50 protein-coding genes and 1 tRNA gene (2 of these 51 running past the window's edge) are annotated in these 56,760 nt (G+C 71.4%); 25 read left to right on the top strand and 26 right to left on the bottom strand.

Annotated elements, in window-relative coordinates; translation table 11 throughout:
* On the top strand, positions 1–437 hold the 3' portion of the coding sequence (locus DWB05_RS12245; RefSeq protein WP_114377462.1) for a CHAP domain-containing protein. Its footprint begins 109 nt before the window's first position; the window shows 437 of its 546 coding nt (coding positions 110–546); the start codon falls outside the window, past its left edge; it ends in the stop codon at positions 435–437.
* A gap of 18 nt (positions 438–455) precedes the next feature.
* Here the strand turns inward: DWB05_RS12245 and DWB05_RS12240 are convergent, their stop codons facing one another.
* From DWB05_RS12240 to lipB, 5 genes are all read right to left on the bottom strand, one after another.
* On the bottom strand, positions 456–1,127 hold the full coding sequence (locus DWB05_RS12240) for a class I SAM-dependent methyltransferase (protein WP_114377461.1): 672 nt from the start codon (positions 1,125–1,127) through the stop codon (positions 456–458).
* A 12-nt stretch (positions 1,128–1,139) separates the two neighbouring features.
* Positions 1,140–2,030: a DMT family transporter gene (locus DWB05_RS12235; protein ID WP_232818529.1), complete on the bottom strand. Its 891-nt coding sequence runs from the start codon at positions 2,028–2,030 to the stop codon at positions 1,140–1,142.
* Positions 2,031–2,079: 49 nt separating this feature from the next.
* Positions 2,080–2,577: a GcrA family cell cycle regulator gene (locus DWB05_RS12230; protein ID WP_114377460.1), complete on the bottom strand. Its 498-nt coding sequence runs from the start codon at positions 2,575–2,577 to the stop codon at positions 2,080–2,082.
* A 142-nt stretch (positions 2,578–2,719) separates the two neighbouring features.
* Positions 2,720–3,670 carry an acetamidase/formamidase family protein gene (locus tag DWB05_RS12225; protein ID WP_114377459.1) on the bottom strand — a complete coding sequence of 317 codons (951 nt, stop codon included), beginning with the start codon at positions 3,668–3,670 and terminating at the stop codon, positions 2,720–2,722.
* A gap of 52 nt (positions 3,671–3,722) precedes the next feature.
* The gene (gene lipB, locus DWB05_RS12220; RefSeq protein WP_114377458.1) at positions 3,723–4,424 is read right to left on the bottom strand and encodes a lipoyl(octanoyl) transferase LipB; all 702 of its coding nucleotides are present in this window, start codon (positions 4,422–4,424) and stop codon (positions 3,723–3,725) included.
* Positions 4,425–4,453: 29 nt separating this feature from the next.
* Here lipB and DWB05_RS12215 point away from each other — a divergent pair.
* Positions 4,454–4,540, top strand: a tRNA-Leu gene (locus DWB05_RS12215).
* A 102-nt stretch (positions 4,541–4,642) separates the two neighbouring features.
* Here DWB05_RS12215 and DWB05_RS15110 read toward each other — a convergent pair.
* Together DWB05_RS15110 and DWB05_RS12205 are read right to left on the bottom strand one after the other, a co-directional pair.
* A complete protein-coding gene (locus DWB05_RS15110; protein ID WP_232818528.1) occupies positions 4,643–5,566 on the bottom strand; it encodes a PEP-CTERM sorting domain-containing protein in 924 nt (307 codons plus the stop codon).
* A gap of 227 nt (positions 5,567–5,793) precedes the next feature.
* Positions 5,794–6,681: a LysR substrate-binding domain-containing protein gene (locus DWB05_RS12205; RefSeq protein WP_114377457.1), complete on the bottom strand. Its 888-nt coding sequence runs from the start codon at positions 6,679–6,681 to the stop codon at positions 5,794–5,796.
* 157 nt (positions 6,682–6,838) lie between these two features.
* Here DWB05_RS12205 and katG point away from each other — a divergent pair, with 157 nt between their 5' ends.
* Together katG and DWB05_RS12195 are read left to right on the top strand one after the other, a co-directional pair.
* The gene (gene katG, locus DWB05_RS12200; protein WP_114377456.1) at positions 6,839–9,052 is read left to right on the top strand and encodes a catalase/peroxidase HPI; all 2,214 of its coding nucleotides are present in this window, start codon (positions 6,839–6,841) and stop codon (positions 9,050–9,052) included.
* Between the two features lie 205 nt (positions 9,053–9,257).
* Positions 9,258–10,040, top strand: coding sequence for a hypothetical protein (locus DWB05_RS12195; RefSeq protein WP_157967186.1), 783 nt, complete (start codon positions 9,258–9,260; stop codon positions 10,038–10,040).
* Between the two features lie 209 nt (positions 10,041–10,249).
* Here DWB05_RS12195 and DWB05_RS12190 read toward each other — a convergent pair whose 3' ends face one another.
* From DWB05_RS12190 to DWB05_RS12165, 6 genes are all read right to left on the bottom strand, one after another.
* Positions 10,250–10,561, bottom strand: coding sequence for a hypothetical protein (locus DWB05_RS12190; RefSeq protein ID WP_114377454.1), 312 nt, complete (start codon positions 10,559–10,561; stop codon positions 10,250–10,252).
* Positions 10,558–11,067, bottom strand: coding sequence for an NUDIX hydrolase (locus DWB05_RS12185; RefSeq protein WP_232818527.1), 510 nt, complete (start codon positions 11,065–11,067; stop codon positions 10,558–10,560). Before DWB05_RS12185 ends, DWB05_RS12190 begins: the two co-directional genes overlap by 4 nt.
* A gap of 409 nt (positions 11,068–11,476) precedes the next feature.
* A complete protein-coding gene (locus DWB05_RS12180; RefSeq protein WP_114377452.1) occupies positions 11,477–11,698 on the bottom strand; it encodes a hypothetical protein in 222 nt (73 codons plus the stop codon).
* Between the two features lie 140 nt (positions 11,699–11,838).
* Positions 11,839–13,032, bottom strand: a complete 1,194-nt coding sequence (locus tag DWB05_RS12175) for a phosphoglycerate kinase (RefSeq protein ID WP_114377451.1) — start codon at positions 13,030–13,032, stop codon at positions 11,839–11,841.
* Position 13,033: 1 nt separating this feature from the next.
* Positions 13,034–14,047, bottom strand: a complete 1,014-nt coding sequence (gene gap, locus DWB05_RS12170; protein WP_114377450.1) for a type I glyceraldehyde-3-phosphate dehydrogenase — start codon at positions 14,045–14,047, stop codon at positions 13,034–13,036.
* A gap of 42 nt (positions 14,048–14,089) precedes the next feature.
* The gene (locus DWB05_RS12165; protein WP_198669158.1) at positions 14,090–15,961 is read right to left on the bottom strand and encodes a thiamine pyrophosphate-binding protein; all 1,872 of its coding nucleotides are present in this window, start codon (positions 15,959–15,961) and stop codon (positions 14,090–14,092) included.
* 296 nt (positions 15,962–16,257) lie between these two features.
* On the opposite strand from DWB05_RS12165, the gene DWB05_RS12160 reads away from it, so the two are divergent.
* From DWB05_RS12160 to DWB05_RS12105, 12 genes are all read left to right on the top strand, one after another.
* On the top strand, positions 16,258–17,283 hold the full coding sequence (locus tag DWB05_RS12160; protein WP_114377448.1) for a TerC family protein: 1,026 nt from the start codon (positions 16,258–16,260) through the stop codon (positions 17,281–17,283).
* 91 nt (positions 17,284–17,374) lie between these two features.
* Positions 17,375–18,301: a cytochrome c oxidase subunit II gene (coxB, locus tag DWB05_RS12155; RefSeq protein WP_332871724.1), complete on the top strand. Its 927-nt coding sequence runs from the start codon at positions 17,375–17,377 to the stop codon at positions 18,299–18,301.
* Between the two features lie 57 nt (positions 18,302–18,358).
* Complete coding sequence (gene ctaD, locus DWB05_RS12150; RefSeq protein WP_114377447.1) at positions 18,359–19,948, top strand: cytochrome c oxidase subunit I; 1,590 nt, start codon at positions 18,359–18,361, stop codon at positions 19,946–19,948.
* A gap of 44 nt (positions 19,949–19,992) precedes the next feature.
* Complete coding sequence (locus tag DWB05_RS12145) at positions 19,993–20,961, top strand: heme o synthase (protein ID WP_408608490.1); 969 nt, start codon at positions 19,993–19,995, stop codon at positions 20,959–20,961.
* Entirely contained in the window at positions 20,958–21,209 is a 252-nt protein-coding gene (locus DWB05_RS12140; protein WP_198669157.1) for a cytochrome c oxidase system small membrane protein, read from the top strand. The genes DWB05_RS12145 and DWB05_RS12140 overlap by 4 nt, the downstream gene beginning before the upstream one ends.
* On the top strand, positions 21,173–21,805 hold the full coding sequence (locus DWB05_RS12135; protein WP_114377444.1) for a cytochrome c oxidase assembly protein: 633 nt from the start codon (positions 21,173–21,175) through the stop codon (positions 21,803–21,805). Before DWB05_RS12140 ends, DWB05_RS12135 begins: the two co-directional genes overlap by 37 nt.
* A gap of 40 nt (positions 21,806–21,845) precedes the next feature.
* Entirely contained in the window at positions 21,846–22,688 is an 843-nt protein-coding gene (locus tag DWB05_RS12130) for a cytochrome c oxidase subunit 3 (RefSeq protein ID WP_114377443.1), read from the top strand.
* 44 nt (positions 22,689–22,732) lie between these two features.
* The gene (locus DWB05_RS12125; RefSeq protein WP_114377442.1) at positions 22,733–23,080 is read left to right on the top strand and encodes a DUF983 domain-containing protein; all 348 of its coding nucleotides are present in this window, start codon (positions 22,733–22,735) and stop codon (positions 23,078–23,080) included.
* Positions 23,077–23,823, top strand: a complete 747-nt coding sequence (locus tag DWB05_RS12120; RefSeq protein WP_157967185.1) for an SURF1 family protein — start codon at positions 23,077–23,079, stop codon at positions 23,821–23,823. Before DWB05_RS12125 ends, DWB05_RS12120 begins: the two co-directional genes overlap by 4 nt.
* Positions 23,820–25,343, top strand: coding sequence for a carboxypeptidase M32 (locus DWB05_RS12115; protein WP_114377440.1), 1,524 nt, complete (start codon positions 23,820–23,822; stop codon positions 25,341–25,343). Before DWB05_RS12120 ends, DWB05_RS12115 begins: the two co-directional genes overlap by 4 nt.
* A 28-nt stretch (positions 25,344–25,371) precedes the next feature.
* The gene (gene thrC / locus DWB05_RS12110) at positions 25,372–26,778 is read left to right on the top strand and encodes a threonine synthase (protein WP_114377439.1); all 1,407 of its coding nucleotides are present in this window, start codon (positions 25,372–25,374) and stop codon (positions 26,776–26,778) included.
* Positions 26,775–28,046, top strand: coding sequence for a M16 family metallopeptidase (locus DWB05_RS12105; RefSeq protein ID WP_114377438.1), 1,272 nt, complete (start codon positions 26,775–26,777; stop codon positions 28,044–28,046). Before thrC ends, DWB05_RS12105 begins: the two co-directional genes overlap by 4 nt.
* A gap of 15 nt (positions 28,047–28,061) precedes the next feature.
* Here DWB05_RS12105 and DWB05_RS12100 read toward each other — a convergent pair whose 3' ends face one another.
* From DWB05_RS12100 to DWB05_RS12055, 10 genes are all read right to left on the bottom strand, one after another.
* The gene (locus tag DWB05_RS12100; protein WP_114377437.1) at positions 28,062–29,900 is read right to left on the bottom strand and encodes a TRAP transporter permease; all 1,839 of its coding nucleotides are present in this window, start codon (positions 29,898–29,900) and stop codon (positions 28,062–28,064) included.
* A gap of 34 nt (positions 29,901–29,934) precedes the next feature.
* Positions 29,935–30,873 carry a TAXI family TRAP transporter solute-binding subunit gene (locus tag DWB05_RS12095; RefSeq protein ID WP_114377436.1) on the bottom strand — a complete coding sequence of 313 codons (939 nt, stop codon included), beginning with the start codon at positions 30,871–30,873 and terminating at the stop codon, positions 29,935–29,937.
* A gap of 124 nt (positions 30,874–30,997) precedes the next feature.
* The gene (locus DWB05_RS12090) at positions 30,998–32,041 is read right to left on the bottom strand and encodes a FemAB family XrtA/PEP-CTERM system-associated protein (RefSeq protein WP_114377435.1); all 1,044 of its coding nucleotides are present in this window, start codon (positions 32,039–32,041) and stop codon (positions 30,998–31,000) included.
* Complete coding sequence (locus DWB05_RS12085) at positions 32,038–33,570, bottom strand: oligosaccharide flippase family protein (RefSeq protein WP_114377434.1); 1,533 nt, start codon at positions 33,568–33,570, stop codon at positions 32,038–32,040. Before DWB05_RS12085 ends, DWB05_RS12090 begins: the two co-directional genes overlap by 4 nt.
* Before the next feature lie 20 nt (positions 33,571–33,590).
* Entirely contained in the window at positions 33,591–34,430 is an 840-nt protein-coding gene (locus DWB05_RS12080) for an XrtA system polysaccharide deacetylase (protein ID WP_114377674.1), read from the bottom strand.
* 5 nt (positions 34,431–34,435) lie between these two features.
* Positions 34,436–35,467, bottom strand: a complete 1,032-nt coding sequence (locus DWB05_RS12075) for an AAA family ATPase (protein ID WP_114377433.1) — start codon at positions 35,465–35,467, stop codon at positions 34,436–34,438.
* 28 nt (positions 35,468–35,495) lie between these two features.
* Positions 35,496–37,148: a TIGR03016 family PEP-CTERM system-associated outer membrane protein gene (locus DWB05_RS12070; RefSeq protein ID WP_114377432.1), complete on the bottom strand. Its 1,653-nt coding sequence runs from the start codon at positions 37,146–37,148 to the stop codon at positions 35,496–35,498.
* Positions 37,149–37,224: 76 nt separating this feature from the next.
* Positions 37,225–38,163 (bottom strand): nucleotide-binding protein, encoded by a 939-nt coding sequence (locus tag DWB05_RS12065; protein WP_157967184.1) that lies wholly within the window; start codon positions 38,161–38,163, stop codon positions 37,225–37,227.
* The gene (locus tag DWB05_RS12060) at positions 38,160–39,683 is read right to left on the bottom strand and encodes an XrtA system polysaccharide chain length determinant (protein WP_114377673.1); all 1,524 of its coding nucleotides are present in this window, start codon (positions 39,681–39,683) and stop codon (positions 38,160–38,162) included. Before DWB05_RS12060 ends, DWB05_RS12065 begins: the two co-directional genes overlap by 4 nt.
* Before the next feature lie 94 nt (positions 39,684–39,777).
* Positions 39,778–40,479 (bottom strand): XrtA/PEP-CTERM system exopolysaccharide export protein, encoded by a 702-nt coding sequence (locus DWB05_RS12055; RefSeq protein WP_114377430.1) that lies wholly within the window; start codon positions 40,477–40,479, stop codon positions 39,778–39,780.
* 578 nt (positions 40,480–41,057) lie between these two features.
* Here DWB05_RS12055 and prsK point away from each other — a divergent pair.
* The 7 genes from prsK to DWB05_RS12020 all read left to right on the top strand — a co-directional run bounded on the left by prsK (position 41,058) and on the right by DWB05_RS12020 (position 51,616).
* Positions 41,058–43,124, top strand: coding sequence for an XrtA/PEP-CTERM system histidine kinase PrsK (gene prsK, locus DWB05_RS12050; RefSeq protein ID WP_114377429.1), 2,067 nt, complete (start codon positions 41,058–41,060; stop codon positions 43,122–43,124).
* Positions 43,121–44,536 carry a PEP-CTERM-box response regulator transcription factor gene (gene prsR, locus DWB05_RS12045; protein ID WP_114377428.1) on the top strand — a complete coding sequence of 472 codons (1,416 nt, stop codon included), beginning with the start codon at positions 43,121–43,123 and terminating at the stop codon, positions 44,534–44,536. Before prsK ends, prsR begins: the two co-directional genes overlap by 4 nt.
* 13 nt (positions 44,537–44,549) lie before the next feature.
* Positions 44,550–47,378, top strand: coding sequence for an XrtA/PEP-CTERM system TPR-repeat protein PrsT (gene prsT, locus DWB05_RS12040; protein WP_157967183.1), 2,829 nt, complete (start codon positions 44,550–44,552; stop codon positions 47,376–47,378).
* Positions 47,379–47,409: 31 nt separating this feature from the next.
* On the top strand, positions 47,410–48,786 hold the full coding sequence (locus DWB05_RS12035; protein WP_157967182.1) for a putative O-glycosylation ligase, exosortase A system-associated: 1,377 nt from the start codon (positions 47,410–47,412) through the stop codon (positions 48,784–48,786).
* 170 nt (positions 48,787–48,956) lie between these two features.
* Positions 48,957–50,189 (top strand): glycosyltransferase family 4 protein, encoded by a 1,233-nt coding sequence (locus DWB05_RS12030; protein ID WP_114377425.1) that lies wholly within the window; start codon positions 48,957–48,959, stop codon positions 50,187–50,189.
* Positions 50,174–50,617, top strand: a complete 444-nt coding sequence (locus DWB05_RS12025) for an RIFT barrel domain-containing protein (protein WP_114377424.1) — start codon at positions 50,174–50,176, stop codon at positions 50,615–50,617. The genes DWB05_RS12030 and DWB05_RS12025 overlap by 16 nt, the downstream gene beginning before the upstream one ends.
* A 12-nt stretch (positions 50,618–50,629) precedes the next feature.
* On the top strand, positions 50,630–51,616 hold the full coding sequence (locus DWB05_RS12020) for an NAD-dependent epimerase/dehydratase family protein (protein ID WP_114377423.1): 987 nt from the start codon (positions 50,630–50,632) through the stop codon (positions 51,614–51,616).
* A gap of 372 nt (positions 51,617–51,988) precedes the next feature.
* Here DWB05_RS12020 and DWB05_RS12015 read toward each other — a convergent pair whose 3' ends face one another.
* Positions 51,989–52,792, bottom strand: coding sequence for an Npun_F0296 family exosortase-dependent surface protein (locus tag DWB05_RS12015; protein WP_157967181.1), 804 nt, complete (start codon positions 52,790–52,792; stop codon positions 51,989–51,991).
* 244 nt (positions 52,793–53,036) lie between these two features.
* On the opposite strand from DWB05_RS12015, the gene DWB05_RS12010 reads away from it, so the two are divergent.
* On the top strand, positions 53,037–54,161 hold the full coding sequence (locus DWB05_RS12010; RefSeq protein WP_157967180.1) for a GNAT family N-acetyltransferase: 1,125 nt from the start codon (positions 53,037–53,039) through the stop codon (positions 54,159–54,161).
* A 20-nt stretch (positions 54,162–54,181) separates the two neighbouring features.
* Here DWB05_RS12010 and DWB05_RS12005 read toward each other — a convergent pair whose 3' ends face one another.
* On the bottom strand, positions 54,182–54,937 hold the full coding sequence (locus tag DWB05_RS12005; protein ID WP_198669156.1) for a hypothetical protein: 756 nt from the start codon (positions 54,935–54,937) through the stop codon (positions 54,182–54,184).
* 389 nt (positions 54,938–55,326) lie between these two features.
* Between DWB05_RS12005 and DWB05_RS12000 the strand changes: the two genes are divergently transcribed.
* Positions 55,327–56,523: a glycosyltransferase family 4 protein gene (locus DWB05_RS12000; RefSeq protein WP_232818526.1), complete on the top strand. Its 1,197-nt coding sequence runs from the start codon at positions 55,327–55,329 to the stop codon at positions 56,521–56,523.
* Here the strand turns inward: DWB05_RS12000 and DWB05_RS11995 are convergent.
* Positions 56,492–56,760, bottom strand: partial view of a right-handed parallel beta-helix repeat-containing protein gene (locus DWB05_RS11995; protein WP_114377420.1) — the end only. 649 nt of this gene lie beyond the right edge of the window; only the last 269 of its 918 coding nucleotides appear in the window; its start codon lies off the right edge, out of view; the stop codon is at positions 56,492–56,494. The two genes, DWB05_RS12000 and DWB05_RS11995, sit on opposite strands and share 32 nt — an antisense overlap.

The following is a 56,760-nucleotide window of genomic DNA, read 5'->3' as shown; positions in this document are numbered from 1 at the left end:
GCGTGCCCTTCGCGCGCGAGCTCTCGGAAATCCGGCTCGCGGGCGACGCCCACACCTGGTGGCGGGCGGCGGAAGGGCGCTACGCGCGCTCCTCCCGCCCCTTACCCGGCGCGGTGCTGGTGTTCCGGGGCACCCGCCGGCTGCCCGAGGGGCACCTCGCGGTGGTGGTGCGGGAACGGAGCCCGCGCGAGATCCTGGCCAGCCACGCCAACTGGGGCTCCGGGGCCGCGCGCGGGCGGGTGCACCAGAACCAGCCGATCGTCGACGTCTCGGCCCGCAACGACTGGACCCTGGTGCGGGTGTGGCACCCGGAGACCGGGCAGCTCGGCACGACCGAATTCCCTGCCTGGGGTTTCATCCTGCCCCCGGTGCGCCGCAGCCCGGAGGAGATCGCCGCCGACGTGCCGCGCGCGGCGCGCGCCGCCGCCTCGGCCTGAGGCCCGAACGCTTCCGCTTCAGTCGTTGCGGAGACGAACCAGGCTGAACAGCCCGCCCGGCGGGCAGGGGGTGATCTCGGCCGCGCGACGCTCCGCCGGGGTGAGCAGGGCGTCGAAGGCGAAATCAGGGTGCCAGCCGAGGGCACGCGAGAACGGCGCCGCCGCCCGCTCGATCGCGAGCCTGAGCCCGCCCTCGGCGGCGAAGTGATTGACGAACAGGAGCGTGCCGCCCGGGCGCACCACGCGGCGCATCTCGGCCAGCATCCGGCGCGGGTTCGGCACCACGGAGGCGACGAACATCGCTACCGCCGCATCGAAGGCGCCGTCGGGGAAGCCCATCGCCTCGGCGTCCATCTCGACGAGGGCCTCGACGTGATCGAGACGATCGCGGCCGACCTTGGCGCGGGCCCGCGCCAGCATCTGGGGGCTGAGGTCGATGCCCGTGATGCGCAAGCCCCGGCGGTAGAGGGGAAGCGACAGCCCGGTGCCGACCCCGACCTCGAGCACGCGGCCGTCGGGAAGGGCGTTGACGGCAGCGACGGCGCGGCGCCGGGCGGGGGCGGAGACGAGGCCGAAGGCGGCGTCGTAGACCTTGGCCCAGCGGGCATAGGCCGCGCGCACCGCTTCGGCATCCAGCGGGCGACGGGGGGCGGCGTGGGTGGAAGCTGAGCGATCCGACAGCGTGGCCATGTGACAGGGCTGTTACGGGCGGCGGCCGTCCCTGTCCATCGCCTTCGCGCGGGCTTCGCCGAGGATCACGAAGAGTCCACCGGCGGCGACGATGAGGCCGCCGAGGATGGCGGCGAGGTCGGGCCACTCGCCGAACAGCAACCAGCCCGCAAGGGTGGCCCAGACCATCTGCGTGTAGGCGAGCGGGGCGAGCAGCGAGGCAGGCGCCCGGGCGAAGGCCTCGATCAGCAGGAAGTGCCCCCCACCGCCGATGGCGCCGATCAGCGCAAGCATCGCCCATTGGCCGAGGCTCGGCGGCGTCCAGGCGAAGGGAAGCGCAAGCGAGGAGAGGGCGAGGGCAGCGACCGCGGTGTGGAAGATGGTGGTCTCGGAGTCGTCCACGCCGGCGAGGCGTCGCGTCAGCACCTGGTAGACGGCGAACAGTGCGGCGGTGGCGAGCACCAGCAGCGCGGCGGGATGGGTGACCCCGAGGCCGGGGCGGAGGATGACGAGGACCCCCGCGAAGCCGAGGGCGAGCCCCGTCCAGCGTCGCCAGCCGACCCGCTCGCCGAGGACTCGTGCGGCCAGGAGGGTGGTGAGAAGCGGGGAGACGAAGCCGATGGCGGTGGCTTCGGCCAGCGGCACGTGGATCAGCGCGGCGGAGAAGGTGAGGTTGGCCGCACCGAGGCAGAGCGAGCGGACGGCCTGCAGCCCCGGCGCGCGGGTGCGCGGCGGCAAGCTGCGCCCGCGCGCGGCCAGGATGGCGGTGACGAGCGCGAGATGGAAGGCGAACCGTGCCCAGAGCACGACCGCCACCGGTAGCGCCTGGACGGCGGCCTTGATCGCGCTGTCCATGGCGACGAAGGAGATCAGCGCCGCCGAATGGAAGGCCACGCCGGCGGCGGGCCGGTCCGGCGGCGTCACGCCGGTGCCGCGCGGGGACGAGGCGTCCTGACCGCACCGAGCCGAACTGTCAGGCCGCGTCCTCGCGCCGGTCCTTCACCCGCACGTAGGCGATGGCGGCGTGTTCGGCGCAGTAGGGCTTGCCGATCAGCGCCGGGGCACCGCAGAAGCGAAACCCCGGCGTGCCGGGGTCGCCGATCGGCCAGCAGCAGGTGGCGTTGCCGGTGCGCAGAGGCTCGACGCGCGGCATCGGCACCACCGGCGCCGGGGCGCGGCGCGGCTCGGCGGGGACTGGCGCCGGAGCGGGGCGCGGTTCGGCTGCAGGAAACAGCGGCGAAGGCCGCGGCATGGCCGGGCGTAAGGTGCGGCGGGGGGGGCGTGGCGCGGCCGGCTTGGCGCCCTCGCCGCCGCGGCGGATCGGGGAGGGCCGCGCCGGCAAATGCAGTCGGTGCGCCTTGCCGACCACCGCGTTCTTCGAGATCCCCATCCGACGCCCGATCTCGGCGGTGGAAAGCCCCTCCGCCCACAGCCGGCGTAGGGTCTCGATCTGCTCCTCTGTCCACTCCATGCGAGACGCGCTCCCCGCTCTCGGTCCTTCCTCTACCAGATACGGTAGCAAAAACGGGACATGGCCCACAACAGTTTGTGGAGCGGGTGCGCGAAAAAGTTGTGGACAACCGGCCGCCCGGCTTACCGGCGCACCATCGCGCTCAGAGCAGGTCCTTGCGCAGCATGCCGTGCACCCCCTTCACCCCGTTCACCGTCTGCGTGACGCGGAAATCGGCCGCGAGCGAGCAGAACTGATAGGCGTCGAGGGGCGAGAGGTTGGTGCGCGCGCAGATGAAGGCGATCATCTCGCGCAGCGCCTGTTTCATCGCGAGGTCGAGGTCCTCGTTGAGCCCGATCGAGATCCAGTGGCTGGGTGTCTCGGCGCGGGGGAAGGTGAGCAGGGGGGTGGTGCCGGTCTTCTTGTGCAGGATGAAGGTCAGGCGGCCATTGAGGCACATCTCGAGGGCGTTGATGCAGACCTCGCCGTCGCCCTGCACGCCGTGCCCGTCGCCGACGGAGAACTTCGCCCCCGCCACGTGGACGGGCAGGTAGAGCGTGGTGCCGGCGACCAGTTCCTTCAGGTCGAGGTTGCCGGCGTGCTCGCGCGGCGGGTTGGAGGGGATTCGGCCGTACACGGGGGGCGGCGCCACGCCCATCACACCGAAGAAGGGCGCAAGCGGGATCTCCGTCCCCCACGGCATGCGGCAGGTCATGCGCGCGCGATCGGCCGGGATGTGCAGGACGCGGAAGGTGGGGAAGTCCTCCGGCAGGGTGCCGGCGAGGGGGCGGACCATGCAGAAGCCCCAATCGGCGCCGAGGGTGATCTCCTCGATCCGCACCTCGAGCATGTCGCCCGGCTCCGCCCCGTCGATCGCGATGGGCCCCGTGAGGATGTGCGCGCCGAGTTCCGGCACCACGCGGTCGTTGATGGCCTCGAGGGCGGGGGGGATGGCGAAGCCCGAACCGGGCGGCGGCAGGACGGAGCGGTGGCCGGAGACGCACTCGACCTCGACCGTGTCGCCCGAGCGGATGGTCAGGCGCGGGGGGAGGGCGGCGTCGAAGTAGCCCCAATGCACGGTTTCGGGGGTGGCGGGCAGGCGGTGGGTGGCCATGGTGTCTCCGTCGCGTGATTGCGCGGCACTGCAGCAATCGGGGCGAGGGGCGTCAACCGGGGCAGGCGGGGCTGCGCGCGAAGGCCTCGGTGAAGGTGGCGATGAGGGCGGAGTCGACCTCGGCGAGGCTCGCCGTGATGCCGAGCGCGGCGAGCGAGGTCACGCCGTACTCCCTGAGCCCGCAGGGCACGATGCCGTCGTAGAAGGAGAGGTCGGGATCCACGTTGAGGGCGAAGCCGTGCCAGGTGACCCAGCGCGTGACCCGCACGCCGATGGCGGCGATCTTCGCCTCGCGCCCCGCCCGCCGGTCCGGCACCCAGAGCCCGACCCGGCCCTCGCGCCGCTCCGCCCGCACGCCGAGGCGATCGAGCGCGGCAATCAGCCACCCCTCCAAGGCGCGCACGTAGCAGCGCACGTCGAGCCCGCGCGCGCGAAGGTCGAGCAGCACGTAGCCGACGCGCTGTCCGGGGCCGTGCCAGGTCCACTGCCCGCCGCGGCCGGTGCGGAACGTAGGCAACCCGCGCGGGTTGAACAGGTCGTCGGCCCGGGCCGAGGTGCCGGCGGTGTACAGGGGCGGGTGTTCAAGAAGCCAGACGAGTTCCCGCGCCTCGCCCGCACGGATGGCGGCGACGCGGGCTTCCATCGTCGAGAGCGCCGCCTCGTAGGGCACGGGGGCGTCGTCAATGCGCCACTCCGGGTCGTCGGCGATGAGGGACAGGGCCGCGGCGTGCTCCGTTGCGAGGCCGGGGGGCATGGGCTATATCGCGCGCCTCGGCTGGGTCCGCGGTCGTGGCGGAACTGGTAGACGCGCAAGCTTGAGGTGCTTGTGGGGGAAACCCCGTGGAAGTTCGAGTCTTCTCGACCGCACCAGCCGGTTCGCCATCGCGGGGCTGATCTAGCCTGCGGGTGAGGATGCGGAAAGGGCGGGGCCCGTGAGGGCGCCCGCCCTTCGCGTATCGGCGGAGGGGTCGCTCAGGCGCGCCGGCGGGCGAGCCCGAGGCCCAAGAGGCCCATGCCGAGCAGGGCGAGCGCGGCGGGCTCGGGCACCGGGGTCTCACCCGGCCGGACCTCGAAGTTGAACGCCGAGGTCTGGCCCGCGATGGTCCACGTGATGTTGTCGACGGCACCCTCGAATACGCCGTTCCAGCCCGACCCGACGCCGGCCGAGAAGCCGACGATGATCGCATTCGGATGGCGGCCAGCGAGGAAGGTCTTCCACTCGTCCAGCGTCTCGTCGTAGCCGTACCCGTTGCCGTCGAGGTCGGTGGCGAAGCCGAGCGCGCCGAACGACCAGAGATTGGTCGAGCCCCCGATGGTGTCGGTCACCCACTGGTCGGTCGGGGTGGGCAGGCTGTTGTAGGCGCGTTCGAAGACGAGGCCGCCGCGGTCCGTCGTGGTCGAGAGGTCTCCGTCAAGATCGAGCAGGACGCGCAGCACGGGATGCTGCACGCCGGGGTTCGTGCTGGTGCCGACCCGATACCATTCGTAACCGAAGGTGCTCAGCGCCTGGAACGCGCCGAGCGAGCCACCCGAGGTCCAATTGCCGACAAGGTTCGCTGTCGCGTTCGGCAGGTATTCGACGTCTGCCTTGCTCCGGCTGTTGTTCGTTTGGAAGAAGACCGAGCCGTTGCCGCTGCGGGGCAGGTCTGTGCGGATGCCGACCACGGTGTTCGCGGACCCGCCACGGACGTTATTGTAGTACCAGCCCGTTGTGCCGATCGCCTGCCCGGTTTGGCTGAGCGAGTCGAAGGCCGGCAGCGCCGGGAAGCCAAGGGGGTGGCTGAACGCATCGCCGGGGGCGACCGTGTTCGAGAGCACGATGGTGGAGGCGGTCGCCGGGGCGGCGAGGCCCACGCCCGAGAGGACGGTGGCAGCGACCAGAAGTCGGCGCAGCATGAACAACTCCCGTGTGCTGTGTGGTCTGGGTCGGGGGAGGACTCCCCCGCGCGCGGTCAAGCAAGCGCGGCGCCAACCCGTCCAAATTCTTGATCAATCTCCGATTTTTCTTCCGAGCCAGGAACGGTGGCGCCCGGGTGTAAAGTTTTCCGACACGTCCGGGCGGTGCCCGGAGCGCGACCCGAAGGCGGCTCAGGCCTGCCTGCCGCTCTTGCGGGCGGGGCGCTTCAGCCGGGCCTTGCCGATGGACGCGCGACGAGCGCGACGATCGCCTCCGCCAGGGCGTCGACCGCCGGCCGACGCGGGCTGCGGGCGCGCCAAACGAGACGCAGCGTGCGCGACGCAGGGGGAGCAAGCGGCCGCACCACCAGCCCCATGTCGCGCGCCGACTCCGCCGCCAACGCCGGAATGAGCGTGGTGCCGTAGCCGGCGGCGACCAGGTGCATCAGGGTGGCGAGGCTCGTTGCCCGCATCGGCTGCGCCGTGGCCGCGCGGCAGACGGCGAGCGCCTGGTCGCGCAGGCAGTGGCCTTCCGCCAGCACCAGGATGTCGCGGGCGAGCTCCTCCTCGGCGATCGTGTCCCGGGCGGCGAGCGGATGCGCCGGCGGCAGGGCGGCGAGGAAGGGCTCGTCGAAGAGCGGTCGTGACAGCAGGTCCGGCTGGTCCGGCTCGGTCGCGATCAGGCAGGCATCGAGATCGTGCTCACGCAGCCGCTCGAGCAAGGAGTCGGTCAGGTCCTCCCAGGGCTCGATCTCGAGGCCCGGCAGCCGCGCCCGCAGGCCGGCGAGCACGCGCGGCAGGAGATAGGGGGCAAGGGTCGGAATGATCCCCAAACGGAACGGGCCGGACAGCGGGTCGCGCAGGCTGCGCGCTTGCGCCTGGATCGCATCCGCCTCCGCCACCGCCGCGCGCACATGGGGTAACAGCCGGCGGCACGCCGCCGTGGGAGCGACACCGCGCGCGCCGCGCTCGAGCAACACCACCCCGAGTTCCGCCTCCAGCTTGCGCAGCTGCACCGACAGCGTCGGCTGGCTCACCCCAGAGGCCTCGGCGGCGCGGCCGAAATGCCCGTGCTCCACCACGGCGAGCAGGTAGCGCAGGTCGCGCAGGTTCATGCGTCGAGCGGTCCCTGATAGATCGAATCTATGATGACATTAGCGTGCAATGGCTTCCATTCATCGCGCCGGCCCGGCTAGGGTGACGGTACTGGACGGAGCGGAAGGGGCGGCATGACGCCGCCGCTCCGGCATCGCCACGTACGGAGGGAAGCCGATGGAAGGAACGATCGCGCCGCAGACGATGGGCAAGTGCCCCGTGATGCACACGCACGGCAGCCGCACCCGGCCGTCCATGCGCTCGAATCGGGACTGGTGGCCGGAGGCGCTCAACCTGCGCATCCTTGCCCTGCAGTCGGAGAAGGTGAACCCGTACGGGCGGGAGTTCGACTACCGCAAGGCCTTCCTCGAGCTCGACCTCGAGGCGCTGAAGCGCGACATCTACGAGGTGATGACCACCTCGCAGGACTGGTGGCCGGCCGACTGGGGCCACTACGGCCCGCTGTTCATCCGCATGGCCTGGCACGCTGCCGGAACGTACCGCACCGGTGACGGTCGCGGCGGGGCGTCGACGGGCGCGCAGCGTTTCGCCCCCGAAAACTCCTGGCCGGACAACGCCAACCTCGACAAGGCCCGCCGCCTGCTCTGGCCCGTCAAGCAGAAGTACGGCAACAAGATCTCCTGGGCCGACCTCTTCATCTTCGCCGGCAACTGCGCGCTCGAGCACATGGGGCTGAAGCCGTTCGGCTTCGGCGGCGGCCGCGTCGACATCTGGGAGCCGGAGGACGAGATCTTCTGGGGTACCGAGGAGATGTGGCTGGGCGATGCCCGCTACTCGGGCGATCGCGAGCTCGCCAACCCGCTCGCCGCCGTGCAGATGGGCCTCATCTACGTCAACCCCGAGGGCCCGAACGGCGTGCCCGACCCGGTCGCCGCCGGTCGCGACGTGCGCGAGACCTTCGCGCGGATGGCGATGAACGACTGGGAGACGGTGGCGCTGACCGCGGGTGGACACACCTTCGGCAAGTGCCACGGCGCGGGCCCCGCGCATCATGTCGGGCGCGAACCGGAAGGGGCGCCGATCGAGCAGATGGGGCTCGGTTGGAAATCGACCTTCGGCACCGGCAAGGGTGGGGACACCATCACCTCCGGCATCGAGGGGGCGTGGACGCCCACGCCCACGAAGTGGGACAATTCCTACTTCGACATGCTGTTCGGCTACGAGTGGAAGCCGGTGAAGTCGCCGGCCGGCGCCTGGCAGTGGGTGCCGACGGATCCGGCCGCACACACCCTCGTTCCGGATGCGCACGATCCCACCAAGCGCCATCCGCCGATCATGACGACGGCCGACATGGCGATGCGCATGGACCCGATCTACGAGCCCATTTCGCGCCACTACCACAAGCACCCGGACGACTTCGCCGACGCCTTCGCGCGCGCGTGGTTCAAGCTCACGCATCGCGACATGGGGCCGAAGTCGCGCTACCTCGGGCCCCTCGTGCCGGCCGAGGACCTGATCTGGCAGGACCCGCTGCCGCCGGTGGATCATCCGCTGATCGACGCCGACGACATCAAGGCGCTGAAGGCGAAGATTCTCGCCGCGGGCATCCCGCTCTCGCGGCTCGTCTACACCGCGTGGTCGGCGGCCGCTTCGTTCCGCAACTCTGACAAGCGCGGCGGGGCGAACGGCGCGCGCATCCGGCTCGCGCCGCAGAAGGACTGGGAGTCGAACGAGCCGGCCGAACTCGCGAAGGTGCTCGCCACCCTCGAGGGCATCAAGCGCGACTTCGACGCTTCCGCTTCGGGCGGCAAGAAGGTGTCGCTCGCCGACCTGATCGTGCTCGCCGGCACGGCGGCGGTGGAGAAGGCGGCCGCCGAGGCCGGCTTCCCCATCGAGGTGCCGTTCCATCCGGGGCGGACGGATGCGCGCGAGGATCAGACCGATGTCGACTCGTTCCGCGTGCTCGAACCGCTCGCCGACGGCTTCCGCAACTATGCGCGCAGCGCCGTGCTGCCGGTCGAGGATCTGCTGCTCGACAAGGCCAACCTGCTCACGCTGACTGCGCCGGAAATGACGGTGCTGGTGGGTGGGATGCGCGCGCTCGGCGCCACCTATGGGGGCTCGAAGCACGGCGTGTTCACCGACCGGCCGGGCGTGCTGACCACCGACTTCTTCCGCACGCTCTGCGACATGAGCCTCGAGTGGGTGCCGCTCACCGAAGGGCGGGAGCTGTTCGAGGGGCGTGATCGCAAGACCGGCGAGAAGAAGTGGACGGCGACCAGGGTCGATCTGATCTTCGGTGCCAACTCGCAGCTGCGCGCCCTCTCCGAGCTCTATGCCCAGGACGACAACCGCGAGAAGTTCGTGCGCGACTTCGTCGCCGCCTGGGTGAAGGTGATGGAGCTCGATCGCTTCGACCTGCACGGCTGAGCGGGCGACCGCCGACGGCGGGCCCGAGCCCGTCGGCTGCAGGGGGGCGGGGTGTCGACCACACCCCGCCCTTCGTCATGGAGCGGTCCCGTCTTCGGAGTGCAACGCGTTGCCACCGGCGAGCCCGCCGTGGTTGTTCCGGAGGGCGCCAAAACATTATCCTTGCTGTCGCGGCCAAAGCCGTCAGCCCGCGGGAGGAAGCGGAATGTCCACTTGCCTTGATCAGCATCAGATTGGTGTGTCGCGTCGGCGGTTGGTCCAAGGATGCGCGGTCACCGGCGTTCTCTCCGCCGCGAGGGTCAGGGAAGCCGCGGCGGAGGACACCGTTTCCGGCTCGGTGACGGTCGGCGGTACGGCGTGGCCGCTCCCGCCTGGCCCCTGGCGGCGCATCGTCTTCGACAAGCGAAACCGCCTCGTGCTTCCGGCTGACAACGTCTACGCGGTGACCGAGATCCACGTCTTGGCGCAGGCCAGCGGCGATCGCATCGGGATGGTGAAGACCATCGTGCATGCGCGCCCGCTCGGGAACAGCACGGTCAGAATTGTCGGTCCTCGCGAGACACCACGCGGCTATTGCGACCAGGAGGGGAGCCTTGCCGTGCTTTCCCTTCGTGCGGACGACGCGGCGCGAAGCTGCGGCAAGGTGACCGCGTTGCCAGGCCTGGCGGTCACTCGGTTGAGCGGCGAGTTCGGCGGGGGCATTCGCAAGGCTTGGGAACAGCGTGCCTTGCCGGCCGTCATCTTCGACCTCCGGTCCTTCCTGTTCGGTCGGGAAGGGCAGGCGGAGGCGCATCTGATGATCAACCCCGAGGCGTGGGGGATGCAGCCGGATCATCGCCCCTGGGTGAGCAGTGCCTGGAACCCGGCGAATGGTTCGATGCGGCACATCGCCTTCCTGCGCAGGGTTCAGACTTATTTCGAAACCGTACACAGGTCGCTCGATGCGGTCTTCATCGACCGCAGGTCCGCGGTGCTGCCGGCGTTTTGATTCGACGGGGAACAACGTTCCGCCGCGGCGACGGACGCGGGCGGAGGGATGGCGATCATGCAAGATCGCGAGGGGGGGGCGGAGACGGCATGCCTGGGCGCGGCCTGGCGCCGTACGACACGAGGGCGTTCAGCTCCGAGGTGTCGCGGCACTGCGTCGCCACAGGCGGCACCGTGCATCCTTCGCATCGCGCGAGCTGACGCCCGCAATCAGAACTCGAACTGCAGCGTGATGCCGGGGGTCGCCTCGAGCAGGAGGTCGCGCAGGGTGGCGTTCGGATCCCGCGATGCCGGCCCGTCGGACGCGCCGGGGCGGCGCGGCTCCTCCGGCACGCCGGGGGCGAGGCGGACGCCGGGCGCGAGCTGCAACGCGCGCCGATCCGCCTCCGACCCGAGGTCGGGGACGAGGGACAGGTCGGCCAAGGGGGCGGGGTCGAGCGGCGGCAGCGGCATCGGCCAGGGCGGCGGCAACGGCAGGGGGCCAGCGGCGGAAGCGACCAGGAGCCACGTCGGCAAGATCATTCGGGCACGGCGGCGCTGAGCGGCAGCGGGCTTGCCTGCCGCCACGCCTCCAGCGCCCAGGCGACGGAGCGGAAGGCGAGGTCCCGCCAGGGAATGTCGTCCCAGGCGACGAGCGCGACCTCGCTCGACTCCGGGGTCGGATGGATGCCGGCGGGGTCGAGCAGTCTTGCCCGGTAGTAGAGATGCACCTGGCCGATGCGGGCGATGGAATAGACGCCGATCAGCCCTTCGATGGCGAGGCGGGCATTCGCCTCCTCCAGCGCTTCGCGGGCAGCACCCTCCTCCGCGGTCTCGCCCATTTCCAGGAAGCCGGCGGGAAGGGTCCAGTAGCCGAGCCGCGGTTCGATGGCGCGGCGGCAGAGCAGGATGCGGCCGTCAGCGGCGGTGGCGACCGCGCCGACGATCACTTTCGGGTTCTCGTAGGCGATGAAGCCGCACTCGGGGCAGGTGAGGCGTTCGCGATGATCGCCCGGTGGGATGGTGCGCAGGCGTGGGCCGGTGGTCATGCCCCGCACCATTGGCCGGGCCGATCGTTTCGCCAAGGGGTTTTGCCGGTGCCCGCCCGGTCAGAGCTGCGCGAGGGGGTGGTCCTGGCCTGGGGCCGGTGGTGTGGGGCTTCGCTCCGATGTGCCGCGCGGCGTGGCGGCGTGGCGGCGTTCGAGGCCGGCGCGACGGTGCGGCGGCGCCGACCGCGCGGTCAGGCGCTCAGCCGGCCGCCGTGCCCTCCTGCTCCGCGGGCGCTCCCGGGGACGTCCCCTTCACCGATGACGTGCTGCTGCCGAGGCTCCTCCGACCCGGCGAGGCGGGAGCTGGCCGAGGCGGCAACGGCGTTCCGCCCCCACGCGAGCGGGGGATCAGACACTACGGCCACTTGCAGGGTCTTGACGTTCCGTCCGCCCCCACGCGAGCGGGGGATCAGACCGTCAGGTTCAGCAGCGAACCGCGCGGCAGCGGCCCCGGCGGCGCAGCCTCCAGCGGGGCAAGGGGCTGAGCGGGCTTGGCGGGGAGCTGGACCTTCGCCCGCTCCACCCCCGCCGGGCTGGCGGCCGCGGCCGCAGCGGCGGGACGGCTGGCCTGCGCCTGCAGCGCGGCGGAGGCCGACTGCGTGACGGCGGCGAGGGAGGCGAGCGAGACCATGCGCAACGTTCTAACCCGCATAGGTTAACAATGCGTTAACGCGCGTCGTTGCGCAATTCGTACGATCGTACGCGGAGCAGCGGCCGGCAGTCGGGCCCGACCACCGGCCTGAGCGCGCTCTTCTGCCCCCCGCGCCCCCCTCAGGCGGCGAGCGCGGCCACCCCCGGCAGCGTCTTGCCCTCCATCCACTCCAGGAAGGCGCCACCGGCCGCCGAGACGTAGGACAGCTCCTCCGTCACCCCCGCCTGGCGCAGGGCGGCCACCGTGTCGCCCCCGCCGGCGACGGACAGCAGCGAACCGGCCCTGGTCAGCCCCGCCACCCCTTTGGCGACGCGCACCGTCGCCGCATCGAAGGGTGGGGTTTCGAAGGCGCCGAGCGGTCCGTTCCAGATCAGCGTCTTGCACGAGGCGAGGCGATCGAGAATGGCGGCACAAGTGAGCGGACCGACATCCAGAATCATCGCGTCCGCCGGCACGCGATCGACCATCACCGTCTCGGTCGGCGGGTTGGGCTTGAATTCGCGCGCCACCACCGCATCGACGGGCAGCACGATCGCGCAACCGGATTGTTCCGCCTTCGCCGTGATCTCACGCGCGGTGGCGTGCAGGTCGGGCTCCTGCAGGCTCTTGCCGACCGAAAGGCCGCGGGCGGCGAGGAAGGTGTTGGCCATCGCGCCGCCGATGATCAGCACATCAACCTTGCCGACCAGGTTGCCCAAAAGGTCGAGCTTGGTGGAGACCTTGGCGCCGCCGACGATGGCGGCGACCGGACGGGCCGGAGACCCGAGCGCCTTCTCCAGCGCCTCGAGCTCGGCCTGCATCAGCCGCCCGGCATAGGCCGGCAGCCGATGCGCCAGCGCCTCGGTCGAGGCGTGCGCGCGATGCGCGGCCGAGAAGGCGTCGTTGACGAACACGTCGCCCAGTTTCGCGATCGCATCGGCGAAGGCCGGATCGTTCTCCTCCTCGCCGGCGTGGAAGCGCGTGTTCTCGAGCACGACGACGTCGCCCTCGCGCAAGCCGGCGACCGCGCGTTCCGCCGGCTCGCCGATGCAGTCCTCGGCGAAGGCGACCGGGCGGCCGAGCACCTCGCCCAGCGCCTCGGCCACGGGGCGGAGCGACATCGAGGGCACGCGCTTGCCCTTCGGCCGGTCGAAGTGGGACAGCACGATCACTTTCGCGCCCTTCTCGGCGAGCTCCCGGATGGTGGGCGAAAGGCGCTCGAGCCGGGTGAGGTCGCTCACCCGACCGTCCTGCATCGGCACGTTGAGGTCGGCACGCAGCAGCACCCGTTTGCCGCGCGGATCGAGCGCATCGAGCGTGCGGAAGGCCGCCATCTCAGAGCCTCCCCATCAGTGCGGCGGTGTCGCACATGCGGTTCGAGAAGCCCCACTCGTTGTCGTACCAGCTCATCACCCGCACCAGCGTGCCCTCGATCACCGCGGTCTGGGTGGCATCGAAGGTCGAGGAGGCAGGGCAGTGGTTGAAGTCGACGCTGACGAGCTTCTCGTCGTTGTAGCCGAGGATGCCCTTGAGCGGGCCTTCGGCCGCCGCCTTCATCGCCGCGTTCACCTCCTCCTTCGTCACGGGGCGTTTCACGATCGCATCGAGCGAGACGAGCGAGACGTTCGGCACCGGCACGCGGATCGCAGTACCATCCAGCTTGCCCTTCAGTTCCGGGATGACGAGGCCGATCGCCTTCGCCGCTCCGGTGGTGGTGGGGATCATGGACACGGCGGCGGCGCGGGCGCGATGGAGGTCGCGGTGCAGTGTGTCCACCGTGCGCTGATCCCCCGTGTAGGCGTGGATGGTCACCATGTAGCCGCGCTCGACGCCGAACGCGTCGTGCAGAACCTTCACCACCGGCGCGAGGCAGTTCGTGGTGCAGGACCCGTTGGAGACGATGGTCATCTCCTTCGTGAGCGTGGTGTGGTTCACGCCGTAGACGATGGTCGCGTCCGCCTGATCGGCCGGTGCACTCACCAGCACCTTGCGCGCGCCGGCGGCAAGCAGCGGCTGGGCCTTTTCCTTCGAGGTGAACAGGCCCGTGCATTCCATCGCGACATCCACACCCGACAGCGGCAGTTGGGCGGGATCCTTGATCGCGGTGACCTTGATCGGGCCCCAGGTGCGGTTGCCGTGGCGGATGGTGATGCTGTCGGCGCCGGTCTCGACCAGGCCGGGGAAGCGGCCATGCACGCTGTCGTAACGGAACAGATGCGCATTGGCCTCCACACTGCCGAGGTCGTTGATCAGCACGCACTCGAGATCGTCGCGCCCCGATTCCACCATCGCGCGCAGAACGAGCCGGCCGATTCGGCCGAAACCGTTGATCGCGATCTTCACCGCCATGACGTCCGCCCTTCCTTTGCTTGCTTCGAAGGTTGAGAGGTTTCAGAATAACCGTCGGAGGACGGCTTGCGCCACCCCCTCCGGGTTCAGGTGTTGCCCGGGCGCGCCGGCCTCGCCCGCCGCCGAGGCGACCGTTTCGGGCCCGAGAAAGAGTCCCGAGAGGCCGAGCCACCGGTCCCACCCCTGCGCGATGCCGGATTCGATGCCGACACGGAGCGCCCCACCCAGCACGACGGCGCGCCGGGTTTCGTCCTGGGCCGCGAACAGTTCGAAACACGGGAGCGAAACGACCGCGACGGCGACACCCTGCGCCTGCAGGATGTCGCGCGCGGCGAGGGCGATCGCGACCTCCGCGCCGGTCGCGATCAGCGTCGCCTGACGCGGGCCGTCGGCTTCCGCCAGCACGTAGCCGCCGCGGGCGGAGAGGTTTTCCGCCGTGTGGTTGCCGCGCAGCGGCGGCACGGGCGTTTCGCCCAGCACGAGCACCGACGGCCCGTCCTCGCGGGCGGCGGCGAGCGCCCAGGCCTCGGCCACCTCCACCGCATCCGCCGGGCGGAACACGAACAGGTTCGGCACGGCGCGCAAGGCGGCGAGTTCGCCGATCGAGAGCGCCTCCCCGCCCGCCGTCCCGCCGTCCGTGCGTTCGTGCAGCAGGTGGATGGCCCGCCGCCGCAACGCGGCGGCGAGACGAAGTGCCGGGCGGATCGCATCGCCGGCGGCGAGCGCGCACTCCGCATACGGAACGAGGCCGCCGTGCAGGGCAAGACCCGCCGTCGCCGCCGCCATGCCGGCCTCGCGCGCACCCCACGCGAGGTGTCGGCCAAGCCCGCCGGCGGGAGATGCCGGGCCAGCAGGTGTCGCCGCCGATGCCGGCGGCGCCGCCTGCCCGGCCGCAGCACCGCTCAGGTCCGGAATCGCCCCGGCGAGGGCCTCCAGCGCCCGCCGGCTTGCTTCGCGGGTGGAGAGCGGACACCGCGCCGAGGCCATCTGCACCTTCCAGGCGTCGAGGGCGCTCCGCCACGTCTCCGGCAGTCGCCCCGCCAGCGCGCGGTCGAACTCGTCGCGATGGGGGCTCCTCTGGTGGCGGCGGCGCCAGGCGAGGCGTTCGCGCGCGCCGCGGCGGCCCGCCTCCGCCCAAGCCCGAGCGAGCTGCGAAGGGACGGCCAGAGCCGCCTCGCCCCCGCTCTCGGTTTCCGCGAACGGCCTCTCGGCCCGGCACAGGATCAGGGTCGGCCGGGCCGAGCGCAAGGCGTAGGCGAGGGCAGCCACGACCTGATGCGAATCGGCACCGTCCACGCGCTTGGTCGCCCAACCCAGCAGTGCGAACCGCTTGAGCGCGTCGTCGGCCGCGTCGTCGGCCGCGCCGGCCTCGGCGACGACCGTGAGCTTGCCGAGCCGCAAGGCGCCGGCCACCGCGGCGGCCTCATGGCACGTGCCGCGCGCGAGCTCGTCCGCCGCCGCGAGCACCCAGGTGCGGTGATCGACGAGGGACCGCCCGAAGCGCGCCGCGAGCAGACGCTCAGCGAGCGCGAGCCCGACCGCGACACCGAGACCTTGGCCGCCGGCGCCGGCGACCGTCTCCCCCTGCCCGGCCGCGTCCCAGCCGCCAGCCTGTCCGGTCAGGCTGTGCAGGGCGGCGAGCAAGCCGCCGTCGTCCTCGGCGGCGACCACGATCCGGTCGCGATCCGGCCAAGCCGGATCAGCGGAGTCGAACCTGAGGAAGCGCGTCCAGAGCACGGTCGCGACCTCGGCAAAGGCCGCGGCGAAGGCCTCCCCGGTGCCGACGACCGGGCGCCGGGTCCGGCGCAGGGTGGCGCGCAGCGCCGCGCTCAGCCCCCGCTCGTCGTGCGGGTCGGCGTCCTCCGGCGCGAATCCCGGCGCGGCAAGACGGTGGTCGGCAGCGGTGAGGGCCACCGCGCTCTCCTTCAAGGCCCCGTGAACCGGCCCGCTATAGGCAAGGCGGTGCCCCGCCGGCAAGGCCGAGGCGGGATCGCCCGTCGCACCGCCCGCCGCGGCCGGATCGTTCCGGACCCCTTGCGTCCCGCTTTCGCTTGCCCCATCAGTGCGGCGGGTCCGGGCCCCTCTGGCGGAGGGACCGGCGCGGCCGAGCCACCCGGGGCCGCGACCTTGGCGCCGCGATGTCGGACCCCGCCGGCCCGAGTCAGGGTGCGGCCGCTCCTGCCGCTTGCCGGGTGCGCGGTAACGGCTCGATGTCGGCTCCCTGGTGGTTCTGGCTTCTCTTCAACGCCTTCATCCTGGCCCTGCTGTTGCTCGATCTCGGCGTGCTGACGAGGCGCGACCGCGCGATCCCGGTGCGCGAGGCGCTCTTGCGTTCGGCCGCCTTCTTCACGCTCGCCATGATCTTTTGCGCCGGCGTGTTCGCCTTCTACGGCGAGACCCCGGAGGAACGCTGGCAGAAGGGCATCGAATTCCTCACCGGCTATCTGATCGAGTGGTCGCTCTCGGTCGACAATATCTTCGTCTTCGTCCTCATCTTCACCCATTTCCAGGTGCCGCTCTCCTACCAGCACCGCGTGCTGTTCTGGGGCATTCTCGGCGCGCTGATCATGCGCGGCACGCTGATCCTCGCGGGGACCGCGCTGATCGTGCAGTTCCAGTGGATCATGGTCGGGTTCGGCCTGTTCCTGATCTGGTCGGGCTGGAAGATGCTGAAGGCGGTCGACGAGGAGCCGGACCTCGAGAACAACCGCATCCTCCTCTGGGTGAAGGCGCGCTACCGCGTGACCGAGGGGTACGAGGGCGACCGCTTCTTCGTCCGCCGCGACGGCAGGCTGTTCCTCACCCCGCTCGCCCTCGTGCTGGTGCTGATCGAAACCACCGACCTCGTCTTTGCCCTCGACTCGATCCCGGCGATCTTCGCCGTCACCACCGACCCCTTCATCGTCTACACGGCGAACGTGTTCGCGATCCTCGGCTTGCGCGCGATGTACTTCGCGCTTGCCGGCATCGTGCACCGCTTCCACTATCTCAAGTACGGGCTGTCGATCGTGCTGATGCTGGTGGGGGCGAAGATGCTCGCCAACTACGCGGTGGGCGGCAAGGCGGTGCCCGTCGAGCTCGCCCTCCTCGTCACCGCCGCGATCATCGGCGGGTCGATCCTGCTCAGCCTGATCAAGACCGCCGAGCGCGCCCCGGCCGAGGGCTTCGCCACCGCCTGGCGCGGCTGGGTGCCGTTTTCGCGCCGCCGCCGCGCGCCGGAGGGCACGGCGGAGTAGACCGTCGGCAGCAAAGCCCCACTGTTCCGGTTGGCTTCAGGGTTTCGAAGAGAAGGCTTGACCGGGCCACACGAACGCGCGAGGAATCCTGTTGTCGATCAAGTTCGCCGCCGTGCGGCGGGCTCTGGCGGCGAAACGCGAGGTGGGGAGAATGCGCGTGATGAAGCGGCTGGCGGCGGGGCTCACCCTCGCCGCGGTGGGAGGGGTCGCCATGGCTGGGGCCGCCCTTGCGACCGAAGTGGGTGCCCCCGTGCCGGGCGGGCTCGGCATGCAGGCCGCCGCCTCCTCGGTGAAGGAGCGGGTGCACGACCTGCACGACCTCTTGCTGGTGATCATCACCGCGATCACCCTGTTCGTGCTCGCGCTGATGGCCTACGCCGCCTGGCGCTTCCGGGCGGAGCGCAACCCCAATCCGTCCACCACCTCGCACAACACCCTGCTCGAGGTGGCCTGGACGGTGATCCCGGTGCTGATCCTGGTCGTGATCGCGGTCCCGTCGTTCCGTCTGCTCTACTACATGGACCGCACGCACGAGCCCGACCTGACGGTGAAGGTGACCGGGTTCCAGTGGGCCTGGGAGTACGAGTATCTCGATGCCGACGGGCTGAAGTTCGAATCCTACATGATCCCGGCCGATCAGGCGGTCGAGGAGGGCAAGAAGCGGCTTCTTGATGTCGACGAGGAGCTCGTGCTGCCGGTGGGGAAGAACATTCGCATTCTCACGACGAGCCGGGACGTCATCCACTCCTTCTTCATCCCCTCCCTCGGCGTGCAGAAGTACAACATTCCCGGTCGTGTGCTGGAAACCTGGGTGCGCATCGATCGCCCGGGCGTCTACTACGGGCAGTGCAACCAGATCTGCGGCGTCAATCACGCCTTCATGCCGATTGCGGTGCGCGCCGTGCCGGAGGCGGAGTTCACGGCTTGGCTCGAGGAGGCGCGTCGCCGCTTCGCCGCCGGCGACCCCCCCACGCGGGTCGCGGCCCGTGCGGCCGACGCTGCGGCGGCGGCCAACTGAGCCCCGCCAGCGAACCGACCACTGATCGCGTCAGACCGAAGAGCGAGAACCGATCCGATGGCCACCGCCCACTCCGACGCCCACCACGACCACGCGCCCGGCTTCGTCGCGCGCTGGCTGTTCAGCACCAACCACAAGGACATCGGCACCCTCTACCTGATCTTCTCGGTCATCGCCGCGCTGATCGGGGGCGCGATGTCGGTGCTGATGCGGCTCGAGCTGCAGAACCCCGGCATGCAGTACTTCGCCGACGGCCAGCAGTGGAACGTCATCATCACCGCGCACGGCCTGATCATGGTCTTCTTCGTGGTGATGCCGGCGCTGATCGGCGGCTTCGGGAACTGGTTCGTGCCGATCATGATCGGCGCGCCCGACATGGCCTTCCCGCGCCTGAACAACATCTCGTTCTGGCTCCTGGTGCCGTCGTTCTTCCTCCTGCTCGGCTCCGCCTTCGTCGGCCAGGGTGCGGGGGTGGGGTGGACGATCTATCCGCCGCTCTCGCACTCCACCTTCCAGTCCGGCCCGGCGATGGACATGGCGATCTTCGCCCTTCACCTCGCCGGCGCGTCCTCCATCCTCGGCGCGATCAACTTCATCACCACCATCCTCAACATGCGGGCGCCGGGCATGACGCTGCACAAGATGCCGCTGTTCGTGTGGTCGATGCTGGTGACCGCTTTCCTCCTGCTGCTCGCCGTGCCGGTGCTCGGTGGCGCGATCACCATGCTGCTCACCGACCGCAACTTCGGCACCGCCTTCTTCGACCCCGCGGGTGGCGGTGACCCGGTGCTGTTCCAGCACCTGTTCTGGTTCTTCGGCCACCCCGAAGTCTACATCATGATCCTGCCGGCCTTCGGCATCATCAGCCACGTCGTCTCCACCTTCAGCCGCAAGCCGGTGTTCGGCTATCTCGGCATGGCCTACGCGATGGTGGCGATCGGCGTCGTCGGCTTCGTGGTGTGGGCGCACCACATGTTCGTGTCGGGCATCGACGTCGACACCCGCGCCTACTTCATGGCGGCGACGATGATCATCGCCGTGCCGACGGGCATCAAGATCTTCTCCTGGATCGCCACCATGTGGGGCGGCTCGATCCGCTTCGAGGTGCCCATGCTGTGGGCCTTGGGCTTCATCTTCCTGTTCACGGTGGGCGGTGTCACCGGCATCGTGCTCTCCAACGCCGGCGTCAACACCGTGCTGCACAACACCTACTACGTCGTGGCGCACTTCCACTACGTGCTGTCGCTCGGCGCGGTGTTCGCGATCTTCTGCGGCTTCTATTACTGGATCGGCAAGATGTCGGGCCGGCAGTACGACGATCGCCTGGCCAGGATCCACTTCTGGACCACCTTCATCGGCGCCAACCTGACCTTCTTCCCGATGCACTTCCTCGGGCTGCAGGGCATGCCGCGCCGCTACCCGGACTATCCGGATGCGTTCTGGATCTGGAACTTCGTCTCCTCCATCGGCTCGTACATCACCTTCGCCTCCACCATCCTGTTCCTGGTCATCTGCTGGAAGCTGTTCTTCGCGACCAAGGAGCGGGTGGCCGGCAACTACTGGGGTGAGGGCGCGACCACGCTGGAGTGGACGCTCTCCTCGCCGCCGCCCTTCCATGCCTTCGAGGAACTGCCGCGCATCCGCTGAGGCGCGCCGATCTCGCGGCGACGGAATGATCGGGTAGAAAAACGATGCGGGAGGAGGCAATGGCGACGGGGCGAGGCGGGGCGGGCGCGCTCGCGCCCGATCTCGCCGGCAGCGAACCGCGCGACTGGCTTCTCCTGCTCAAGCCGCGCGTCGTCCTGCTCGTCGTCTATACCGGCGTGGTGGGCCTCGTGATCGCGCCGGAGCCGATGCACCCGGTGCTCGGCGCGATCGCGCTCCTCGCCATCGCGCTCGGCGCCGGGGCGTCAGGGGCGCTGAACATGTGGTACGACCGCGACATCGACGCGGTGATGCGCCGCACCGCCGCCCGCCCCCTGCCCGCGGGCCGCATCGCGCCGGAGGATGCCGCCGCCTTCGGCCTTGCCCTCGCCCTCTTCTCGGTCGTTCTGATCGGGCTCGCCGCCAACTGGCTCGCCGCCGTCATCCTCGCCTTCTCGATCGTCTTCTACGTCGTCATCTACACCATGGGGCTGAAGCGGCGGACGGCGCAGAACATCGTCATCGGCGGTGCCGCCGGCGCCTTCCCGCCGGTGATCGGCTGGGTGGCGGCGACGGGGTCGATCGATCTCGCCCCCCTCGTGCTCTTCCTCATCGTCTTCCTGTGGACACCGCCGCATTTCTGGTCGCTCGCCCTGTTCGCGCACGCCGACTACGCGCGCGCCGGCGTGCCGATGCTGCCGGTGGTCGCCGGGCCGCGTGCGACGCGGCGCCAGATCGCGCTCTACACCGTGCTGGTCGTGTGCTCCTCGCTCGCCCCCGTCGGGCTCGGCTTCGCGGGGCTGCTCTACGGTGTTGCCGCCGTCGTTCTGGGCGCGCTGTTCCTGCGCCATGCCTGGGCGGTGCTGCACGACGCGCAGGATGAGGCCGGGCGCAGCCTGTCCGGCGATCGTCCGGCCCGGGCCTGCTTCCGCTTCTCCATCACCTACCTGTTCGCGCTGTTCGGCGCGCTGGCGCTGGATCACGCGCTCGGAGGCATGGCATGGCTCATGCCGTGAGCGAGACGCGGCACCCCACGACCCCGCGCGCCGAGGAGCACGACCCGCAAGCGGTCGAGGTCGTCGCCCACCTCTCGCGCGCCCAATCCGAGGAACTCGCGCGACGGCGGCGCGTGCGCAACCGCGCGCTGGGCCTTGTCCTGCTCGGCCTCGTCGCGCTGTTCTTCGCCCTCAGCGTCAGCCGCCTCGCCGACGTCGGAGATCCGCAGAAATGGTCCCGTCCGGGCGCAATCGCACCGTCGCGCTGATCTGCGCCGGCATCGTCGCCACCATGGTCGGCGCGTCCTATGCGGCCGTGCCGCTCTACGACTGGTTCTGCCGGGTCACGGGCTTCGGCGGCACGCCGATGATCAATGCCGCCGTGCCGGAGGCACGCGACGCACGCACCATCCGCGTGGAGTTCGTCGCCTCGGTGAACGGCGACCTGCCCTGGCGGTTCCGTCCCGCCCAGCGCTCGATCACCCTGCACGGGGCGGAGGAGGGGCTTGCCTTCTACGTCGCGCGCAACGAAGCCGACCGGCCGGTGACGGGGATTTCCACCTACAACGTCACGCCCGAGAAGGCCGCGCGCTACTTCAACAAGATCGCCTGCTTCTGCTTCACCGAACAGACGCTCGAGCCCGGGCGCGAGGTGGACATGCCGCTCGCCTTCTGGGTCGATCCGGCGATCTTCGAGGATCCGAACACGCGCGACGTGCGCGTGATCACGGTGAGCTACACCTTCTTCCGCTCGCTGAACGACGCCGACCGCGCCGGCGCTTTGGCGTCCGCCGGGCCGCATGTCGGCGGCTTCACCCCCAACACCGCCCCACCCGCTCCCGGCGAGCGGCGGGTGATCCGATGAGCGCAACGAACCTCTTCCGCCTTCGCAAGGACCTCCGCCGATGAGCGACCCCCACGCCCCCGCCGTCGAGCCCTCGGGCATCAAGCAGCCCTATCATCTGGTCGACCCGTCGCCGTGGCCGATCGTCGGCGCCTTCGCCGGTGGCCTGCTCGCCTTCGGCGCCATCGAGTACATGCACTACAAGACCACGCTGTTCCTTTGGCTCGGCCTGGTCGCCGTGCTCGCCACCATGGCGCTGTGGTGGCGCGACGTGGTGAAGGAGAGCCGCACGCCCGGCCTGCACACGCCGGTGGTTCGCCTCGGCCTGCGCTACGGCATGATGCTGTTCATCGCCTCCGAGGTGATGTTCTTCGTCGCCTTCTTCTGGGCCTATTTCCACTTCGCGCTGTTCCCCGAACACGTCTCGGGGGCGGAAAAGGCGATCTGGCCGCCAGAGGGCATCAAGACCTTCGACCCCTGGCACCTGCCCTTCCTCAACACGATCATCCTGCTCCTCTCCGGCACCACCGTCACCTGGGCGCACCACGCTTTGCTGAAGGGCGACCGCAACGGGCTGATCGCGGGCCTCGCACTCACCATCCTGCTCGGCCTGCTGTTCACCGCCGTGCAGGCCTACGAGTACTGGTCGGCCCCGTTCGGCTTCCGCGAGGGCGTGTATCCGTCGGTGTTCTTCCTCGCCACCGGCTTTCACGGCTTCCACGTCATCGTCGGCACCATCTTCCTCAGCGTCTGCCTGGCCCGCGCGATTGCCGGCCACTTCACGCCCGAACGCCACTTCGGCTTCGAGGCGGCCGCCTGGTACTGGCACTTCGTCGATGTGGTCTGGCTGTTCCTGTTCGTCTCCATCTACTGGTGGGGTGCGGGCGAGATCGCGCCCCATTGAGCCCCACGGGCGCAAGCGCCTCGGGCGGGGGGCCTCGGCCCCCCGTGCCGTTTGTCCGCGCCGCACTCCTCGGCCGCTGCCCGGCCTGCGGCCAGGCTTCGGTGTTCGACGGCGTGCTCGCCGTCCGTCCGACCTGCCCCGCCTGCGGGCTCGATCTGCGCGCGCATGACGCGGGCGACGGCCCGGCGGTGGCGGGCATCTTCGTCCTCGGCGTGGTCATCGTCGTCGCCGCGCTGTGGGTCGAGTTCGCCTTCGAACCGCCGCTCTGGCTGCACGCGGTGCTGTGGCCGGTGCTCTCGGTGCCGCTGGCCCTCGCCGTGATGCGCCCGGCCAAGGCTGCCCTGATCGCGCTGCAGTACCGCCATCGCCGGCGCGAGATGCAGGGCGCGTGAAACCGCCCTATCTGCAGGGCGTGAGCGCCGCTTCCCTGCCCCGTCCCGCCTGGCGCGTGCTGCTGTGGCCGACCGTCGCCGCCGCGGTGGCGCTCGCCATCCTGCTCGCCTTGGGCACCTGGCAGGTGCAGCGGCTCGCCTGGAAGAACGCCTGGATCGCGGATCTGCGCGCGGCGGAGGCGTTGCCGCCCGAGCCGCTGCCCGCCGAGCTCGATGATCCGGCCGCCGTCGTCTTTCGTCGCTTCGCGGTGACGGGGCGCTTTCGGCACGACCTCTCCGTCCTCGTCGGCGTGTATGAGCGCGACCGCCGGCTCGGCAACTACCTGTTCACGCCGCTCGAGCGTGCACTGGGCGACCCGGTCTGGATCGTGCGCGGCTGGGTGCCCTACGAGGCGCCGTTCGCCGTCCCCAAGCCGGAGGGCGAGGTGACGGTGGTGGGGTTCCTGATGCTGCCCGAACGCCGCGGTTGGTTCACGCCGGACGACAAGCCGGCCGACCGCCGCTTCTGGGCGTTCCAGCCGGACGTGATCAACCGGGCGGTGGGGCTCGATCGCTCCACCCCCTTCGCCATCGCCGCCATCGGCACCGACCGCGAGCCTCCCATTCCGCAGCGCCGCCCGGCGATGCCGCGCAACGACCATCTCGGCTACGCCATCACCTGGTACGGGCTTGCCGTCGCCCTGATCGCCTTCTGGGTGGCCTGGGCCCGCAAACTCCTGCGCGAGGAGCGCGCGCGAGCATGAACGCCACCCCGCCCGCCGTCTCGGCCTATGAGCGTCTGCGCGACCGCTTCCGCCGCCTGGCCCTGCTCGAGGAGGCGGCCTCCATCCTGCACTGGGACACCTCGGTGACCATGCCGCGCGGGTCGGCCGAGGCTCGGGCCGAGCAGACGGCGGCGCTTGCCGCCACCGTGCACGCCATCCTCACCGCGCCGGAGGTGGGGGACGAGCTCGCCGCAGCCGAGGCCTCTGCCCACGCCCTCTCCGCGCTCGATCGGCGCAACCTCGCCCTGATGCGGCGGAAGTATCTCCGCGCCACCGCCCTTCCTCCCGCCTTGGTGGAGGCGGCGGCGCGCGCCAACTCGCGCTGCGAGGCGGCGTGGCGCGATGCCCGCGCGGCGTGCGACTTCGCCGCCGTTGCCCCCCTGCTCGTGGAGGTGGTGCGGCTGGCGCGCGAGTCGGCCGCGGCCCTTTCCGCCGCCACGGGCCTTGCTCCCTACGACGCGTTGCTGGATGGGTTCCAGCCGGGGCTGACGGATTCGCGGGTGGCCGAACTGTTCGCCCCACTCGAACGCGACCTCCTCGCCCTGCTGCCCGAGGCGGAGGCGCGTCAGGCCGCCGCCCCTCCGCCCCTTCCGCTGCCCGGCCCCTTCCCGGCGGAGGCGCAGCGCCGTCTCTGCCGGATGCTCGCCGAACGCGCGGGGCTCGACTTCGCCACCGCCCGCCTCGACGAAAGCACCCACCCGTTCTGCGGCGGCACGCCGACCGACACCCGCATCACCACCCGCTACGACGAGTCCGACCCTGCGCCGGCCATTCTCGGCGTGCTGCACGAGTGCGGCCACGCCCTCTACGAGCGCCATCTGCCGCGCGCCTGGGCCCACCAGCCGCTCGGCGAGGCGGCCGGCATGGCGGCGCATGAGAGCCAGAGCCTGATCGTCGAGATGCAGGCCTGCCGCTCCGACGCCTTCCTCGCTTGGCTCGGGCCTCGTCTCGCCGAGGCGTTCGGGGGGGCGGCCGAGGCGTATGCTCCGACCAACCTCGCCCGGCTGTGGCGTCGCGTGCGGCGGGGCTTCATCCGCGTCGATGCCGACGAGGTCACCTATCCGCTGCACGTCATCCTGCGCTGGCGTCTCGAGCGGGCGCTGATCGCGGGCGAGCTCGCGGTCGCCGACCTGCCGGCGGCCTGGAACGACGGCTTCGCGCGCCTCCTTGGCCTCGCCGTGCCGGATGATCGTCGCGGCGTGCTGCAGGACATCCACTGGTATGACGGGCTGTTCGGCTATTTCCCCTCCTACACGCTGGGGGCGATGGCGGCGGCGCAGATGATGGCGGCCGCGCGCGAGGCGATTCCCGACCTCGAGGCCGCGCTCGCCCAAGGCGACCTCGCACCCCTCGTCGCCTGGCTTGCCGCCAACGTGCACGCGCACGGCGCCCGCTTCGGCTTCGACGAGCTCGTCACCGCCGCGACCGGCCGCCCGCTCGACCCCGCCGTGTTCGTCGCCCACCTTCGCGCACGCTACGCGCCCGCATCTTTCGCCTGACCGCGTTCCGCCCTACCTCTCGCCCGCCATGCGTTACATCTCGACCCGCGGCGAGGCGCCCGCGCTTGCGTTCGACGACGCGCTGCTCGCCGGCCTCGCCGGCGACGGCGGCCTTTACGTGCCGGAAGCCTGGCCGGAGCTCTCGCCGGCCGAATGGCGTCGCCTGCGCGGCCTCAACTATCCCGATCTCGCCGCCGAACTCCTTGCTCCCTTCGCCGCCCCTGCCTTCGACCGCGAGGCGCTGCGCTCGCTCTGCCGTACGGCCTACGCCCGCTTCGCTCACCCGGCGGTCGCTCCGCTCGTTCAGGTCGCACCACACCGTTTCGTCCTCGAACTTTTCCACGGCCCCACCCTCGCCTTCAAGGATTTCGCCCTGCAGCTTCTGGGCCTCATGTTCGAGCGCGTGCTTGCGGCGCGCCGGCGGCGGATCACCATCGTCGGGGCGACCTCGGGCGATACCGGCTCGGCCGCGATCGAGGCCTGCCGCGACCGCGACAACCTCGCCATCGTCATCCTCCACCCGCACGGGCGGGTGAGCGAGGTGCAGCGGCGGCAGATGACCACCGTCGCTGCCGCCAACGTCGCCAACCTCGCCGTGGAGGGCACGTTCGACGACTGCCAGGACTTGGTGAAGGCGATGTTCGCCGATCGTGCCTTTCGCGACGAGCTTCGCCTCTCGGCCGTCAATTCGATCAACATCGCCCGTGTGGCCGCGCAGATCCCGTACTACGCCTGGGCCGCACTCGCGCTCGGCGCGCCCGACCGCCCCGTCGCCTTCGCCGTGCCGACGGGCAATTTCGGCAACGTGCTCGCCGCCTGGGCGGCTTCCCGCATGGGGCTGCCTGTCGCGCGGCTGATCGTCGGCACCAATCGCAACGACATCCTCACGCGGTTCTTCCTGCGCAACGACATGTCGATCGCGCCGGTGGTACCGTCGCTCTCGCCGTCGATGGACATCCAGGTGTCGTCGAACTTCGAACGCCTGCTGTTCGAACTCTTGGGCCGCGACGCGGCACGCACGGCGGAGACGATGCGCGCCTTCCGCACCACGGGCCGGATGCCGATCCCGCCGGCGGCGTGGGAGGAGTCGCGGCGGATGTTCGCGGGCTTCGCCCTCGACGACGAAGGGACGCTGGCCGAGATCGCGCGCACGCGCCGCGAGAGCGGATACCTGGCCGATCCGCACACGGCGATCGGGCTTGCCGCCGCCCGCGCCTGCGCGCCGGAGGATCGTGGGATCCCGGTCGTGGTCGCCGCCACCGCGCACCCGGCCAAGTTCCCCGATGCGGTGGAGCGCGCGGTGGGCGAACGGCCCGCCCTTCCCCCCAATCTCGCCGATCTCATGACGCGCGAGGAACGCTACGAGGTCGTGCCGAACGATCTCGGCCTGATCGAATCCCGCATCCGCGCGCACGCACTCAGGAACGCCGCATGAGCAACGACCCAGCCATCCGTATCACGCGCCTTCCTTCGGGGCTCACGGTGGTGACGGAGACGATGCCGCGCGTGGCCACCGTCTCGCTCGGCGCCTATGTGGCCGCCGGCACGCGCCACGAACGAGCGGAGGAGAACGGCGTCTCGCACTTCCTCGAGCACATGGCGTTCAAGGGCACGCGCCGCCGCGCCGCCGCGCAGATCGCGGAGGAGATCGAGAACGTGGGCGGCCATCTCAACGCCTACACCGCGCGCGAACGCACCGCCTATTACGCCAAGGTGCTGAAGGAGGACGCGGCGCTGGCCACCGACATCATCGCCGACATCCTGCAGCACTCGGTGTTCGACGCCGAGGAGTTCGAACGCGAACGGGGCGTGATCCTACAGGAGATCGGGCAAGCCAACGACACGCCCGACGATCTCGTCTTCGACCGCTTCCAGGAGGCGGCCTTCCCCGGCCAGCCGATGGGCCTGCCGACCTTGGGGACGGAGGAGACCATCCGGGCGATGCCGCGCGAGGCGCTCATCGCCTTCCTCCGGCGCCATTACGCACCGGAACGGATGGTGGTCGCCGCCGCCGGGGCGATCGAGCACGACACGTTTCTCGATCTCGTTCGCCGCCACTTCACGGATCTGCCGGCCGGCGTGGCGGAGCCCGCGGCAGCGGCGCGCTACATGGGTGGGGAGTCGCGGGAAGAGGACGATCTCGACCAGGTGCACTTGGTGCTCGGCTTTCCCTCCGTCTCCTTCTCCGACCCCGCCTATTACGCCTCGCTCCTCCTCGCCACGCTGCTCGGCGGCGGGATGTCGAGCCGGCTGTTCCAGGAGGTGCGGGAGAAGCGCGGCCTCGTCTACGCGATCAGCGCCTTCGCCTCTCCTTATGACGACGCCGGCCTGTTCGGCATCTACGCCGGCACGGGCGAGAAGGAGCTCGCCGAACTCGTGCCCGTGGTCGTCAACGAGCTCGCCGCCGTGCAGCGGGCGGTGACGGAGGAGGAGCTTCAGCGCGCGAAGGCGCAGGTGAAGGCCTCGGTGCTGATGGCGCTGGAGAGCACCTCCGCCCGCTGCGAGCAGCTCGCGCACCAACTCCTCACCTGGGGCCGGGTGATCCCGACCGAGGAGACGGTCGCGCGTATCGAGGGCGTGACGACCGAGGAGGTGTCGGCGCTCGCGCGGCGGCTGTTCCGCGCCCGCCCCACACTGGCCGCGATCGGGCCGATCGCGCGCCTGCCCGCGCTCGATACGCTCGGAGACCGTCTCGCCGCCTGAACGAGCGCGAGCACGTCAGCGCGCGGCCACCGCGCGGCGCCGCGCGCCGACCTGCAGCGCGATGGCGGCACCGGCGAGGCCGGCACCGATCAGGTCCGTCATCAGACCGGGTTGGATCAGGGTGGAGGCCGCGGCGATCATCAGCCCGCGCTCGAGCCAGCCTGCGCGCGCGATCAGCCAACCGTGCAGCCCCGCGGCGAGCAGCACGCAGCCGACCGAGGCGGTGGCGAAGGCATGCGCCACCTCCCACCACGCGCCGATCATCAGGAGGGCCGGCGCATGCACGAACATGAAGGGCACGATGTAGCCGGCTGCCCCCAGCCGCACCGCGGCGAGGCCCGAGGCCCAGAGGTCCGCCCGGGCCAGCCCCGCGGCGGCGAACACGGCGAGCGCGACGGGCGGGGTGATGGCGGAGAGGATGGCGAAGTAGAAGGCGAACATGTGCGCCGCCGGCGCCACCACGCCGAGCCGGATCAGGGCGGGCACGAGCAGCGAGACCATGACGATGTAGGCCGGCGTGGTCGGCATGCCCATGCCGAGGATGATCCCCGCCACCATGGTCAGCACGAGCGCGAGCAGCAGGCTGTTCTGCGCCGCCGCCAGCACGTACTGCGTGAAGACGATGCCCAAGCCGGAGAGCGTGATCACGCCGATCACGATGCCGGCGCAGGCGCAGGCCATGGCGACGGCGAGCGAGCCGGTCGCACCCTCGACGAGCGCGCGCCAGACGTTGCGAAACGTTACCGTTTCGCGCGAGGAGCGACGCAAAGCGGCGACGGGGAAGCAGGCCGCCGTGCCGGCGAGTGCGGAGAGGGGGGCGGAGTAGCCGAGGAAGAGCCCGCCCAGCACGATCGCGATCGGGATGGCGAGATGCCCTTGGTCGGCGACGACGCGCGCGAGCCGCGGCACCTCCTCGCGCGAGAGCCCGGCCAGCCCCGTGCGACGGGCTTCGAAATGCACCGCGGCGAAGGCCGCGACGTAGAACAGGATGGCGGGCAGGAGTGCCCAGGCGATCACCTGCAAGTACTGCACCTGCAGGAACTCGGCCATGACGAAGGCCGCCGCCCCCATGATGGGCGGCATGATCTGCCCGCCTGTGGAGGCCACCGCCTCGACGGCGGCGGCGAAGGCCGGACGGAACCCCGTTCGGATCATCAGCGGAATGGTCACCTGGCCCGTGACCATCACGTTCGCCACCGCCGACCCCGAGACCGAGCCGAACAGGGAGGAGGAGACGACCGCCACCTTGGCCGGGCCGCCGACGGAGCGGCCCGTGAGCGCGAGCGAGAAGTCCATGAACAGCCGCCCCACGCCGGATCGTTCCATGAACGCGCCGAACAGCACGAACACGACGACGAAACCGGCCGAGACGCCCAAGGTGGAGCCGAAGATGCCCTCGGTGGTGAGATAGAGCTGGTCCAGCAGGATGGGAAGGGGCTGCTTGAGGACCGTGGCACCGAGCACGAGGAAGACGAGCGCGGTTGCCGGCAGCGCCCAACCGACGGCGCGCCGCGTCGCCTCGAGCACCAAGGCCACACACAGCCAGCCCCACAGCGTGTCCGCGGGTGTGGGGTCGTCGATGTAGATGATCCTGTTCACCACCTGGTCGTAGGTGAGGAACAGGTGGGCGACGGAGGCGACCGCGATCAGGCCGAGGATCCAGTCCTCGATGCCGGGCGTGGGCCGTCGCCGCAGCGGGCTCGTGAGGAAGACGAGGGCGAAGGCGAAGATCAGGTGCGTGCCGCGGAAGAACACGGCCTCCGGCGGGCCGAAGGCGGTGGTCCAGATGTGGTAGGCCGACATCGCCGCGGCGATGCCGCCCGTCAGCCACCCGCTGAGCCGCGCGTAGGTCACGCCTCCGCCCCTCCCGCCTCGGGGATGCGGCGGATCAGCCGCCGAGCGCCCCCGCTTCGCGATAGAACCGTTCCGCCCCGGGATGGAACGGCACGCCGATGTCCATCGCCATCTCCTTCGGGGTGAGGCCGCGCATGCCGGCGTAGACGGCAGCCATCGCCTCCACGTTCTGCGCCACGGCGCGAACCATCGCGTGCACCATCGCCTCCGGCAGGTCGCAGGCGGCGATCAGGTGCGTGAAATAGCCCGGCACCGTTACGGTCTCGCGCTGGCCGGGATAGGTGTTGGCCGGGATCGGCACGCCGACATAGCCCGGGTTCAGCTTGCGCAAGCCCTCGATGTAGGCGGAGAGGTCGAGCACGCGGATCGCGCGCGCCGAAGCGAGATCCATCACCGAGCTCGCCGGAATGGCGGTGCCGAGCGTGAAGCCGTGCGCGTTGCCGTCGCGCAACAGGCCCACCGCATCGGTGTAGGAGGCCTGGAAGGAGGCGCGGATGTCGTTGTAGGTCAGCCCGGCCACCTGCAGGATCTGCTGCGTGATCACTTCGGCCGTGTTGCCGCGCGGCTGGATGACGATCGTCTTGCCGCGGAAGTCCTCAAGGCGGTTGATTCCCGAATCCGCCAGTACGACGGCCTGGAAGTACTGCGGGTAGAGGGTGGCGAGATTGCACACCTTGCGCGTGGGCGCAGGGAAGGGCGGGCGGCCGGCGAGCCCATCGACCGTGCTGATGGAGTTGCCGAAGCCGAGCTGGGCGCGGCCCTCCTCGATGCCGCGCACATTGGCCACCCCCGCGCCCGGCACGGCCTGGATGGACATGCCGGGGATCGCCTGTTCCCAGATGTTCTTCAGCGCTCCGCCGAGCGGCACCCACACACCGCCCTGCGGACCGGTCATGAAACGGAGCGCTTGCGCCTCCGCGGTGGCCGGCACGGCGGCCAGCGTGGCGGCGAGCAGGGTGACGGCGAGTCGCATGGTGGTCCTCCCGAGAGCCTCGTTGCGTGCGGCGTTCGGTGCGCCGCCTCGCGCGCATTGAAGGTGTCCGGCGCGATGGGGTCAATCCGGCACGTGGCTGGGGCGTGGTGCTGATCGGTCTCGCTCAGCCGAGGCCGCGCACGAGCGGGGGCCCGAGCAGGTTGGCGATCGGCACCGGCAGGCGCTTCCAGGCGGCGATGAACAGCCGGTACTTCGGGTTGTTCGGGTTATTCTCGGGAATGGCGGCGCCGGGGGCGAGGCGGTAGCAGTAATGGAGCTGTTCGGGCGTGAAACCCCAGTTCTTCTTGTAGTCGAAGGCACCGGTACCGATCTTCGAGCGGCCGAAATCGAACCGCGTCGCGCCCCGCTCGCGGCCTGCGCGCCGCATCACCTCCCAGTACATCACCTCGGAAGCGGAGAGGGAACGCGCGGCCCAGGTGCCGCCGCCGTAGTAGGGCAGGACCTCATCGCGGAAATGGAACGACAGCACCGAGGCGACGGGCCTTCCTTCGGCGAGCACGGTGGTGACGTCGGCCTCGCCGGGGAAGGCGGCGAGCAGGGCGCGGAAGTAGCGACGAGGGAACACCGGTGAGCCGAGGTTGCGCACGGATTCGGCGTAGACGCGGTGCAGCACGTCGGCGTCCTGGTTCGTCACCGCAACGAGCCCGCGCTTCAATCCCTTTCGCACCTCGGCGCGCTGCTTGCGCGGGATGTTGGCCGCCATGTCCCTCTCGTCGTCGCCGGTGATGGTGAACGGCTTGCGGAAGGTGAAGTAGAGAGGCGGGCGGCCGACCCAACCCGGGTCCTCGGCGGCGATGCGGCGAAACTCGAGCACCGGGGCGCCAAGGCGTCTCTGCGTGTCGATCGCGTAGGCCTCGAGCGCGGCGGCGGCCTCCGCCGTGGCGGCAGCGATGCCGCCATAGACGCAGAACGGGGTGGACGAGAGGAGGTCGCCGAACAGCAGCGTCTTCATCCGCGCCAGCGGCAGCACGCCGACGATCGCCCCGTCCTGTTCGGCGTAGGCGTAGAAGGTCGGGTGACCGAACACCGCGCGGATGACGCGCGCCCAGGGAGAGAGGTGGAAAAAGGTCGCCTCCGGCGTGGCGCGGACGAAGCGGTCCCAGGCCGGGGCGGAGGCGTCGTCGAGCGGGCGGATGCGCACGCTCATGTCGAGGGTTCGACCGCCGGCGCGGCAGGCGCGCCGATGATCCGCGTGATCCGCTGCCGCACGGGGGCCGGCAGTCGTTCGAGCAGCACGGACTCGCCACCCTGCGGTCTGCCGGCGGCGCGCCAGGCGAGCACCACCACCGCGCCATAGATGGCGGCGCCGAGGGCGACCTTCGCGAGGGCGGTCGCGAGCACCGGCCAGCCCGTTGGCCATGGCAGCAGGAGCAGGGCCGCGAGCATGACGGCCCCGGCGAGGATCGGCCGCCAGAGGACTGCGAACGCCGTCGCCGCGCGGCCGCCCAGGGCGCGGAAGACGACGGCGTAGTCGACGAACAGCAGGATGGTGCAGGACAGGCTGAAGGCCACGGCAACCCCGTGCGCCCCGCCAAGGGCAAAACCGACGACGGAGACGGCGATCTTCACCACGGCGCGGCCGACCCACAGCAGGGTGGAGACCTGGATCCGGCCGAAGGCGACCATCACCGGGCGGTGCAATTCGGCGACCGCCAGCGCGGCCACGCCGAGCGCGATCACCTGCAGGATGGGCACCGCCCCCTGCCAGCGCCCGCCGAGCACGATTGCGACCGCCTCGCCCGCGGTGGCGGACATGCCGAAGCCGACCGCGGCGGAGATGAGGGCGGCCGCCGCGATCGCCTTGGTCGCGGCGGCCAGGAAGCGGCGACCCCCTAGCGTGAACATCCGGGCAAGCCCAGCGAGCAGGGGCGCCGCCACGGGCAGCACGAGTTCGGAGACGAAGATGCGGGAGAGGTCGCGGGAGACGTGATAGAGGCCGAACACGCCGGTGTCCGACCGGCGCCGGACGACCAGCTCATCCGCGCTCATCGCGAAATAGTTCGCCAACGAATGGACGAGCGACCACAGCGAGAAGGCGAGGAACTCGCCCGACTTGTCGAGCCGCGGCCGCGGCAGGAACGGCATTAGGACATGGGTGAGGACAGTCTGGCACGCGAAGGCGAGCAGCGTGCCGTAAAGGAGACCCCAGTAGGAGCGCAGGATGACCGCCCCGGCCGTCGAGAAGACGACGTCCATCAGCCGTGTGAGCATCGCGAACAGCACCATCGGGCGAAAGCGCAGGGCGCGCGCCCAATGGACGGAGATCGGCGACTCCAGTGCGGTGATGATCGGCCGCAGCGCGGTGACGCGAAGGGCGGGGGCGAGGTCGGGTTCGTTGAGGAAGCGGGCCGCCGGGTTCGACAGCACGACCAAGACCGCGGCGATGCCGAAATTGAACAACGCTTTCAGCGTCCAGGCCCGATGCACGTCGGCCTCGCTCATCTCCGGCATGCGGATCAGCCGGTCGAACACGCCATGCGCGCCGAGAATGCCGACGAAGCTGGTGACCAGGGTGAGGCTGCCGATGAGGCCGAAGTCGTACTGGGTGAGAACCCGGGCCTTCACCGCGAAGGCGGCGAAACCGAGGACGCGGCTGAACACCCGCAATGCCAGGAACAGCAGGCCGCCCTCGAAGACGAGGTCGGCGACGCTGCGTCGGCTCGCGCTCGGCATCATGGCCGGATAGCCCGATCGCTTCAGCTGGACGCGATGGCGGGAGCGTAGACGCGATCGACGCGGTCCCAGGCGAAGTCGCGGAGGAGCCGCCTGAGCCGTCCTTCGGTACGGGTCAGTGCGAGGTAATGGCGAAGCCGGGAGCGCAAGGGTGCGGCCGCGACGCGCGGCTGGGCGGGATCGATCTCCCACGGATGGGTGTAGAACATGACCGGCCCCGACCGGGCGGCAAGGCGCAGCAGGCGGCGGAACAGCGGATAGGGAAACAGACGGAACCAGCCGCCGCCCGAACACGGCACCGCACGGCCGGCGAGACGGGCGACGGTCATCGGCACCTCGACCACGCCCGCCGGGTGGGGACGGAAAGGGGTCTGCGGCGCCTCCGGCTCGCCGTAGAGGTCGTGCCGAACGGGATAGATGGAGGAGGAGTAGAGGTGGCCTTCCTCCGCCAGCACGGGGTGCGCCCAGGGCGTGCGGCGGCGTCCGATGGAGAAGGTCGGCGCCCGGTAGCCGACCACCGGCGTGCCGGCGCAATCCTCCAGCACCGCCTTGGCGCGACGGATGTCGGCGCGGAAGCGGTCGGGTCCGATCGCGTGCACGAGCTCGTGTCCGTAGCCGTGGCTCGCGATCTCATGTCCGCCACCGGCGATGCGGCGAACGAGGTCCGGGTGACGCTCCGCCACCCAGCCGAGGACGAAGAAGGTGCCGCGCACGCCGGCCTCGGCGAACAGGTCGAGCAGACGGTCGGTGTTGGCGACGACCCGACGCGGCAGCGTGTCCCACGAATGGCGCGGAATGACCTCGGCGAAAGCCTGGACCTGGAACCAGTCCTCCACGTCGACGGTGAGGGCGTGGCGGTCCATCGCCGTCATCGCCTGAGATCGAGGGCGGCGAACAGGTCCATCAGCCGGTTGAACACGCGCTCGCGCCGAGCCGACTGGATCTCGAGGAGTTCGATCCGACGGGCGAGGTCGGCGACCACGGCACCGTAGCCGGCGTGCGGGTCGCCGGCGGGATAGAGGGAAGCCGCCGGAAAGGGGCTGGCCGGTTCGGCGCGCAGCACGGGCGCGCGCGCGTTCTCCGCCCCGGCGGAGAGATCCTCCTCCAGTTCCTGCGCGGTGAGACGGACGAGATCGGCGGTCAGCGTGTCGGCCTGTTCGAGGGCGGCGCCGAGCAGCACGCGGCCGCAGAGGCGGTTGATGCGGCGCGGGATGCCGCCCGTGTGGCGGTGCACCTCCTCGAGCGCGCCCTCGCCCCAGGCCGGATGGCCGGCCCAACCCACCGCCCGCATGCGGTGCTCGACATAGGCCGCGGTCTCTTCCCGCGACAGCCCGCCGAGGTGGTAGGAGGCGAGCACGCGCTGGCGGAGCTGGTCGAGGTCGGGGCTCGCGATGATGCGCCGCAGCTGCGGCTGGCCGAGTAGGATGGTCTGCAGCAGCGCCCGGCCCTCCTCGGTGACGTTGGAGAGCATGCGCAGCTCCTCAAGGGCGGAGGGGGCAAGCGCCTGCGCCTCGTCGACGATGAGCAAGTGGCGGCGCCCGATCCGTTCCCCCGTGCGCAACGCCTCGGTGATGCCGCGCAGCAAGGCCGCCTTCGGCCCGTCCGACGGCACCTCGAAGGCATCGGCGACCAGACGGAGCAGGTCCTCGCCGGAGACCTGGCTGGTCGAGATGCGGGCGATCCGATACGACGCCGGATCGAGCTCGGCGCACAGCTTCTCGACCAGCGTCGTCTTGCCCGCACCCACCTCGCCGGTGATGACGACGAAGCCCTCGCGCTGGGCAAGCCCGTAGACGAGATGGGCGTGCGCGCGATTGTGCACCGTGGATGGGAAATAGAGACGCGCATCCGGCGTCATCAGGAACGGATGGCCGGTGAACCCGTAGTAGTCGATGTACATCGGCCGCGCCCTTGGTGCCGGGTGGCCCTTAGAACGTTTTGCGCAGCGACGCCACCACGAGATTGCGATAGATCGTGTCGTCGCCGACATCGTCCTCGCGCACGTCGAGGCGGTAACTGAGCGCCCCCGACAGGGTCTCGGAGAAGGCGTGGGTCAGCACCGCGCCGGCGGAGTAGAAACTGCTGTCGCCGCCGCGGCCGGCGCCGATCGAACGCACGCCGTAGCGCACATAGCTGGTCAGGTTGGTCAGTTCGTCGAGCGGGCGCGACCAGCTCAACCCGATCGAAGTGCCGTCGGTCGGCGTCTGCAGGCGCGAGCGCGGATCGGCGGCGTAGGGGCGGCGGTTCTCGTGGGTGACCGAGAGCACGAACACGTCGCGCTCGAGCGTATGCCGGATCGAAGCGGAGGCGGTGCGGGTGCGGTAGAGCCCATCCTGGAAGCCGAGCAGGCCGGCATTGCCGCTGAGCGGGGCCGGCGTGCCGCTCGCCGTGAAGATCGGGTTGCCGAAGGGATCGAGCGTCGTCGTCTGCAAGAGTTCAGCCGCTCGCAGGGCCGAGTTCGTCAAGCGGTCGCTGTAGCTGACGGACAGCCGGGTGCGCGGGCCGAAGAGGTTGGTCGCGCCGTCGCCCTGCCACGCCTCGTACCCATCGCGCCGCCCGTAGCGGACGGTGACCTCCGAGGTGTCGGACGGCACGAGCCGCACGCCGGTGCTCCAGATCATGCCGGAGATGTCCGTCTTCGGCACCGTATTGTACTTGATGTTCTCGTAGCCGACCTCGCCGAGCACGAAGAGCCAGCGCGTCAGTCCGTAGCCGGCACCGACTGCGGCTTCCCAGCGGCGTGCGCCGTCGTAGATGCCGTCGCCGTCGAAGGTGGTGCCCTGCAGGTTGCCGGTGAGCAGCAGGCGGCCGAAGTCCTCGCCGCTGGTCACCGTCAGGTAGCCGGTGTGGGAGATGAAGCTCGAGGGGCTGAAGCTGCGCGCGCGGATGGGTCCGAACACCGGGTCGTCGATCAGCACCGGACGCGACGTGTCCTGGCGCGACTGGTCGGTGATGTTGAAGATGTAGCCGGCGCGGGCCACGGCGAGGCCGCCGAAACGCTGCACCGCATAGGGCGAGATCGAAGCCGAGACGGTCTGGATCTGGTTGCGCCGCGCCCCGCCGACCGTATCGTCGCCGAAGGCCCCGAACAGGTCGCTGGACGAGGCGGCGGCGCGGGCATCGAGGAACAGGCGATCCTGGACCACGGTGGCGAGCGCCCGGGCGGTGCCGAAATGCGACAGCCGGTTCTCCTCGCTGCGCGACAGGTAAAAGGTGGCAACCGGCGTGTAGCTCAGCGTGGTGGTGATGCGCGGGGTGTCACCGCGCACCAGGATACCCGGCGAGACGCTGACGAACACGTCCGATTTCCGATCGCGGGCGGTGAAACGGACATTGTCGTCGAAGCCGACCGACACGCCGAGGCTCGGCTGCACGAACCAGCCGACCTGGCCGACCGGCAGCCCGCCGACGGTGGTGAAGGGAAAGCCGAGGCCGCCGGGGCGCAGGCCGGCCGAGGGATCGACCGCCGGCGGGGCAGCGGCCGGCCGCGGCGCCGGGGCGGCGGCCGCCGAAGGGGCGGGGCTGGCCTCGACCTGGGCTCCGGCGGGGCGACCGGCGCTGAGGAGCGAGGCCAGGACCATCGCTCCCGCGACAGGGCGCGGCAGACTTCGCCGCGGTCTCACCCGTGGCGCAGGGTGGGTCGCGAAAGGGAGGGTTTCAGGAGCGGTCGGCCGCCGGCGCGTGGTAGTCATCGTAGCCATATGCGCCGAAGGTGTCGTGACCGCGCAAGAGTGAACGATTGAGCAGGAGTTCGATGTTCGGGCAGGTGTCGACGAGGTCGAGTGCGGCCTCGACCTCAGCCCGCTGTGTCGCCTGGGCCTGCACCACCATGACCACCTGGCCGACCACCGGGGCAAGAAGCGAAGCCTCGGCGGTGGCGAGACATGGCGGCGTGTCGAGCACGAACAGGTGGTCGGGGTAGGCGTTGGCGAGACGGAGCAGAACGGCGCCGAGGGTGGCCGGCGGCGAGCTGCCGGGTCGCCCGCTGCGACCGTAGCCGAGAACATACAGGCGCGGCACGGCTGTCGGCTGCAGGGGCGGCGAGCCGCGGCTCTGCGGGTCGGCGGCCAGGCAGCACAGCCCGACCTGGTCGCGCAGGCCGAGCCGATCGGTCAGCGAACCCGCCTTGCCGTCGCAATCCACCAGCACGACCGCGCGCTGCGACCCTTGCGCCAGTGCGGCGGCGAGGTTCAGCGCAGTGAAGGTCTTGCCTTCGCCGGGCCGGGCCGAGGTGATCATGATGATCCGTCCGCAGCGGCCGTCGACGGAGGGGGTCGCCCGCACGGTGCGCAGCACCGCATGCTGTACCACGCTGTACTCCTCGGAGATCCGGCTGCGCGCACCCTGGGCTGAGCCGACCATCAGCCCGAGCGCCGTCAGCGCCTCGCGCCCGATGGGGGCGGCCGGCGGTGCGTCGGCCGGACGCGGCGAGGAAGGTGCGGGCGACGGCGAGGTGCCCGTCGGCGGCGGCATCGCCGCCGGACCCGGCACGACACGGGGCTCGGTGCCCGACAGCGACACGCCCATCGCCTCGACCGCACGCTCGACGAGGTGTTGGCGATCGCGTCCAGGCGGGCGGAGAGGGGGCACGTTCATGTCAGCAACCTGGTCACGATGGCCGGCACACGGTCGGCGAACTGCTTCGCATCGAAGCCGAGCGCGAACGCGCCGTAGGCGGCGAGCAGAGCCAACAGAGGGACGAGGAAGGTGACGATGGCGAAGCGCATCCTCGGCGGCTCCGCCTCCGACACCGCGCCGAGCACGGGCAGGCCGAGCTGGCGCAGGTCGCGCAGACTGTAGAAACTGGTATCGAGCTGCCCGAGGACGAGCGCCAGTGCTGCGCCCGCCGCCAACCCGGCGGCCAGCACGCCGGTGAACAGCAGCAGTCGATTCGGCGCCTCGGGGGTCAGCGGCACCACCGGCGGCTCGATGATCTCGAGCCGGACCCGCTCAGCCTCGCGCCGGGCCGCGCCGGCGATCTGCAGCGCCTCGCGCCGCGCGATGAGGTCCTGGTAGTTCTTCTGCAGGACGTCGTAGTCGCGGTTGAGGTTGGCGAACTCGTTCTGCACCTGCGGCACGGTGCGCAACAATGCCTCGAGCCGATTGACCCGCGTCGTTGTTTCTTCGATCTGGCGCTCGAGGGAGGCGATCTGCCCGTCGAGATCGACGATCCGCAGCCGCACCTGTTCGAGCGTGGTGGTGGGCGGCGTCGGCGCCGCGGCGACCGCGCCACCGCTTGCCGTCGTCCCGCCGCCGCCCCGGCCGCCCTGGCCACGCAGCTGGGCGATGATCGAACGCGTGGCGACCACGTCCGGGTGTTCGTCGGTGTAGCGCAGCAGGAGCTCACGCAACGTCCGCTCCGCCGCGGCGAGCTGAGGATCGGCCCCGCCGGCGCGAGCCGTCCGCGCCGGCGCGCGCTGCATCTCTTCGTACTGCGCCTGCAGGAGGGCCCGGCGCTGGCGGGCATCTTCGAGCTCGCCGCGCAAGGTGGACAGACGCTCGCGCGCGTGGTCAAGGCGGCTCATCCCGCCCTGCTCGAGCGGCAACAGGTCGAAGTAGCGGTTGCGAAACTCGATCCGCTTCTGCTCCACCGTCCGCAGCTGTGCCTCGTAGTTGCGGATCTGCGTCTCGACGAAGGCGCGTGCCTGTTCGAGCTGCTGGCGGTCGGCGGCGGTGGCGAGTTCCATGAACAGCGTGACCACGGTCTGCACGACGTCGCGCGCCAGACGCGGGTCACGATCGACATACTCGATGCTGAACACCGAGCTCCGCCCGCGGAAGGTGCCGATCTTGATCGCGTTGCCGAGCTCGCGGATCAGCGCTTCGCGGTCCTGTGGCGTGCTGACGCGCAGGTCGAGGTCGGTTCGCGCGATGATCCGCTCGAGGTTCGGCCGGGTGAGGAGGGTACGGGCCAGCAGGTCGACCTGGTTCTGCGGCGACCCGTCCACCGCGATGTTGCTGAGCACGGCGCTCAGCACGGCATCGACGTCGGCGTGGATGCGGGCGGTGGCGCGATACTGATCCGGAATGCGCTGCACCACCGCCCAGCCGACGAGACAGACCAGCCAAGCGACCAGCACCGCCTTCCAGCGGTGCTGCCAGCTGGCCGCGACCATGCGTCTGAGGATCTGTACGATCTGATCCAACGCCTCGACCCTCCATCATGCGCCGCGCCGATCGTGCCGGCGCGGCGCCCCGGTCAGAACCGGCTCAGAACCAGCTCTGCGGGATGACCAACGTGTCGCCGGGCCGCATCGGCAAGTCCTGCGACATGTCACCGTCCCGCAACAGGTCGGCCAGCCGGACCGGGATGACCTGGGCCGGACCGCCGGGAGTTTCGCGCCGAACGATTTCCGCCCGGTTACCGGCGGCGAAGCGCGTCAGGCCCCCGGCCTGGATCATCACGTCGAGCACGCTCATGCCCTCCCGGAACGGGATGGCGAGCGGCTGGGCGGCCTCGCCGACCACGCGCACCTGCCGCGCCGGGGGGCCGACGAAGGAGGTCACCAGCACGGTCACGGTGGGTTCGCGGACGAAGCGGCGAAGCTCGCGCTCGATCTCGCGTGCGAGTTCGGATGGGGTTCGCCCGGCGGCGACGATGTTCTGCACCAGCGGCGTGGAGATCCGGCCGTCCGGCCGGACAGGAACGGTGGCGGACAGATCGGGCAGCCGATAGACCTGGATGGAGAGCGTGTCTCCCGCCCCGATCACGTATTCGGGAGCATCGAAGGCGGGCAGCTGCGGCCGCGTGTCGGCCGCCGGCACAGGCACGCCGCCCGACCCGCCGCAGGCCGCGGCCAAGCCGCAGGCGAAAACGAGAAGTCCGAGCTGTGTCGCACGCCGCGCCCGACCGCCGAGCGCCAAGCCGGCCCTGCCGTCACGCCCCGGGGTATGCTCTCGCCCTGTCTGCATGGAAGTCTCGTCCCATCTCCTCACGTCACGGGCGCTGGCATGGCGGAACGCGCCACCCGTCGCGCCCGGATCGAACCGTCATCCGCCCCGCTTCGTCCCTCCCGCCCGCGGCGGGGAGCCGAGGCCGGGGCGACCATACGGGCCTTTGCAGGTACGGGAAACCCGCCTGGCCGGTCGGCGGCGCCGTTCCAGCCGCGCCCTACCCTAGCAGGCAAGCTCGTTCCTGCGCGTGACATTCCGCACATGCCTATCACACAACCGGACCGCGCGCCAGAACCATCACTTTCGTCAAAAAACGATACGCCGCCCGGCCGGGACCCCTCGCCCCGCCCCATTTTCCGCTGATGAGTGGCGGATGGTCTAAAAATCCAGCTCCGTCGCAAGCATTTTTTCATTGCGCGGATGGCGCGTCCGGTCTAGCGTAGCAAGGCGCAGCGGTCGCCGGCATGGTCGGATCGAAGGGGGCCATGGCCTGCTCCCCCGGCCGGCGTCGGTTGGCGGGCCGCAGATCGGGCCGGTTCAGGGGTGGCCGGGCCGAGAGGCGCACCGCACCACCCCGCACGGTGAGCCGCCACCGCATGGTCTCGGCCGGACTGCACGCCGCCGTCGCCGCCGCCTCCCTGGTCTGGGCCGTGCTCGCCCTGGCGGCGGGGCGGGGGCGAGTTCCGCTGACACTCGCTGGTGCCGCCCTGCTCACCGGCGTCTGGGCGGGCGCGGTCTCGCTGTACCCCGGCGATCCGCTGAACGGCGTGCCGGGGCTGGTCGAAGGCTTGCGCAGCCTCGCTTGGCTGGCTGCCCTGCTCGTCCTCTACCGCCGCTTCGCCGGCGCGGCGGCGGGCCGGCCGGTGGCGCGCTTCGCCACGGCAGGCCTCGGCCTCGCCCTCGTCGTCGTCGCCGGCGCGGCGTTCCTGCCGCCGCCTCTCACCCAGCCCTCGTTGGTGTCGCCAGGCCTCGCGGCGCGTCTCGGCCTCGCGCTCCTCATCCTGCTGGTGGCGGAAAACGTCTATCGCAACGTCAGCGACGCGGCGCGTTGGCACGTCAAGCTGCCCTGCATCGCGCTGGGCGGGCTTGCCGCGATCGATCTCGCGGTGATGGTCGACGCCGTCCTCCGTCGTGATTTCCTGCCCTCCCTGCTCGAGGCGAGGGCGGTGGTCGCCGCCGCCGCCCTGCCGTTGCTCGCGGTCGCCGCGGTGCGCGACCGGCGCGTCCGGCGCGGCCTGCCGGTGTCGCGGGCCGTCGTCTTCCACGCCGCCACCCTGGTCGTCGGCGGCGTCTTCCTGCTCGCGGTCGGGCTGGTCGGCGAGGTCGCCCGTCATCTTGGCGCCTCCTGGGGCGAGGTGGCGCGGGCAAGCCTGCTCGGCTTCGCCGCGATCGGGCTGGCGGTGGCGCTCGCCTCCGAGACGGTCCGCTCACACATCCGACGCCGGATCGTCGACCATTTCTTTACCGCCCGCTACGACTATCGCCGCGAGTGGCAGCGCGTGCTGGCCACGCTCTCGGCGGCGGACACGACGGAGGAGCCCCTGCCGCGGGCGGTCCGCGCCCTTGCCGATGCGGTGGACAGTCCGGCCGGAATGCTTTTTCTCGCAGACGACACTGCCGATCCCTTCCTGCGTTGGCAGGTGTCCTGGAACATGCCGGAACGCCCGACCCTTCGCCTCGCACGGGACTCCGCCCTCGTGCGGGAGATGCGCGGTGGCGAGTGGATCCTCCACTGCAGCGGCGCTGACGCCCCGGCCCTGCCGGCCGACTGTCCGCGCCCGCTCTGGCTTGCCGTGCCGCTTCGGCATCCGCGCGACGGCATGATCGGCCTCGTCCTCCTTGCCCCGCCGCGCGCCCCCTTCCCGCTCGATGGCGAAACCTTCGACCTCTTGCGCGCGATCGGCTCCGAGGTCGCGGTCTTCCTGGCCGAACGCCGTGCCGCCGAGCGGCTGGCCGAGAACCGCCGGCTTGCCGACTACGCCAAGCGCTTCGCGTTCGTCGCCCATGACGTGAAAACGGTGGCGAGCCAGCTCCGCCTCCTGCTCGCCAACGCCGAGGAGAACCTCAACGATCCCGAGTTCCAGCGCGACATGCTGACCACGGTGCGCCTTGCCGCCGACCGCATCGACAGCCTGATCGCCCGTCTGCGCGGCCCGGCCGAGGCGGTGGCGCCCGCCGCGCCGCGCAGCACCGCGAGTGGGCTCGATCCGGCGGAGCGGCTGAGTCTGCTGGCGCGCCGGCACGGGTCGCGCGTGCGGCTTACCGCAGAGGCCGGGCTCGCGGTCGCCATCCCCGCCGAGGCGCTGGATGCCGCCGTCGGCCACCTGCTCGACAACGCGCTCGAGGCTTCGCCACCGGATGCACCGGTCGAGGTCGTGCTTCGCCGCGAGGGCGGACGGGCCGTGATCGACATCACCGACCGGGGCCCCGGCATGAGCGCAGAGTTCATCCGGGACGTGCTGTTCCGCCCGCTCGGCACGGCCGGCAAGGCGAAGGGCAGCGGCATCGGGGCATGGCAGGCGCGCGAACTGGCCCGCGAGGCGGGCGGCGATCTGGAGGCGTTGAGCACGCCGGGCCGCGGCACGACCATGCGCCTCAGCCTGCCGCTGGCTGCCCCGGCGGCGGAGGCGCTGCCCCAGGCGGCGACGGAGAGGGCGGCGTGAGCAAGCCGAAGCTCCTGGTGGTCGAGGACGACGAGGGCCTCGCCATGCAATACAAATGGGGCTTCCCGGCCTGGCGGGTGGTGCTCGCCGGCGATCGCGCCGAGGCCGAAGCCGCGGCGCGGCGCGAGAAACCGGCCGTGGTGCTGCTCGATCTCGGCCTGCCGCCGGATCCGGAGGGCGTGAGCGAGGGCTTCGCCACCCTCGAGGCGCTGCGCCGGCTCAACCCCCTCCTGCCGGTCGTCGTCTCCTCCGGCCAGGATCAGAAGGCGAACATGCTGCGTGCCGTCGCGCTCGGCGCCTACGATTTCTGCCCCAAGCCGGCCGATCTCGGCGTGCTGCGCATCGTGCTCGAGCGCGCGCTTCGCCTGCGTGAACTCGAGGAGGAGAACCAGCGTCTCGCCGCTGCCCCGCGCACCTCACCGATCCAGGGCATCCTGACCGCGGACGAGCGCATGCTCGCCGTCTGCCGGCAGGTCGAGCGGCTCGCCTCCGTCGCCGTGCCCGTCCTCCTGTTGGGCGAGTCCGGCACCGGCAAGGAGGCGCTCGCCCGCGCCCTGCACGACATGGGTCCCCGCGCGGAGAAGCCCTTCGTCGCCATCAACGCCGCCGCGATCCCCGAAACGCTGCTGGAATCGGAGCTGTTCGGCCACGAGAAGGGCGCCTTCACCGGCGCCATCCGCCAGGTCATCGGCAAGTTCGAGCAGGCCAACGGCGGCACCCTCTTCCTCGACGAGATCGGCGACCTGCCGCTCGCGCTGCAGGCCAAGCTGCTGCGCTTCCTCGAGGAGCAGACGATCGAGCGGCTCGGCGGGCGCACGCCGATCAAGGTCGACGTCCGCCTCGTGTCCGCCACCAATCAACCCCTGGAGAGTCAGGCCGCCGAGGGACGGTTTCGCGCCGATCTCCTCTACCGCCTCAACGCCGTGACCATACGCATCCCGCCGCTGCGCGATCGCGGGCAGGACGTGCTGCTGCTCGCCCGTGCCTTCCTCGCCCGCGATGCGCGGGAGTTCGGCCGGCGCCTGCGCGGCTTCGATGCCGCGGCCGAGGCCGCCCTCCTCGCCCACCCCTGGCCCGGCAATGTGCGCGAACTGCAGAACCGCGTGCGACGAGCGGCGCTGATGAGCGAGGGGCCCCTCGTCTCGGCGAACGACCTCGAGCTCGCAGCACCCCAAACGGCTGAGGCCGTCGAGGCGGGGGAGGGGATGGGCGAGGCGGGGTTCGACCTGCGTGCCGCGCGGCTGAGGGCGGAACGCGAGACCATCTTGCGCGCGCTCGCCCATGCCGGGGGCAGCCTCGCCCAGGCGGCGCGGCTACTCGGCATCAGCCGCCCGACGCTGTACACGCTGCTCGAGACGCACGGCATCGCCGCCCCGCGCGGCGAGGCCCAGGATCCGGTCGACGCCGCCTGACGGAGACGAGACGATGACCTCGCGCCTTCGCCCCCCCCTTCGCCTGGCGGCCTTCGCCCTGGCCGCCGCCTTGCTCGCCGCTCCGGCCGAGGCCAATCCGGACCGTGCCCGTGCCGCCGAGGCCCGGGGCGATCTGCGGGCGGCGCAGATCGAGTGGCGCAATGCGGTGCGCGCCAATCCGAACGACCCGGCCCTGCGCGCCGCGCTCGCCCGCGTCTCACTCGCGCTCGGCGATGGCGATACGGCGGAGAAGGAGGCTCGCGCCGCCCTCGAGCGGGGCTTCGACCGCCGTGAGGGCACGCAGTTGCTGCTGCGCGCCTACCTCCTGTTGCGGCGTCACAACGAGCTGCTGCGCGACTTCCCGATCGACGAGGGCGCGCAGCCGGCCGAGGTTGCCGGCACCGTGGCGGCATTTCGCACCCTCGCCCATCTCGCGCTGAACCAGCGCGACGAGGCCAGGCGCGCCGCCGCCACCGCCGTCCGCCTTGCCCCTCGGCTGGTCGATGCGCAGCTCGCCCGCGCCTCCGTCGCCTCCGCCGACGGCGATCGCGCAGCGTTCGAGGCCGCGGTCGACGCTGCCCTCGCCATCGACCCCGACAATGTCGAGGCGCTGAACCGCAAGGCGGCGCTGCAGTTCGAGCGGGGCGACCTCGCCGGGGCCGCGGCGACCTTCGGCCGCATCATCGCCCGCTCGCCGGGCGACCCGCTGCCGCTGTTCCGCCGCAGCGAGGTGCTGATGCGCTCGGGCGACTTCGACGCCGCGCGTCGCGACGTCGCGGCGGGGCTCAGGCTCGCCCCCAACGCGCCGGTGGGCTTGCTGCTCGATGCGATGCTCAAGGTCCAGGCGCGCGACTTCCAGGGCGCGGACCAGTCGTTGCAGCGCATCCCCTCGCAGACCCTCGTCAACCTTCCCGACGGGCTGCTCGTGCTGGCGACCGTGAAGCGAGCGCTGAACCAGACCGCGCAGGCGGAGGATGCGGCGCAGCGCCACGTCGCCCGCCGGCCGGACGATCCCCGCGGCGCCAAGTTGCTCGCCACCATCGAGATGGAGCGCGGGGCGCCCGACGCGGCGGCCGGCACGCTCGCCCGGCTGGTGCAGCGCGGCCGGGCCGACGCCGAGGCCTACGACATGCTCGGCCGAGCGCATGCCGCGATGCGCCGGCGGACTGAGTCGCGCGAGGCGTTCGAGCGCGCGGCGGAACTCGCCCCCGAGGATGCGGGCATCCTCACCCGTCTCGCCGTGGCCCGGCTCGCCGTCGGCGAGGCCGCCGCCGCGGCGGAAGCGGCGCGCGCCGCCCTCGCCCGCGCGCCCGATCAACGCGGCGCGCGCGAGGTGCTCGCCTCCGCCGCGCTTGCGCTCGGTGATCTCGACACCGCGCGGGCGGAACTGGAGCGGCTCGGGCCGGAAGCGCGCGACGGCGAACTCGCCGGCATCGTCGATGCCACCATCCGCCTGATCCGCTTCGACCTTGCCGGGGCGAAGGAACGGTTCGAGGCGGTGCTGCGCACCCAGCCCGACAGCGTGCGCGCCCGCCTCGGCCTCGCCCGCATCGCCGCCATCGAGAACGACGCCGCGCGCACCGAACGCCTGCTGGCCGAAGTGCTGGAGCGCGACCCCGAGAACGCCGAGGCACTGCGACGCATCGCCAACGCCGCCGGGTCGGGCGGACCGCACGGGGCCTCGGCGCTCGCCATCCTCGAGCGCGTCTACGCCGCCAACCCGACCTCGAGTGCGGTCGCCCTCGCCCTGGCCTCCGCCCATCTCCGGCTGCGCCAGCCGGAACGGGCGGTCGCCGTGCTCGACTCACCCGCCTGGCGCGATCGCGCCCGCACCACCCAGCATCTGATCGTGCTCGCCGAGGCCCGCGCCCAGGCCGGGCAGATGGCGGAAGCGGAGGCGGCGGCACGCGCCGCGCTGGCGCAGGAGCCGCGCTCCAACATCGCCCGCCGCCAGCTCGCCACCCTGCTCGCGCGCCGCAACGACACGGGGGCGGCGGAGGCGGTGTTGCAGCAGGGCATCCGACTGCAGCCCAACGACGCCCTGCTCCTGCAGGGGCTGGTCGAACTCGTGCGCGATGCGCGGGGGCTCGACGCCGCCCTGGCGCAGGCGGACAGTCTCGCCCGCGCGCAGGACACGCGCCCGGCCTCGCTCGCCCTGCGCGGCAACCTGCTGATGGCGGCGAACCGCCCCGAGGAGGCGGCGGCGGCCTACGAGGCGGGGTATCGCGTCGCGCCTTCGAGCGCCCTCGCCCAGGCCCAGGCCGGGGCGTGGCAGGCGGCGGGGCGGCCCGAGCGCGCGATGCAGGCCCTGCAGGCGTGGCTCGAGCGTGAGCCGGAGGACGTCGCCACCCACGCCCTGCTGTCGCAAATCGAGATCGTGCAGGGCCAGACGGCGGCGGCGGAGGAGCGCCTGCGCAAAGTGGTGGCGGCACGACCCGACGACGGCATTTCCGCCAACAACCTCGCCTGGCTGATGCAGGCGCGGGCCGAGGCCGAGACCGAGGCGGGCCGGGCGAAACTCGCCGAAGCGCTGCGGCTCGCCGAGCGCGCCTACTTCCTCACCCCCACGCCGGAGACCGCCGACACGCTGGGCTGGATCCTGTTCCGTCACGGCCGGGCGGCGGAGGCGCTGCCGCTGTTGCGCCAGGCGGCGGCGGGAGCGGCGCAACGGCAGCAGGCCGACCCGGGCATCTTCGTCCGCTTCGCGCATGGCTTGGCGGCCACCGGGGCGCGTGAGGAGGCGCTGCGCGTGCTCGAGCCGATCGTCGCCGCCGACCTCCGCTTCCCCGAACGGGCCGAGGCGGAGGCGCTGGTCGCCCGGCTGCGCGCCGCACCGCGCTGAGCGAGGCGGCGGGGCGGAAGGGAAGGCCGGGATGCTGCGCAGCATCGCCTTCACGGCGATCATGGTGCCGTTCCTGCTCGTCGCGGCCTCGGGCAAGCCCTTCGTCGGCGTGCTGTTGTGGTCGTGGATCTCCTTCATGAGCCCGCACCGGCTCATCCACGGTTTCGCCTCGCATCAACCGTGGGCGATGGTGACCTTCCTCGCCACCGTGATCGGCTGCGTGTTCGCGCGCGAACCGAAACGGGTGCCGCGCGATGCCGCGACCGTGCTGTTCGTGCTGTTCGCGATCGGCATCACCATCACCTCGATCCTCGCCATTTCGCCGCCGGAAGTGGTGTGGAAGCGTTACGACAAGGTGATCAAGATCCTGGCCGGCGTGCTGTTGACGCGCGCTCTGCTGACGGACGCCGATCGCATCCATGCGCTGCTGTGGATGATGGTGATCAGCCTCGGCTACTACGGCGTGCGCGGCGGCGCCTTCACCTTGATGACGGGCGGCGTGCACAAGGTGCTCGGCCCGGCCGATTCGATGATCGCCGATCGCAACCACGTCGCGGTCGCCTTCCTGTTCGCCATCCCGTTGATGAACCACTTGCGTCTGCAGTCGAAGCACGCGCCGGTGCGGGTCGGTTTCCTCGTCGCCATGGTGCTCTCCGCCTTCGCCGCGATCGGCACGCAGTCGCGCGGTGCCCTCGTCGCCTTCGCCGCGGCGGGGTCGGTGATGTGGTGGCGCAGCCGCGGCAAGATCTTTTCCGCGATCGCGATCGCGGCGATCGGCGCCTTGGTCATCACCTTCATGCCCGAGAGCTGGGAAGAGAGGATGCGGACCATCGTCAATTACGAGGACGACCTCTCCGCCCTCGGCCGGGTGCGCATCTGGGAGGCGTCCTGGAAGATTGCGCTGGCGAGACCGCTGTTCGGCGCCGGCTTTCAGGGCATGTATTACCAATGGATCGTCGACCGGTACGCTCCCGGCATCACCGCCCGGGCCGCGCACAGCATCTGGTTCGAGACGCTGGGCGAGCACGGCTTCATCGTCTTCGCGATCTGGCTCGGCATCATGGTCGCGGGGTGGGTCTATGCCGGGCGCCTCGTCCGCCTCGGCCGGCGTGACTCGCGGTTCGCCTGGGTCAACACGTTGGGCCGGATGAGCCAGGTGTCCTTCGTCGCCTACATGGCGGGAGGATCGTTCCTTTCGCTGCAGTATTGGGACTGCTATCTCACCTTGGTCTCTTTGCTTTCCGCCGCGTATGAACTGGCGACGGCCGAGGCTCCGCTGCCGGCGGGCCTGCCGCAGTGGCGCGCCGCCGCCCGGGGTTCGGTCGCACCGGCTTGGCGCGGCGGGGCGGCGCCGGCTCCTGCCGGGCGCGTCGCTGCCGCATCGTGGCGCACGCGGGCGTCGCGATGACCGCTGATCCCCCCGCGCCGGAGGCCGTGACATGCAGAACGTCTTCTTCGGCGCCATGCTCATCGGGATCGTCTGGCTCCTCGTCTGGAGCCTGCAGAGCCCCGACCAGAGGCGGCGGCTCTGGTCTCCCTTCGATCGCCTCGAACCCGAACAGGCTCGCTCAGGCGACGATGCCGCCCCGCGGCGACGGCCGGGTCAGCCTGCTCACGCTGAGCAGCCTCTACCCAAACCCGCGCCAGCCCAATCATGGCGTGTTCGTCGAGAACAGGCTCAGGCATCTGGTCGCCGGCGGTGAGGTGCGGAGCACGGTGATCGCCCCTGTGCCCTGGTTCCCGGGCCGGTCAGGGCCTGCCGCGCCCGGCGACGTCCCCGCGGTCGAGGAGCGGCACGGGCTCGTCGTGCACCACCCGCGGTTCCTCGCCGTGCCGGGCCTCGGCATGGCGACCAACCCGTTCGCCTACGAGCGGGCGGTGGCCCGCGTCGTCCGGCGGCTGGTCGCCGCAGGTCAGCGGTTCGACCTGATCGACGCCCACTACCTGTTCCCCGACGGTGTCGCCGCGGTGCGCTTGGGGCGCCGGTTCGGCCTGCCGGTCGTGCTGACCGCGCGTGGTTCGGACACCAGCCTGTTCCCCCGCTATTGGCTGCCGGGGCTGCTGATCCGTCGCGCGCTCGCCGCGGCCGACGGGCTGATCGCGGTCAGTGCCGCGCTGAAGGAGGGGCTCGTCGCGCTCGGCGTGCCGCCCGAGCGCGTGGTGGTGCTGCGCAACGGGGTCGATCTCGCGCTGTTCCGTCCGCCCGAAAACCGCGACCTGCTGCGGGAACGGCTTGGGCTCACCGGGCCGACCCTGCTCTCCGTCGGCCTGCTCATCCCGCGCAAGCGGCACGACCTGACCATCGGTGCGGTGGCGGAACTTCCCGGCGTGCGGCTGCTGATCGCCGGCGAAGGCCCCGAGCGCGCGGCGCTCGAGGCGCTGGCCCGCCGCCTCGGGGTGGCGGACCGCGTGCGCTTCCTCGGCGCCGTCCCGCATGGCGAGCTGCCCGCCCTCTACGGCGCGGCCGACGTGATGGTGCTCGCCTCCGAACGGGAGGGCTGGGCCAACGTTCTCCTTGAGGCGATGGCGTGCGGCACGCCGGTGGTCGCCACCCCCGCTTGGGGCAGCCGCGAGGCCGTCGGCAGCGAGGGCGCCGGCATCGTGGTCGAGGAGGCGAGCGCGCAGGCGATCGCGGCGGCGGTGCGCCGGCTGCTCGCCGCACCGCCTTCGCGCGCTGCCGTTCGCGCCTACGCCGAGCGCTTCGGCTGGGACGAGGTCTCGGCCGGGCAGCTCGCGCTGTTCCGCGACATTCTCGGCCGCCGCCGTGCAGCGGCCTCTGCGCAGGAGAGGGAGGCATGGGCCCGAGCCTGACCCGGCGAGACTTCTCGCTCGTCGTGCTGAGCCTGCCGGCCGCCTGCGCGGCGGAATCCTCCAGCGCGCAGGCGCCGTCGCGCCAGCCCCAGCCACAGAGGCCGAGTTCGCCGCCGCGCCGCGAGCCGTTGCCGGCCCGCGGGCCGGGCGATGCCGCGGCGGTCGCGCTGACGGCTGCCGGCACCCCGCCCGCGACGGCCGTGACCTTCGGCCATGCCTTTCCGCCGGGGGCGGTGCCGCGCGACGCCCGCCTCGCCCTGCGCCTGCCGAACGAGCGCACCCTGCTGCCCATCGATCTGCGCGTGTTGTCGCGCCACCGCGACGGCTCCGTGCGCACCGCGATCCTGGTCATCGCGCCGCCCGCCTTGCCGCGCGATCGGCCCCTCGGCGCCCTGATCGCGGCCGAGGCGGCCGGCCGGCAGCTCTGACGGGGGGCAGGCGTGGCGCTGGTCTTGGTCACGGGTGGGGCGGGCTTCATCGGCTCGCACCTCTGCGACGCCCTGGTCGCGCGCGGCGACCGGGTGCGCGTGCTGGACGACCTCTCCACGGGGCGGCGCGATAACCTGCCGCCCGGGGTGGAGCTCATCGTCGGCGACGTCGCCGATGCCGAAGCCGTGCGCGCGGCCGCCGCCGGGGTGGATGCGATCGTGCATCTCGCCGCCATCGCCTCCGTGCAGCGCTGCACCGAGGACTGGCTCGGGGCGCACCGCGTCAACCTCGGCGGTTCGATCGCGGTGTTCGATGCGGCGCGAAATCCGTCCGGACGAGGCCCGGTGCCGGTGGTCTACGCCTCCTCGGCGGCGGTGTACGGCGAGCAGGACCGGCTGCCGATCGGCGAGGACGCCCCCTGCCGGCCGCTGTCCGCCTACGGGGCGGACAAGCTCGGGTCGGAGCTGCACGCGCGGGTGGCCGGAGAAGTGTACCGCGTGCCGACGCTGGGCTTGCGCTTCTTCAACGTCTACGGGCCGCGGCAGGACCCGCGGTCCCCCTACTCCGGCGTGATTTCGGTGTTCTGCGGCCGCATCGCGCGCGGCGAGCCGATCGTCATCAACGGCGACGGTGGGCAGACGCGCGACTTCATCTTCGTCGCCGATGTCGTGGCAGGACTGCTCGCCGCGCTCGAACGGGCCGATGTGGCCGCGCCCGTGCTCAACCTGTGTTCGGGGCGCGCCACCTCGGTGCGTGACCTGGCGGCCACGCTGCTCGCGCTCGCCGGCACTGCCGCCGTCCCCATCACGCACGGGCCGCCGCGGCTCGGCGAGATCCGGCACTCGCTCGGCGACCGTTCTCGCGCCGAAGACATGCTCGCCTTGCCGCCGCCAACGCCGCTCGCGGAGGGGCTCGCCGCCGTGCTGGCTTGGCTCGCGGTCGGCCGCGCCGGAGAGACCGTCCGTTTGGACTCCGCGCTCAGCCCAGCAGGACCTTAAAGGCGGCGGCGATCGCCGCCCACCCCGCCAGCGAGGCCATCCCGATCGCGACCATCGCGGCCGGTACGCTGAGGCGAGGCTCCAAGGCCGCCTCGAGGGCCGCATCCTCCGGATCCCGCGATGGCCCATGCTGGGCCGGGTTGGCAATCATGAGCGCCTCTGCGCCAAAGTTGGACGCAGTGAGTATGCCTTTATGCAACCGTGCGCGGGAAGCGAGATCACAAAAATGTAACGAAACTATGCGGGATGCCGTCATCGTGGTGGCCCCCGTGTGCCGCGGTCGCGCCCGCCACGCGTCCGGCGGGCGCGGCAGCCCTTCTCCGATCCGCCGCGCGCCCCGCCAGCGGCTCTCCGGCGGTGACCTGCCTGCCGTCAGCGGCGGCGGCGTCGCGCCGCGAAGCCCAGGCCCAACAGCCCCGCGCCGAGGAGGGCGAGCGAAGCGGGCTCCGGCACGCCGAGTTCGGGTGGGATCGTGCGGTTGAAGGCGAGGTTGTCGAACTCGAAGGCGAACTGGGTGGAGCGCGCCACCACGCGGTCGAAGCCCTGGGTGGAGGTGATGTTGACGTAAAGCGTGCCGTTCACCCCCTGATCGCCGTTCGGGCTCGTCGTGACGTCGACGCCGGTGATGGCGCCGATCAGGGTCGCGCCGTTGTAGAAGAGCAGGCTGTTGTAGTCGTCGACCGAGCCCCAGAGCAGGCCGAGGTAGAAGTAGGGCCCACCCGCGGGCAGCACGATTTCGATCTCGCTGCCGGGAGAGGCGTTTGCGCCGGTCGAGCCCGTGGTGAGGTACACCGTCTCGTCCGCGCCGAAGGCAGGGGTCTGGTTGCCGGCGGGGGGATTGTTCACGCCGTTGTCGTTGCCGAAGCCGACCCCGTTGTTCCCCGACAGGAAGGGGGCGGCGTACTTGCCCACCACCGCGCCGGTGACGGCGCCGGCGCGAGCATTCGCCATGGCCGAGCTGCCGCCGACCAACCGGACGGTGATGCCCGACTGCGGGGAGAGCAGGGCCACGCTGCCGCCCTGCGGCGCGAACTGCGGCGTGATCCAGTCGAAGTTGTCCCGCACGACCCCCGTGGGCGCGCCGCCGACGAAGGCGCTGACGGTGAGCGGCGAGGCGACGGCCGGTGCGGCGATGAGCGCGGTGGCGGCGACAAGGGTGAAACGAAGGCAGCGCATGGTGACCTCCTGGCCATCTCCTGCTGGTATGCCGACCCGTCGACGCCGCGAAGCACCGGGCGGCAACACCAGTGGACGCAAAAATGATACCATTCGCGGATTTCGGCCAAAAATCCGTTCCGCCGCCGATCGAGTCGACGCCAGTGTCAAGAAATCCGACACGACCCTGGCGAGGGAATCGACGCGGGCTCATACTCGTCGCGCTCGGCTTCCGCCTTCGCGCTCCACCCCTGCGCGGCTTCCGATGTCCCAGGCCCCCGCGCTCCTTCCGCTGCGCCGCCTTCCCGACTTGGCTCGCCTCCTCGCCGAGCCTCCGTCGCGCGACCTCTGGGCCTCCGCCCTCTGGTTCGAGACGACCCTCGCCCATGCCTTGCCGAGGGGCGAGGAGCCCCTCTGGCTGCCTGCCGGACGGGCGGTCCTGCCCCTCTTCCACCGCCGCGGCCGACTGGCGGCGCTCACTACGCCCTACACGCAAGCGTGGCGGCCGCTGGCGCCTGCGGATGCCGGCGCGGCGGAGTGGCGCGAGTCGGGGCTCGCCTTGGCCCGCGCCCTGCGCTTCCGCCCGCCCGCCCGGCTCGACACCATCGAGGAGAACGCGCCTTGGCTCGGCCCGTTCCTCGAGGGGATCAGCGCCGGCGGCCTCGTCGCCGCGCGCTTCGCCCACACCGGGCGGTGGGTGGCGCGGCTCGACCCCGGCGCGGGCTGGGAGGGCTATCTCGCGGCGCGGCCCGCCGTGCTGCGCAACACCGTGCTCAGGCGCCTGAAGGCGGCGCAGCGTTCCACGCGGTTCGACCTCGTCACCGCGCCGGGCGAGGGCCTCGCGGCGGCGATCGACGCCTTCCGCGCCGTCCGCGCCCGCTCCTGGAAGCCCGACGAGCCCTTCCCGGAGTTCGACCCCGCCCTCATGCGGGCGGCGGCGGAGGCGGGCCTGCTTCGCCTCGGCGTGCTGCGCGACGCCGCCGATGCCACGCCCATCGCCGCGCAATACTGGCTGCTCGAGCCCGACCGCCGGCGCGCGACGGTGCCGAAGCTCTTCCACGATGAGGCCCGCCGTGCTTCCTCGCCCGGCACGGTGCTGACCGCGCAGATGGTGCGGCACCTGATCGAGGCAGACGGTGTACGGATCCTCGACTTCGGCCGCGGCGACGACCCCTACAAGGCGCAGTGGGCGCCTCAGCGCGTGCCGCTGATCGGCGTGTTGCTCGCCGACCCGCGCCATCCGCTCGGGGCGGCGGCGCTCGCTCGCCATCTCGCCGGCCGGCTGGTGCGGTCGCTGCGCGGCGACGACCGGCGTCGATCGCCCGGGAAGCGAGACGGCGGCCCGAGCCCTGGGCCGCCGTCGTCAGGGTCGCCTCACCGCGAGCGGTGAGGGCGTGCTCGGCGTTTCCCTCAGCCCCGGCGGGAGCGCACCAGGGCGAGGCCGAGGAGGCCGACCGCGAGCAGGCCGAGCGGCGCCGGCGCCGGCACGCCGACCGGCGGCAGCGAGCCCTCGCCGACCAGGGCGTAGCGCAGCGCGCCGCCGGCGACGAGGTACTCACCAGCCCCGTCGCCCCAGAACTCGACGGTGGTGAAGGTGCCGCTGTCGTCGATCGCGCCGACGAACACGCCCGCCCCGCCGTTGGTCAGGAACTGGTCGCCGAATTTAAGCGATTCGCCGACCAGGATGGGTGTGCCGCCGTCGAACGAGATGTAGAGACGGGACGGTTGGCAGCAGGTCGCCCAGTCGCCGACCTCGAAGCCGATGCCGTTGATCGGGTCGTCGAACACGAGTTTCATCGCGCTGCCAGATCGCGATTGGAGCACATTGGTCGAGGACGGGCTGATGTCGACGCTCTGCCCGCTCATCGGCGTCGACGGGCTCGAGGCGTACAACGTGTAGGTCTGGGGGAAGATCGCGGCGCCGTTGTTCTTCGAGATGGTGTAGGGCCCGCGATCGATCATCGTTTGCCCCGACGGCAGCGTGGTCCAGGTATCAACGGTGACCGTGCCGCCGACCGAGGTCACCAGGTTGTCGAACTGGGTGGCGGCGGTGAACATGTTGCCGAAGAAGGTGGCGATGGTCGCCTCGGCCGGTTGGGCGGCCAGCAGCAGGACGGCGGTGCCGGCGGCGGCCGCTCCCTTGCCGAGTGTGGTCCTGAGCGTCAACGGTATTCCCCTGACGAGGTTGCGAGCGAAAGGCCGGACTGGCGCTGCGAACCTTCGTCGCGCCGCAACACCGCCCGCAACATGCGGGGGCATGCATCGTGCCAAGATCTTTTTGCGTGCGAAATCAGCGTCTTGCCAGTGCCCAATTCCGCACCTGTAAAGTTTGCCGACACGCAACGGTGTGGGGCGGGCCGTTTTCCCGCGATCCCGACCCCGCCTTCGGTCACGCAGGTGTAGAGTTTTCCGACAGGTCGCCGCCGCGTTCGCTTCACCCCGCCCGCGCCGCGATCGCCTCGCTCGCCACGGGCGGGCGGACGACGGCAGCGCGGATCGCACGCCCGCCCTTCCGCCGTGCCGCCATCCCGCGTAAGCCGGCGCGCGACGACGGAGTGAGCCATCGCGTGCGCATTCTCTACTCCCACCGCATCGCCTCCCGTGACGGCCAGGCGGTGCACCTCGAGAGCCTGATCGCCGCCCTGCGCCGACAAGGGCACGAGGTGGAGGTGGTCGGGCCCTCGGCCTATGCGGAGGCGCGGTTCGGCGACGACGGCGGCTGGGTCGCGCGCCTGCGCCGTGCCCTGCCCCGCGCGGTGGCCGAGCTCGCCGAACTCGCCTACGCCATCCCCGCCGCGCTGCGGCTCGACCGCGCCGCGCGCACCGGTGCGTTCGATGCGCTCTACGAGCGCTACAACCTGTTTCACTTCGCAGGCAGCCTGGTCGCGCGTCGCCGCCGCCTGCCCTTCCTGCTCGAGGTGAACGCGCCGCTCGCCGAGGAGCGCGCGCGCTTCGGGGGCCTCGCCTGGCCCGGGCTCGCCCGCTGGGCCGAACGTTTCGTCTGGCGCCGCGCCGACCTCGCCCTTCCCGTCACCGAGGTGCTCGCCGGTCATCTGCGTGCCGCCGGTGTTCCCGCCGAGCGCATCGTCGTCGTCCCCAACGGCATCGACCTCGCGGCGTTTCCGCCCGACCTCGCCGCCCGCCAAGCGGGCGAGGAGGCCCGCGAGATCGTGCTCGGCTTCGTCGGTTTCGTGCGCGAGTGGCACGGGCTGGAGGCGGTGGTGCGCGGCATCGCGGCATGGCAGGGGCGGCAGAGGCTCGCCCTCGTCGTGGTCGGCGACGGCCCGGCCCGGCCGGGGCTCGCGCGGCTGGCGGCGGAGTTGGGCATCGCGGAGCGCGTGCGCTTCACGGGCCTTGCTGAGCGGGAGGAGATCCCCCGCCTCGTCGCCTCCTTCGACGTCGCCCTGCAGCCGGCCGCCGTCCCTTACGCCTGCCCACTCAAGCTCGTCGAATACATGGCGGCGGGGCGGGCGATCGTCGCGCCGGATCAACCGAATATCCGCGAACTCGTGGCGCACGAACGGACCGCCCTCCTCTTTCCCCCCGGCGACGTGGCGGCGATGTGGGCGGCGATCGCCCGCCTCGCCGGCGAGGCGTCGTTGCGCGCCCGGCTCGGTGCGGCGGCGCGGGCGGAAGTCCTCGCGCGCGACCTCACCTGGGACGGCAATGCGCGCCGCGTTGCGGCCCTCGTGCGTGGGTTGCGATCGGGTGCCGCCCCCGTCAGCGTCCCGGCAGGCGCTGGAACGGCGTGACCGGACCCGAGAGCCGATTGTCCTTCATCACCGGCTCGCCCTCGCCGTAGAGGCGGAAGAACACCGTGCCGCGCGGCTGCAGGTTCTCGAAACGGTTGCCGATCAGCACGATCTCCCGTGTCGCGTTCCGCCGCCCTTCCGCGCCGTGCACCACCGCCGCCTCCGGGTTGCCGTGATCGGGTCCCTTGCGCAGGGTGGAGTTGCGCAGCACGAGATCGCCGCCGTTCGGAATGTCGA

Origin of the sequence: Elioraea thermophila (ex Habib et al. 2022) (assembly GCF_003336755.1) — a bacterium.
GTDB lineage: Bacteria > Pseudomonadota > Alphaproteobacteria > Acetobacterales > Acetobacteraceae > Elioraea > Elioraea thermophila.
The sequence above is the reverse complement of the archived record's forward strand: the minus strand, read 5'-3'. Positions and strand labels throughout refer to the sequence as shown.

Coding starts and splice junctions, on each gene's coding strand:
- DWB05_RS12240 (WP_114377461.1), bottom strand. CDS start 1,127: ATGGCCACGCTGTCGGATCGCTCAGCTTCCACCCACGCCGCCCCCCGT.
- DWB05_RS12230 (WP_114377460.1), bottom strand. CDS start 2,577: ATGGAGTGGACAGAGGAGCAGATCGAGACCCTACGCCGGCTGTGGGCG.
- DWB05_RS12225 (WP_114377459.1), bottom strand. CDS start 3,670: ATGGCCACCCACCGCCTGCCCGCCACCCCCGAAACCGTGCATTGGGGC.
- lipB (WP_114377458.1), bottom strand. CDS start 4,424: ATGCCCCCCGGCCTCGCAACGGAGCACGCCGCGGCCCTGTCCCTCATC.
- DWB05_RS15110 (WP_232818528.1), bottom strand. CDS start 5,566: ATGCTGCGCCGACTTCTGGTCGCTGCCACCGTCCTCTCGGGCGTGGGC.
- DWB05_RS12205 (WP_114377457.1), bottom strand. CDS start 6,681: ATGAACCTGCGCGACCTGCGCTACCTGCTCGCCGTGGTGGAGCACGGG.
- katG (WP_114377456.1), top strand. CDS start 6,839: ATGGAAGGAACGATCGCGCCGCAGACGATGGGCAAGTGCCCCGTGATG.
- DWB05_RS12195 (WP_157967186.1), top strand. CDS start 9,258: ATGTCCACTTGCCTTGATCAGCATCAGATTGGTGTGTCGCGTCGGCGG.
- DWB05_RS12190 (WP_114377454.1), bottom strand. CDS start 10,561: ATGATCTTGCCGACGTGGCTCCTGGTCGCTTCCGCCGCTGGCCCCCTG.
- DWB05_RS12185 (WP_232818527.1), bottom strand. CDS start 11,067: ATGACCACCGGCCCACGCCTGCGCACCATCCCACCGGGCGATCATCGC.
- DWB05_RS12180 (WP_114377452.1), bottom strand. CDS start 11,698: ATGGTCTCGCTCGCCTCCCTCGCCGCCGTCACGCAGTCGGCCTCCGCC.
- DWB05_RS12175 (WP_114377451.1), bottom strand. CDS start 13,032: ATGGCGGCCTTCCGCACGCTCGATGCGCTCGATCCGCGCGGCAAACGG.
- gap (WP_114377450.1), bottom strand. CDS start 14,047: ATGGCGGTGAAGATCGCGATCAACGGTTTCGGCCGAATCGGCCGGCTC.
- DWB05_RS12160 (WP_114377448.1), top strand. CDS start 16,258: ATGTCGGCTCCCTGGTGGTTCTGGCTTCTCTTCAACGCCTTCATCCTG.
- ctaD (WP_114377447.1), top strand. CDS start 18,359: ATGGCCACCGCCCACTCCGACGCCCACCACGACCACGCGCCCGGCTTC.
- DWB05_RS12145 (WP_408608490.1), top strand. CDS start 19,993: ATGCGGGAGGAGGCAATGGCGACGGGGCGAGGCGGGGCGGGCGCGCTC.
- DWB05_RS12135 (WP_114377444.1), top strand. CDS start 21,173: ATGGTCCCGTCCGGGCGCAATCGCACCGTCGCGCTGATCTGCGCCGGC.
- DWB05_RS12130 (WP_114377443.1), top strand. CDS start 21,846: ATGAGCGACCCCCACGCCCCCGCCGTCGAGCCCTCGGGCATCAAGCAG.
- DWB05_RS12115 (WP_114377440.1), top strand. CDS start 23,820: ATGAACGCCACCCCGCCCGCCGTCTCGGCCTATGAGCGTCTGCGCGAC.
- thrC (WP_114377439.1), top strand. CDS start 25,372: ATGCGTTACATCTCGACCCGCGGCGAGGCGCCCGCGCTTGCGTTCGAC.
- DWB05_RS12105 (WP_114377438.1), top strand. CDS start 26,775: ATGAGCAACGACCCAGCCATCCGTATCACGCGCCTTCCTTCGGGGCTC.
- DWB05_RS12095 (WP_114377436.1), bottom strand. CDS start 30,873: ATGCGACTCGCCGTCACCCTGCTCGCCGCCACGCTGGCCGCCGTGCCG.
- DWB05_RS12090 (WP_114377435.1), bottom strand. CDS start 32,041: ATGAGCGTGCGCATCCGCCCGCTCGACGACGCCTCCGCCCCGGCCTGG.
- DWB05_RS12085 (WP_114377434.1), bottom strand. CDS start 33,570: ATGATGCCGAGCGCGAGCCGACGCAGCGTCGCCGACCTCGTCTTCGAG.
- DWB05_RS12080 (WP_114377674.1), bottom strand. CDS start 34,430: ATGGACCGCCACGCCCTCACCGTCGACGTGGAGGACTGGTTCCAGGTC.
- DWB05_RS12075 (WP_114377433.1), bottom strand. CDS start 35,467: ATGTACATCGACTACTACGGGTTCACCGGCCATCCGTTCCTGATGACG.
- DWB05_RS12070 (WP_114377432.1), bottom strand. CDS start 37,148: ATGGTCCTGGCCTCGCTCCTCAGCGCCGGTCGCCCCGCCGGAGCCCAG.
- DWB05_RS12065 (WP_157967184.1), bottom strand. CDS start 38,163: ATGAACGTGCCCCCTCTCCGCCCGCCTGGACGCGATCGCCAACACCTC.
- DWB05_RS12060 (WP_114377673.1), bottom strand. CDS start 39,683: ATGGTCGCGGCCAGCTGGCAGCACCGCTGGAAGGCGGTGCTGGTCGCT.
- DWB05_RS12055 (WP_114377430.1), bottom strand. CDS start 40,479: ATGCAGACAGGGCGAGAGCATACCCCGGGGCGTGACGGCAGGGCCGGC.
- prsK (WP_114377429.1), top strand. CDS start 41,058: ATGGTCTCGGCCGGACTGCACGCCGCCGTCGCCGCCGCCTCCCTGGTC.
- prsT (WP_157967183.1), top strand. CDS start 44,550: ATGACCTCGCGCCTTCGCCCCCCCCTTCGCCTGGCGGCCTTCGCCCTG.
- DWB05_RS12035 (WP_157967182.1), top strand. CDS start 47,410: ATGCTGCGCAGCATCGCCTTCACGGCGATCATGGTGCCGTTCCTGCTC.
- DWB05_RS12030 (WP_114377425.1), top strand. CDS start 48,957: ATGCCGCCCCGCGGCGACGGCCGGGTCAGCCTGCTCACGCTGAGCAGC.
- DWB05_RS12025 (WP_114377424.1), top strand. CDS start 50,174: ATGGGCCCGAGCCTGACCCGGCGAGACTTCTCGCTCGTCGTGCTGAGC.
- DWB05_RS12015 (WP_157967181.1), bottom strand. CDS start 52,792: ATGCGCTGCCTTCGTTTCACCCTTGTCGCCGCCACCGCGCTCATCGCC.
- DWB05_RS12010 (WP_157967180.1), top strand. CDS start 53,037: ATGTCCCAGGCCCCCGCGCTCCTTCCGCTGCGCCGCCTTCCCGACTTG.